The sequence below is a fragment of the Desulfolithobacter sp. genome (assembly GCF_054025815.1).
In genome coordinates, this window is sequence record NZ_JBPMMS010000033.1 from 1 (window position 1) to 57,671 (window position 57,671).

A 57,671-nucleotide genomic window follows, 5' to 3' on the forward strand; every position below is an offset into this window, starting at 1 on the left:
CGTAGGGGCACTGCTGCCGGAGCAAACAGTCGGCGCACTGCTGCCGCCTGAGCGCACAACTCGTCTTTTTCAGGGCCCAGCCCAGGGCACCGCGCAGGGTGGAGCCAAGGTATCCGGGCAGCCTGGCCCCGGTGGTGAGGCGGCAATGGAAGGTGAATCGTTGGGCTCTGATCGTCATGGATCGATACCTGCAAGAGTTTGTCTGGAGTGCTTCATGCCGGTTCTTCATCCTGTCGGGATTCAATGAGCCGGGAGAAAAACTCGATATATTCTTTCAGCCGGCTATCGAATTTTTCCGGCCGCATGGGCCCGTTGACCATACCGGCATGGTTGATGTCGTTTCTGTCTCCTGCCAGGTTACGCATGTTTTCCAACAGCTCTATGTTGGGTTCAAGCCAGGAGATGAGCTGTTGCGCGATTTCCCGGTGTTCCCTGGACTCCCGCTTCCAGTCATCGAACGGAATTGATTTCAGAGTGATTGTCACGGCCTGGTTGACCAGGGTCCGGTTTATTTCCTCCTCTGGTGCCAGTCCTGTGGCCTGACGCAAGATCCAGCTGAAGATGGTTTCCTCGAGAATGGTGAATCCCTGCTGGACCAGGTTGTGTTCCAGGCACCATCTGGCAGCGGCAATGCCGTCGTTGATGCTTTCCCCGTTAAATTTCGCCATGCTTGTCTCCAGCCGCCTGAGCAGGGGCCGCAGCGGTGTGACGGTTTCCTGGCCAATGGCACTGCTGATGGCCTGTCGCAGGGAAGAAGCTGTTTCCGTGATCATTTTTCCCCGGCAGGTGGTGATGGTGCGGGAGAATTTCTCCAGGCAGTATGCCAGGTTACGGACTGAGGCTGCTTCCTCGTCCCGTCCCTGTGTCCTGACCAGGACAGGTTTCACTTCCATGTTTGCCAGGGCGGCGACACCTTTGGCGTCTCCGGCACTGACAAACCGGTCTATGGCACTGGACCATTCAAGAATCCGGTCGTATGGGAGAAGATCAAAAACCGGGACATTGCGGTCCCTGAGTTCCATTTTGCTGACCTCGTAGCTGGGCCCCAGAGCTTCCATGGCCCCGTAACCGATCGCATGGACCTGTATCTCTTTCATCGCCTTGGCGTAATTCAACATGGCCAGGGCCAGGAGCGGCAGGTGGCGGAGTGCATGGGTCAGGTCCAGGTACATCTGGTCCCCAGGCTTGAGCAGGTCATACATGGTCTGGAAAATGTCCATGATTTCCTGCTGGTTTTTTCCAGAAGCGACCAGAACTTCCCGGACCCGGGGCAACAGGTCCATCCTGTTGAGCCGGGTCCGGAGCCCTTCACGATCGAGTTTTTTCCCCTCCCTGTCCCGGTGTCCGTTGTCGAGCCAGTTTTTTGCGCGGGATTCATTGGTGGTCAGGATGACGAGCTGGTCGTTTTCATTCCAGTCTCTGCAGAACCACTGGATAGTGGCCTCCTGGACGAAACGGACATTTTGAACGGTCTCTTGGCCCGGGGCCAGGTAATTGCACGCTATATAGTCGCTTGTACCGAGAAAACTCAGATAGATCTTTCGCATTGAATCCTCCGATGATGGGTGTCGGGGTTTGGGTTGTCAGGAATAAACAGCCTCTTTATTTATTGTTACGGCCAGGATCGGTTTCTTTTCGTATTTTTTTACGTTGACCTGCCACGGTTTTCAGGGCCAGAATGGACCATTTTTCAAATCGTTCCTTTGCACCCATGATCTGCTCAGCGGTCCACCAGCCTGTGAAGTGCAGATCTTCGCTGTCCGGGCGCAGGCAGAGCTGCTTTCTGGCCCTGACCTGACAGGTGAACACTGCCCCGAGATGGACCTGGCCCACCGGATCGGAGTCGTCGTTTATAAACCCGGCAAAATTGGTGGCAACCGGCCCGTCCAGTATCAGTTCTTCGTTTCGCTCCCGCATCATGGCGCCAAGAAAGGACTGCTCGGTCATCTGGCCATGATCGCTGTCGTCCTCGTTCACATGCCCGCCGATGCCGATGGAAAGTCTGCCGCTGAGCCGGCTCTCCCCGACCCGGCTGCCACGCTCAAAGACAAAGAAAGAATCGCCGCAGGTGAAAACCTGATAGGGTATGACCTGTTTGAAGGCCGGGTCTGTTTCCGCCCTGGGCCGCGGCAAAAAACAGGGGGGTAGGCCAAGAACCGCAGCCAGGAGAGAGTCCTTGCCGTCAAGGATCCCTGCGGCTTCCAGTTCTCTGCGCCGGACTGTGTAAACTTTTTCCTCTTTCATGCGATTTCCTCGATCAGCAGGTCGAATATCTTTTTGTCCGCATCCTTGAGCAGACGGTCTTTCTGGTCGCGTGGCAGAAAGGCAGCCTTGAATCCGTTTCTGACCAGGCGCAGGATATCCCAGCGGGACAGGCCGTTTTCGGTGAGACGGGCCGCAGTAAGAAGTTCCCGGCTGGCAGTGGTCCGGGAGATGCCGGGGTTGTCGGTGTTGACCGTAACCCGGATACCGAAATCAAGGTATTCTTTCAGGGGATAGGACGGTCCCTTGTCTTCGATGTCCCAGCGCCGGAAGCTGTTGGTCTGCTGGTTGGAGCTTGGGCACATTTCGATGGTGACACCCCAGTCGCGGACATAGTGCATCATGGGCCTGTTACGGATCAGTTTCAGGCCGTGTCCGATTCGTTTTGCGTGCAGCCGGTACATGGCCTGCCATATCTTGTCGTCATCGGCCATTTCACCTGCATGGATGGTGATCCCGACAAATTTGCGGTGCAGGGGTTCAAACATTGCCTGAAACTGCTCCGGGGGATGGTCTTCCTCCTGGCCGGCAAGGTCAAATCCCACCACCATTCTGTTTTGACCGGGATGGTCGTCCCAGGCTCTCAGGGTGGCCCTGACATGGTTTTTCATCTCTGTGCTGTCCTTGTGCCTGGTGGCCATGATCAGGAATCGGACCGTGATGGCGCAATCTTCAGCTACCTCCGCTCCATGGCTGGTCACCAGGTCGATGACCCGGTTGATATCAAGGCCGGCCCGGGTGTAGTTTCCGGGCGAGAATCGTATTTCGAGATAATCGACCCCGTCCCCGGCCGCCATGCGGATGAGCCACTCCACGGCCAGGCGCAGGGTGCCGGAGGTCTGCAAAAGGCCAGACCCGGCAAGGTCACCGCTGGCCATGTACCAGACCAGATCCCGCCCGGCCCGGTCATACCCGTCGAGGGCGATCTTCTCCAGCTGTGCTTCCGAGAGGCGGGTGACCAGGACCGCGTGGATGACGTAGGCCTGGTACCTTTCTTTCAGTCGTTCTTTGAGCACCCCAAGCCCGTGCAGGCAGTGTACGGCGTCAGGCGACAGACCGCGAAGAGATTCCGGGCTCAGGCGGGACAGAGGTGTACCGATTATGTTTTCCATATCTTTGGCGGCCTGGTCCTGGATCCGTTTTTCTATCTTGCAGTCTGTCAGCAGAGCCTGGCCCAGATTCCGCAGCAGGGTAAAATCATAGGCGCCGCCGAGGTGGCAGTGGAGATCCGTTTTTGGGAGCTTGCGAAGCCAATCGATTTCTTCCCTGGTCCGGCGCGGATCACAGCCAATATGGGAGTTTTGCAGATATTTTATGATATGGGCCGGCAGCAGGTAGAGCGAGCGGAACGTGTCTCCGAGCTGATCGCGGATGATACGGGTTCGTTTTTCCTGGTAAAATTCCGCTGCCGGGGCCCAGACCACGTGGAACTGTTCTGTCTGGCGGCGAATGTCGTTTCGCTGTCGCTCGAGCCGCGGTGGAACGGTGATGGCAAGATAACCGGCGCAGCCATAGAGCAGGCCAGCTTCGATAAGACGCTGGGTTATCTGCTTGCGGCCGGCCGATGACAGGACAAGGTCCGGGCCCGCTATGGCGGCGGTTTTTTTGTAGATAAGGTCACGGGCCCTGGTGTCGGTTTCCCGGTCCGTTATATCGCTGCAGTCCAGCGAAATGGGATGGATGGAAATTTCCGGATACTCTTTTTCCAGGATCGATATCAGGCTGTTGTAAACCTTCAGGACCTTCGTGTCCCGGGTGATAATCAGGTAGAGGTCCGCTATCTTTGCGCCGCCGAAAGAACGGCGGATTTTTTCTGCCTCCGGACGGTAGGTGTACCGGGGGCCGCCATTGAAAAAATCGGCAAACTGCAAAATGAGGTCGCTGTTTGTGCCAACAGCTGTCAGCAGGTTGATGGTTCGCTCGGGCATCACGCTACCTTGCAGATCATTTATCTTGTTTCTGTTGTGGTCAGTCTTCAGACAGTTTGTCATCACTATCTGCCATAGATTCTGAACCGGACATGCCGGAAGGTGTGGGCGAGCCTGACTGTCTTGTCGTCGGTGTGCTGTTCCGCGGCCTCGCGCCTGGTGGTCGAGTAGACCGGGGTGATTCCCTTTGCCGCCGCATGGTTGATGACCAGGAAGCAGGCCCCGAAATCGCCCTGGACCAAAAGAAATGAGCCTGCCCGGATCTCGTTGTCGATCCAGGTGAAAACCGGCTCCAGAACAGGCCGGATGGATTCCGGCTCCGGCGGAATATTGGCCCAGAGCCTGGTGATGTTGTCCGGTGGTTCAATGATGTTGTCCACCCCGAGCTCCTGTTTCGCCTGCTCGGCCTGGTGGCTGGTCAGCCGGTGGTTGAACAATAAATACAAATCCTGCATGCTGTAACCTTTCTTTTCGATTCACTGGTTCTGTCTTTCCTTACGGTCAGGGCGGTTCTTTTTTCGTTTTTTTCTTTTTTTCTTTTTTTCATCAAAAACCGGCCTGCATGCTACCTGTAACTGAAGGGAAACAGACGGGCTCGCCAATGGCACACGGTATCCAGCAGTTCCCGGCCGTCCGGTACGGTAAGGATGGACTGGAAATGGTCCTGCTCAAGCTGGTCGGTCTGCCGAATCCAGTCCTGTATCTCGCAGGCCAGGTTATAATCCCTGTCCGTTGCCAGGCCGGTTTCGTGCAGTTTGGCCAGAGGCAGCAGGGCCATGGGACGCAGGGTTTCGCCGCCGCTCTCGCATATCCGGACAGAGTGGCGGAGCAGGATGTCTGCTTCCTGCTCCAGGTGGACGGCCAGGAGCAATTGTCCAAGGTTCAGGGCAATGAGCTGCCACGGGTGGGAATGGCGCTTCAATACTGCGGCTGCAAGCCCGGGTAAACCGGTATCGGCAGGTCGGTAACCGGTATCGGCGAGAAAGCGGAAGACCAGGGCGGCTTGAAATACTTTGTCACTTTTTTCAGGAGTGTTAAGCATGTCGAAGCCAGTGGCATACCATTCCTGCGGACCGGACGAGGGCTCCAGTTCCAGGTAACCGGGCAGGAGGCTGGTAGCCTCATCTGTCCTGTTCGCATCAAGGAGCGCATGGATCCGGTAGTTTACCAGCCGTTTTTTTTCCCGGTCGTACTTGAGGCCAAAGGCTTCCTCGGCCCTGGCAGCGGCCTTGACCAGGTCGTCCAGGTATTTCGGGCCGCAGAATCCGTAATTCTGGGCCAGGGTGCCGTATATCGCCCCGAGGGTCCAGTTGTCTCTGGGCGCGATTTCCCGCAGGCGTTCTTCGGTGTGAAGAAATGCGGCAAGTTCTTCGGGCGGTTCCGGGCGGAAATCGTAGCGGTTGAAGCGGAGTGTGACCATGCGGTGGTTGAAGAACTGGCCGATTTCAGGGTCGCAGCCTATCTTTTTTCCGAGCCTGGCGGCAAGATCAATCCATTCCCGGCAGCCGCTGACATTGCCGAGGTGGTTCCTGTAGCTGATTTGTGCCAGGCACCAGCGGAACAGGTCAAGTCCGGAGCCGGACAACCGGTCGATGAGGCTGCCCACGTCCGGGGCAGGGCAGAGCCGGACCAGGTATTGTCCCCGTGTCGGATCGTATCCGCAACGTTGCAGGCAGTCGCTGAGTTTGCCAAGGTATTTCTCTGGTGTTTTTTCGATCCGGAGCAGCGGTTTGCGATATTGCGGGAATGACAACAGCTCAGCGGGCAGGGCATGGAAGGAGCTCAGCAGCAGGTCGGGATCATGCAGGCAGGACTGGTAGAGGGAGGATTTTTCCGGGCTGATGCCGCGGGAAAACCAGGACACGGCAAAAAGAGCGTCATCAAGAGTATCGCAGGAGAGCGTACCGGCAAGGTCACCATGAGCATCGGGAAGAACGTCCGTCGGCATCAGAAAAAGCCTGTTTTCCCAGGCAGCTGCCTTGTATTTTTCTTCGATATGGGCGACCGGATGGAGGCGGCGGTTGGCGTCAACAGCCCCGGTGGCAAAAAGGCCGCCGGGCCATTGGAGTCCCTGGTTGAGAATCCAGGCCGCGAGGACGATCGGAAGTCCCAGGGATGTGCCGTGAACACCCGGTTCCTGATCGTCCTGCAGGCTCCAGTACGCGTATCCCGGACCTGTGCCTGATACCTGGCGCAGGGCCTCGACAATGGCCCTGTGAGCCGTTGGGTCAGCTATGGGGCTGCCGCAGCCGGTTACCGTGCCATAGTCTGTTCTGCCAAGGAGAAACCACACCACAGAGCCGGTTTGTCCCTGGCAGGTCAGGATCGGTACCCTTGTCCAGGCGGCATTGATTGCGGTTTCAGGGTCGAGTTCCGGTAAGTGGCGGTGGATGAGTTGCCTGGTGTACTCGCTGCAGATGTCGGAGGAGCAGTTCCCGGCAAGGAGCAGGCCGCTCAGGAGATGTTTGGCAAAAAGAGTGGTCAGGGCCGCCTGGCGCGCATACTGTTCCAGTTGTTCCAGGTCTGTGTCATGGGACGGGAGGGCCGGACATGGGCGCCGCAGAAGGAGATCTGCCATGGCCGGGCACTGCTGCAGCAGAACGCGCAGCTGATGCCAGTGGTTCTTTGCGGCAGTTTGTGGTTTACTGGTTGCGGAGTATGCGGACAAGAAGAGTACCCTCGGGTTCTTTTTGTGATTCAGGGCTGGGAAAGGCTGCCCAGAAGACGCCTTCGCTTGCTCCATGCCGGCCGGGAAGAGGCTCGATCATGCTGTTTTCGGTCTGTAGCCGGAAAATCCATGTGCAGTCTTCCTTTGCCCACAGCTCGCAGGTCCCGGTGACAGACAGGACATTGTCCCTTGATTCCCGGGCGGTAATGATAGCGGAAACCGCCTCGACCTTCACGATCCTGCCCTGTTCCACGGTAAAGAGCAGGGGCTGGATTTCTTCAGGAGTTTGCCGGGCTGCTGCTTTTGGCAGCAGATCGTCTGCGGGCAGGACTGTGGCCAGTGCCTGGAGAATGGATGCGCCTGCCTCTCTGGGGAGGCGCAGGGGAAATCGGGCCAGGTCCGTAAGCAGTTCTTCAGAATCCCGATAGGATAAAGGGAAGACCTTCCGGCAGGCTGTCGTGTTCTCTTCCATGATCCGGGTAACGGACCGGTTGGCAAAGTAATACCCGGTTTCGATTTCCAGTTGCCGGAAAAACCAGAGAAGCGAGCCGGGTTCAGGTGAAGGCCCGGAGGGATCGTGCTCCAGGGCTTTTTTGACCTGCTCCAGGGTCTGGTCTGAAATTTTGGCCAGCCGTGTTCCGAGGTCGGTCGCCTTCAGGGTGTACCGGTTCCACGGTTCCGCGAAACCGTCCAGTTCTCTGCCCAGGATGATGTCTCCCGGTCCGGCAAGGGTCCGGTCTCCGTATGTCTGTATGACATGGGCAAAGCCGCCCTTGTGAACAGTTGTGACAAGAACCACCGGAGGGTTGTAATAGCGATCCTTCGGGCCCCAGCCGCCGAGGTCATTGCGCAGGGTCCAGAGTTCACCGGCAACCGGTCCGGGGTGTCCGTCCCGGCCGGTATCCGGAATGTCTATCCTGATGCCAGGCAGGGGGGTGGCCCGGTCCGCCCTGCAATCAGGGCAGATTTTGAGATGGGCCAGGAGCTCGACCGTCGGATTATCGTGCAGGACAGCATCCGGCGGACAGGAGCGCAGCCGCCTGGCAAGCTGCCAGGCGGCTGTCAGCGGATTGCTTGTTGGCGGTATATTCATGGACAGTACTTTTCTGGATGAAGATTGAAATACATTAAGCCCTTTGTTTGGAGTTACGGTCTGCCAGCCGTTTTTTTGCCTCTTTTTGTGCCGCTTCGATGAAAAAGAGGCCCACTTCTTCCGGCAGGTCGTGGAGTGGGGGACCGGGCCAGGAAGAACAGAACTTTTTCATGGCCTTCAGTACTTTCCTGTGGAGCCTGTAGGTATGGTTGTGGTCAGGCAGGCCAAGCCGTGAAGCCATTTTGCTGTAGGTGACTGGGGGCTCTTCCAGGCTCCAGAGAAAAATCTGACAGCTCATGGTGCTCAGGCCGGAGATGAAGTCTGCGGCCAGCGTGTCGATGGATTCGAGGGCAAGGCGCCGGTCCAGGTGCTCTTCCATTCCCGTGATATCTGCGGACAGGCTGTGTTCCTCGGCCGGCTTGGTGTCCCGTTGCGGCAGGTTGACCCACCGGTGATGGTGGGCCAGGTACCTGGTCAGTTCCCGCACCGGCAGAAAAAAAACGGTTCCAAGGCGTTGAACGGCTTCTTCCCAGAAAAAAAGGGCCGAGTCAGCGAGAAATGCTTCTTTGAACAGGTAGTCTTTGGGCCTTCCTTTTCCGGCCGGAGGAGCCGGCCAGTCCCCATATCCATCCCGGGCGGCGCAGTCTGTTTCCGCCGCGTTGGCAGCTTTCCCGGCTGGACAGTAGAGAAGGAAATTTTTTTTGTGTTTCCGGACGGAGAACCTTTTGTCTTTTCCAATGGCATCGCGGCACTTGCGGTGAAGATAGCTTCTGGTGTCGTTTTTTTTCGTTCTCGACCGGTCCTGTCTGCGCCAGCAGAAGCGGTTCCAGGCATACCTGAGAACCGGTCCGGTCCTTCCGGTGAGGATGCCGTGGGCCAGGTCAAGGTTGCCATCCAAAAGCGGGATGAAGTCCTGGACCAGAAACAGGGCGAAATCCTGGGCCAGGTCTTCCTTTACGTCCTGTTCGGAGCTGTTGGCTTCCGGACGCGGCAGGACATGGTCCATTCCGGTCGGCGGGGACAAACGGGTAAGCCTGAGGACGGTCTGCTGGAGCTCCCGGTAACCTCCAGGGCTTGCGAGCCATTGTTCAAGCGCAGCGGCAGCCTTTTTACCGATGGTCATATTCTACCTGTCTGTGTATCCGGAGATGCAGCTTTCCGGTACTCTGCCGAGGAACTGTAATTTCCTGGAAAAGCGGTAGTCCAGGGGCATGGTGAAGGTACAATCTTCCACGAGAAAGGAGTCCTGTTCCGTGGTTCGTCCGCTTATTTCCAGGATACAGCCGCAGCGGATGTAGCGCTGCCTCCCCCGGTGACCCCTGGATGAACACGGACAGACCAGGTGGCCGGTCTGGGTGCACTGCAGAACAAAGACAGGGTGGGTTGTCCTGTCCCTGCGCATGGTCGCCGGGAAAACGTCGTCTGTATAATTTCTGAGCTCTTTGTCCGGTGCGCCGGCAAAGAACATGCGTTCGTGCCACTGGCTGACCGGCAGGCTGGTGATGGCATCACCAAGGATGGAGAGGTCCGGCCGGCGAAGATAACTGTTCAGGGCGGTTATTGCGGGGTTGCTTTTTTTCTTTATTGCCATGATACTTTCAAGTAAATCAGACGTGAGACATTGTTTCAAGTCTATCTTTTTGATTTTATAACTTTTTTACGGTTTATGCGCCTGCTTTGGCTACAATTCCCCAAAGGGGTTGGGGCCCAAAGGTTTGAGGAGAATTTGTGGCACCTGGAAAAGAGCAGCTGGTTTTTATCTGCGGGCAGTGCGGGTACGAGAGCCGGAAATGGCTGGGGCGCTGTCCTGACTGCGGGGAGTGGGGGTCGCTTGTCGAGGAGAGGCGGCCGGGGAAGGTCCGGAAGACACGAGGAAGCCAGGCATCCATGCAGCCCCTCACCGAGGCCGTGCCCGGGGAGCAGGAGCGGCTGGTGACCGGGATTGGTGAACTGGACCGGGTGCTGGGCGGCGGGATCGTGCCCGGCTCCCTGGTGCTGATTGGCGGTGATCCCGGTATCGGCAAGTCGACCCTTATTCTGCAGCTTCTTGCGGCTTTGTCCTGTTCGGGAAAAGTGCTGTACGTGACCGGCGAGGAATCGGCCCGCCAGATCCGCATGCGGGCCGACCGGCTGGGTATTGCCGGTGAAGACATTCTCCTGGCCACGGAAAATAATGTTGAGTCGATAATGGATATGGCCGGGGATGTCCGGCCTCTGCTGCTGGCCGTGGACTCCATTCAGACCATGTACTCGGAAGAGGTTGGCTCGGCCCCGGGCTCGGTGACCCAGGTACGCGAATCAACGGCCCGGTTGCTTACCATGGCCAAGTCTTCCGGTCTGCCGGTGATACTGATCGGTCATGTGACCAAGGACGGATCGCTGGCCGGTCCCAGGGTTCTGGAGCACATGGTGGATACGGTGCTTTATTTCGAAGGCGACCGGGGCCAGGTGTTCCGGATACTGCGAACGGTCAAGAACCGGTTTGGCTCCACCAACGAGATCGGGGTCTTCGAGATGAAGGAGAGCGGCCTGGACGAGGTGGCCAATCCTTCGGCCCTGTTCCTGGCCGAGCGGCCCGTAAACGTGCCCGGTTCCGTGGTCCTTGTCTCAGTGGAGGGAACCCGTCCCATCCTGGTGGAAGTGCAGGCCCTGGTCAGCCCTTCCAGCCTGGGAACGGCCCGGAGGACAGCCATTGGCGCCGATCCCCAGCGTCTGGCCCTCTTGACCGCGGTTCTGGAAAAAAAGATCGGGGTCACCCTGTTCAACCACGACATTTTTTTGAATATCGCCGGGGGAATCAGGATCGACGAGCCGGCTCTTGATCTCGGCATGGTGGTGGCGCTGCTTTCCAGTTTTTACGAAAAGACCGTTGATCAGGCGACAGTGGTCTGCGGCGAGGTCGGGCTGGCCGGGGAGGTACGGGGTGTGGGCCGCATGGAGCTGCGGCTGCGGGAGGCCGAGCGTCTCGGGTTCAAGACGTTTCTGGTGCCGTTTTCGTCCGCGCGCCAGCTCGAGGGCAAGGTGCCGCCCGGTATCGACCTGGTCGGGGTTCGTACGGTCCAGGATATTGTCTCCGGGCTGTTCGCGGGATAGAACAGCCGGGAGGGTCGTTCTTTCCGGTTGCTTGGCCGGTTTTCTCCCGCTACAATGGGCGATCAGTCGCGTAAAACTGCGGTCAATGCGCGGTGAACCGGTACCGCGCCATCATCAGGGAGGAGAGCAATGGATTTCGGTTATCACATGGAACGCGCCTGGACTGTTTTTGTCCGTTTCCTGCCCCAGATGCTGCTTTTGAGCCTGGCGCTCATCGGGGTGAGCATGATCACCCTGGGTATCATGGGGCCGGTCTGCACCGCCGGCTACATGCAGGCACTGCTGTTGGCCCTGCGAGAAGGACGGCGGCCCGAGGTTCGGGACCTCTTTGCCCACATGGACCTCTTTTTTCCCCTGTTGGGGCTCGGTATTCTGTTGCTGCTGGTCCTCCTGTTCTCTTTTTCACTGCTTGTCATCCCGGGCCTGGTGGCCCTGGTTGCGGTGAGTTTCGTCTGCCTTTATCTCCTGCCCCTGATGACCGACCTGAAGCTCGGGCTTTTTGACGCACTGGCCGAGTCCTGGCGTATGGCCGTTCAGAAGCCGCTGTCCGAGCAGTTTGCCGTCGTGGCGGTTTATGTGGTCCTGACATCGGTTGGCAATTCCACCGGCCTGGGGGCGCTTTTTACCCAACCCTTTGCCACCCTGTTTGTTTTGTCCGTGTACGAGGTCAAGAGGCGGCGTCTCCTGCCGGAGCCGCCGCCTCCGTCACCTCCGACTTCCTGAATATTTTTTGAACCGGTACCATTATGAAAGACTGGTCAGCCCGTCTGCACCGGCTGGAGCAGGACGGTCTTGCTGTTTATGTGAACCCTGAAGCCCCTGACTGGTTTGTCCCCTCTACCCGTGGTGACCGTTTACTCAAGGCGGCAATGCAATGCGGGACTGCTGAAGAGGCGATACTTTGGTACCAGGCCCGGCACGGTGGAGACGCACGGCAGCTCGGCCACGACTTCCACCGCTTGTCCCTGGCTCTCGACGGGCCGGAGCCAGAGCCTTACCGGGGCCGGGCAGCCCATCTGGAGCTGAGGGGGCTGAGGGAGGTCTGGTATCACCTGACCGATGGCTGCAACCTGGCCTGCCGGCACTGTCTTTTCGGCTCTTCTCCTTCCGCTGGCCCGGTCCTGGCCCGGGATTCGCTCGACCGCAGTCTGGAGGAGAGTGTCGGGGCGGGGTGCAGGCTTTTCTATTTTACCGGTGGCGAGCCTTTTGTCTATCCGGGCTTTGTCGAAGTACTGGCCCGGGTGCAGGAGCTGCATCCCGGGGCTCACGCGGTGGTGCTGACCAATGGATTGCTGCTGGGGCGGTGGCTGCCGGAGTTGACCGCCCTTGACCTGGAAAGGCTGCATCTGCAGGTGAGCCTGGACGGGCTGGAAGAGCAGCATGATCACCTCCGGGGCCGGGGCAGCTTCGCGGCCCTGGCTGCCGGCATGCGGTCCGTCCGGTCCGCCGGTCTGCCGGTAACCGTATCTGTGGCCGTCAACCGGCTCAATGTGGACCAGCTTCCGGCGCTGGCCAGGCTGGCGCATTCCTGGGGTGCTGCCGGACTGCATGTGATGTATCATTTTGTCCGCGGGCGGGGCGGTGAGGACCTGTTCGCTCCGCCCGGGCGTATTGCGGACAGGATGGTGGAGACCGGTGAGATCTGCGCCGGCCTGGGGCTCAGGTTCGACAACCTGGAGGCCCTGCAGGCCCAGGTTTTCTCCATGCCGGGGACCAGGTATGATTTGAGCGGCATGGGTTGGGAGTCGCTGGCCGTTGGCCCTGACGGGCGGATCTATCCGTCACCGGCCCTGGTCCGGGTTGCAGCCCTGGACTGCGGTGGACTGGACCAGGGGCTCACCTCGGTCTGGCGCCAGAGTCCGGTGCTGGCAGAGGTCCGCCGGGCTTCTCTTATGGATGATCCGGACCTGGCGGCGGATCCGCTTCGTTTCCTCACCGGTGGCGGTGATCCGGATCACAGTTACGTACACGGGTCCAGCTTTGTCGGCCACGATCCCTACCTGGAGCTGGCCAACCGCCTGGTCCTGCATCTCATTGTCCGAGAGGCGGGCCGCTATCCGGATCAGGGTCTCTTCCGGCTGCGGATGGGGGATCTTCGTTTTGATTGTCCTGACGGGGATGAATCGGGATCTGACGGCTCGGTTTCCCTCACCCACTGCAATTGCGTGGTTTCCCTGGCCGGGACGGACGGCCACCGGTCGGTGCGCGAGTTTTACGGCGAGGCCGCCCGGGAGACCAGGGCTGATATCGTCAATCCCTTTGGGCCGTCCGGGCTGGAGACCATTTTTATTCCAGGCCAGTCCACCGAGCGTTCCTATGGCTGCGGCAGCCCGGTAAAGGACGCTGATCCGCAACCGGGCGAGACCCTGGTCGACCTGGGATCGGGCAGCGGGGTGGAGTGTTTCCTCGCTGCGGCAAGGGTCGGGCCGGAGGGACAGGTCTTTGGAATCGACATGACCGACGACATGTTGCAACTGGCCGGTGATTCGAAAAAATCGGTGGTCGAACGGCTGGGATACGACAACATTGAGTTTAAAAAAGGATTTCTCGAGTCCATACCCCTGGAGGATGGCTGCGCCGACGTGGTGATTTCCAACTGCGTGATCAATCTCAGCCCGGACAAACGGCGGACTTATCTTGAGATAGCCCGTATTCTCAAACCAGGCGGGCGCCTGATTGTCTCCGATATTGTCACCGATGGTCCGGTGGCTCCTTCCATACGCAACTCCGCCCGGTTGCGTGGTGAGTGCCTGGGAGGGGCCATGGTCCAGCAGGATCTGGTCCAGATGCTTGAGGATTGCGGGTTGACCGGGATTTTCTTCCACAGCCGTTCCCTCTACCGGCAGGTGGGCGGGGACCGGTTTTTTTCCCTTACCTATGAAGCAGGGAAGCCGGTTGTTGAGAGCGGAAACGACCTGGTCCAGGTGGTGTATCGAGGGCCGCACCAGGCCCTTGTCGCCGAAGGAGGAGACATGCTCAATCGTGGCCGAACCGTATGGATGGCACCCTCTGAAGCGGCCGGGTTCGGTTCCGAGGTCTTTGTCTTCGATGGTGACGGGCAGGTGGTCAACGTGGAGCAGGAGCCATGCTGCTGCGCTGCCCCTCCTGAAGAGGCCTTGACGGCCGATGCCGTCCGGCCGCCGGTGCAGCCCATCGCCCGTCATCGGAGTGGATGCATGCTCTGTGGAGCGGAGCTTGTCTATGACAGCAAGGCCCGGGAGCAGGCCTGTCATTTCTGCGGCAGCCGTCAACGGACCAACAGCCGTTGCCGGGAGGGGCACTTTATCTGTGACCGGTGTCACCAGGAAAAAGCTCTGGATGTGCTGCGTCGTATCTGCCTGCAAAATCCGGAGCAGGATATGGTTCGGCTGCTCTCGATTATTCGTTCCCATCCGGCCCTGCCCATGCACGGACCCGAGCATCATGCCATGGTGCCGGGGATCATTCTGGCCGCGTACCGTAACAGTGGAGGGCGGATCAGTCGAGAAATCATTGATGCAGGGATCGAGCGCGGAGCAGGAGTCCCCGGCGGGGCCTGCGGTTTCTGGGGCAGTTGCGGTGCGGCCATCGGGGCCGGAATCGCGGCCTCTCTCATCCTGGAGGCCACGCCGCTTACCCCGGATCCCCGCCAGCAGGCCCAGGAGTTCGGGGCCAGGGTGCTGGCGGCCATTGCCGGTATCAGGGGTGGCCGTTGCTGCCAGCGGGAAACCTGGCTGGCCCTGAGAGAAACCGCGACCCTGGCGCCCCGGTATTTCGGAATTTCTCTCCGGGCCGACAGTGTGATCCACTGCAGCCAGTACCGGCAGAATCGGGAGTGCATAGGCAGCCGCTGTCCGCTGTGGGAACACCGGCAGGCAGAGGCCCGGGGTATGGAACCAGTGGCGCAGGAGTTGCCGAAGCTGAAGATGTTGTGATGCAGCTTGATGCCCGGTCCGGGTTCAGGGTCGGTTCCGGCGGCTCCGCAGGGCGGTGTTGATCTCTTCCTGTATTTGGCTGACCATCTTCAGGGGCGCGGACGCGTCCCGGATGGGGCGGCCGATGACCAGGTAATCGCTGCCGTCTTCAATGGCCCGGCCCGGGGTGGCGATGCGCTGCTGGTCCCCGGCGGCACTGTCGGCCGGGCGGATGCCCGGGGTGATCATGTCAAATTTTGTGCCCAGTTCGCGACGCAGCACAGAGGCTTCCCGGGCCGAGCAGACCAGGCCGTGGCACCCGACATCCAGGACCCGCCGGGCCCGGGTCAGGACCAGGTCTTCCACCGTACCCTCGAAATTCAGCTCCGTCAGCTCCTGGCTGCCCATGGAGGTCAGCACGGTCACCGCAAGGATCTTCACCCCGCTGTCCGCTTCAAGGGCGGCCTCGACCACCGGTCGGTAGCCATGCACGGTGGCAAAGGTGATGCCCCGGTCACGGAACTGTTCCACGGCCAGCCGCACGGTGGCCGGGATGTCGTAGAGCTTGAGATCGAGCATGACCCGGTTGCCGCGGCCGGCGATATGTTCCACCACCGGCCAGCCGCCGGCCAGGAAGAGCTGCAACCCCACCTTGAAGAAGCGTATCCGGCCATCCAGCGCTTCCACCAGTTCCCGGGCCGTGTCCGCGGCGGGGACGTCGAGGGCGAAGATGATCCGCTCCTCCAGGGGAATCTTTTTTTCTCTTTCTCTTTCTTTTCCTTTTTCTTTTTTTTCGTTTTTCATATTGCGTTTCGTGCCTCTGGAATTTCAGGCCGAGACCATCTCCTCTTCCAGGAGCCTGTCGGCGAAGTCGAGCACGAACTGGCGCTGGGTGGGGGTGGCCCGGGCAATGCAGGAGCAGTGCATGTTGTCGGAATTGCGGACCAGGAACTCGAACTTGAGCGCTTTTTCCTCAAGGACCACGGCAATGTAGAACGGAGCGCATTTTTCGTGGCCCTGCTGGGCCTCGGACCAGAGGTCGCGGGGCAGTTCCAGCCAGAAGATACCCTCCATGGGGCCCGGCTTCAGGGTTCGTTTGAGGTAGCTTTCGATGTTGTCGCGTTCAAGAAAGGAAAGTTCGTCTATGACATACTGACGCATGATCTTATCCTGTATTTTTTGTATTTGTTTATTGGTTTTTCCGTTTTCCTGTTCCACGTTCTACAGGTATTCGGCTGCCAGCGAGGAGAGCTGGCTTCTCTCCGGGGCGGTCAATGTGACATGACCGAAGATGGCATGGCCCTTGAGGCGTTCCACGGTATAGCTCAACCCGTTGCTGCTTGAATCGAGGTAGGGATTGTCGATCTGTTCCGGGTCGCCGGTCAGAACCATCTTGGTGCCTTCACCGGCCCGGCTGATGATGGTTTTGACCTCGTGCGGAGTTAGGTTCTGAGCCTCGTCGATAATCACATACTGCTTGGAGATGGAGCGTCCGCGGATGTAGGTCAGGGCTTCCAGCTCAATCTCGTCATCTCTGATCATTCGGTTGACCTGCTGTTGGGTGGTCTCCTTTTCCTTGCGTCCCTGGTTGAGACCCATCAGGTAGCCCAGGTTGTCAAATATGGGCTGCATCCACAGTTTCATCTTTTCGTCCTTGGACCCGGGAAGGTAGCCGATGTCCCGGCCCAGGGGAATGACCGGCCGGGAGACCAGCAGCTTTTCATACTGTCCCAGGTCCATGGTGCCGGTCAGACCGGCGGCCAGGGCCAGCAGGGTTTTGCCGGTACCCGCCTGGCCGGTGAGGGTGACCAGTGGTATTTCCGGATCCAGCAGCAGCTCAAGGGCCATGCGTTGTTCCTTGGAGCGGGGCCGCACCTTCCAGGCGGATTCAAAGCTGGAATTCAGGTGCTTGATGTGGCTCTGGTCCACGGCCCGGCCAAGGGCCGAATGTTTGGGGTTGTCCTGGTCCCGGAGGAGGACAAACTCGTTTATGACCAGGGAGATGTCCTTCAGGGCGAGTATCTTGCTGTCATAGAACCTGTTCACCACTGTCGATGCCACCTTGAGTTGACGCCAGCCGGTGTAGAGAGTGTTGACATCGCATTTTTGCTTTTCAAAGTCCTGGACTTCGATGCCCAGGGCATCGGCCTTGAGTCGGGCGTTGATGTCCTTGGAGACAAAGATGACCCGGTTGCCGTTGTCGTGCAGGTTATAGGCCGTGGCAATAATGCGGTTGTCCGGGATGGTCAGGTCGATGAGTCCGTTTTCAAGCTTTTCCTTGCCCACCGTAATCTGCAGGGTGCCACCATTATCCATTTTGACGCCCTGGCCCAGGTTCCCTTTCTGGCGCAACCGGTCCAGGGTCCGGATGACCTGGCGGGCGTTGCGGCCCAGTTCGTCGTTGTTCTTTTTAAACTTGTCCAGTTCTTCGACAACCGTCATGGGCAGCATGACAATGTTGTCGGCAAAGGCGAAGATGGCGTCTGCGTCGTGCAGCAGGACGTTGGTGTCCAGAACAAAGTATTTGGTCATGGTCTCGGATTGCCGGTCAGGGAAGTGTCGTTGATGACGGGTTGTCTCGCCGGTTGCCCCGGACGACGTGGCGGCGGAAGAGCCGTGTCCCTCCGGGGAGCGAAGGATAGGTTCATAATTCAAGGAACGTGGTATCCTGGTTGAGGTTTTCGCAGCCGTCCTCGCGGACCACCACCATGTTTTCCAGGCGGATACCTCCCCATTCGGGCAGGTAGATTCCCGGTTCCACCGTGACCACCATGCCCGGGCGCAGCTTTTTTTTCGAGCGGCTGGAGACGCGTGGCTCTTCATGGACCGCCAGGCCGACACCGTGGCCCAGGGCGTGGCCAAAAGCCTCTCCGTATCCGGCCCGCTCGATGACCTGGCGGGCGGCCCGGTCCACTTCCCGGCAGGTGACCCCGGCCCGTATAGCCTCCATGCCGGCGATCTGGGCCCGGCGAACCACCCGCAGCCGCTCCCTGAAGGTCCGGTCCGGTCTGCCGGCCACAAAGGTGCGGGTCATGTCCGAGCAGTAGCCCTCCAGGACAAGACCCATGTCAATCAGCACCAGATCGCCGGTCCGGAGTACCCGGCCGGTGGGGACGGCATGGGGCTTGGCCGCGTTTTCGCCAAAGGCGACAATGGTTTCAAAGCTCGGAGCCTCGGCCCCCAGCTCCCGCATGGTCAGCTCCAGGGCCAGAGCCACCTCCTGTTCGGTCATGCCGGGCTCGATGGTGTTGTAGACCAGCTGGAAGACCTGTTCGTTACGCTGGACCGATTTGCGGATGGCCTTGATCTCCCCGTCACTCTTGATCTCCCGCATCCGTTCCACCAGGCCGGTGAGCGGCACCAGGGTGAGGCTGATCCTGTCCGCCATGGTCTGGAGCTTGAGGGCGGTGGCATGAAGCATGTAGTCGCTTTCAAAGCCAAGACTCCGAATGTGAAGCCTGGGCAGCAGAAGTTGCAGCCGGGATTTGAGGCCGCGGGGGTAGAGTTCGATCCGGAAGCCCGGAGCCTCTTCCCCGGCCTGGAGGTGGAAACGGGAATCGGTGAGCAGGTACGGTTCGCCCGTGGCCGGTATGAGCAGGGCGCCGGCGGATTCCTGGATGGTGTGATCAGTCGCCCTGTAGCCGCTCAGGTAGTGCCGGTTGTGGGGCTGGGTGACCAGCATGGCGTCAAGTTTCCTTCGCCTGAGCGCCTGCTGGAGCCGATGGATTCGGGCGGGATAGCGCAGCGCAGCCATGGGTCAGGTTCCGAGCCGCTGTTTGAGTACGGTTTTGTGCTGTTCGAGGGCCTGGTTGTACTGGCCGGTGAGATCGTTTTCGATCCGGCTCCATTCCTCCTGGAACTTCTGCTGCAGCGTGGCTTCGAGCTTCACGTCATCGGGCTGCATGGCTCCCTGTCGGCCCATGAGCTGCTCGTATTGCATGCGAACCTGCTCTTCGAGCTGGGTGCGCAGCTGGTCCCGGTGCTGGTTGTACTGGCCAAGGATGTGCCCTATCTCCCGGCAAATGGCGGCAATATCGCCGGCGCCGCCGCTGAGCTCGACCAGACCGTCAGCGGCCCGGTCACTGCGCTGTTTCTGGACCTCGTCGCGCGGCAGTGAGAGGTTGCGCATCAGTCCTTCGATCATGCCCCGGCGGATGGTCGTCTGCAGGGCCGGGTCTTTTGCCTCCAGTTCGGCTGCCGGGTTTTTTACATTGCCGGCCAGGTAGTCGGCGGCCAGCCGCATGCCCTCCTTACGGGCTTCTTCCTGCTGCAGCTCTTCACTGGAGGCCTTGCCCATGCGGGCGGCCCGTTCCATGACAAGATCCATGGTGGATTTGATTTCAGCCATCTCTGTTCTCCCTGGCACCGGTTTGGATACCGTTGCCATTCTTCCTGTTCTTTGATCTTGATGCCCACACCAGTATAGGCAACTTCCCTGTAAAGCTCAATCTTCATCTCCGCGGACCATGCGGGCGCCGAAAAAGCCGTCGATCCCGTCGGCCGGAGTCGGACGGAAGAATCCCTCCCGGTCGACCAGTTCCCGGGCTGCCGCCGGCAGAAGATCGCGGCAGCTCTGGAGCCGGAACTGCGGATGGTTGTCCAGGAAAGCCGCTATCACCTCCTCGTTTTCTTCGGGTTCCAGCGAGCAGGTGGTATAGACCAGCACCCCGCCGGAAGCGAGCAGCGTGGCGGCCTGTTCCAGGAGCTGGAGCTGTTTTTTCCGGTACCGGGACAGGTCGTTTGCCTGCCGGTTCCAGCGGATATCGGGCTGTCGGCGGATGATCCCGGTTCCGGAACAGGGAGCGTCGATAAGGATGCCACTAAAGCGAATCCCGAAGCGGACGCAAAAATTTTCCATGGTTGTCTGCACCGGGTTGACCCGGCCCGGGAGGCCGAGCCGCCGGAGGTTTTCGCGCAGGAGGCGGAACCGGCGGCTGTCCGGTTCAAGGGCGGTGAGCATGGCCCCCTGTTCCAGCAGGGAGGCCAGGTGCAGGGACTTGCCGCCCAGGCCGGCGCATCCGTCGAGGTAGTTTCGCCCGGCCCGCAGGGGACCGAGCAGGAGGCTGGCCAGTTGGGCCGCTTCGTCCTGGACCTGGAAGAGCCCCCTGTCAAAACCGGGCAGGCTGGTGACCGAGCCGCTGTGAGCAGGGAGGATGATACTGTCCGGGGAAAAGCGGCCTGGAATCGCCTCGATGTCTTTGCTGTGCAGGAGTTGGAGCAGTTCGTCCGGAGAAATTTCAAGAGTATTGGTCCGCAGGCACAGGCTCGGTTCGCGGTTGTTGGCCTCACAGATGGCCCAGGTCAAAGGGCCGCCAAACCGTTGATTCCACTGTTTTACCAGCCAGCCGGGGTGATTGTGGACCGGGGGATTCATTTTTTCGGGGGCCGGGATACGGCCCTCCTGGTGTTCCCGGGCGATTCGCCGCAGGACCCCGTTGACAAAACCGGTCAGCCAGCGGGGCTGCCGGGCACGGCGCAGGGCCTTGACCGTTTCGTTGACAGCGGCGCTTGCCGGGACCCTGTCCAGGAAAAGCAGTTGCAGTATCCCGACCCGCAGGGCCATCAGGGTGAGCGGTTTCATTTTTTCCGGCGGTGTTTTCGAGTAGCGGGCCAGGATGCGGTCCAGGTACTGGAGCTGGCGGAGCACGCCGCGGACGAGGCGGACGGCCAACTGCCGGTCGCGGTCCGGCAGGTTCCGGCCAAAGACCATACGGTCCAGGTGGGAGGCGATCACTTCTCTGGAATCATGCCAGGCAACCAGGACCTGGATGGCAAGGGAGCGGGGACAGGGGGTATTTTTCACAGTTCGGAAAAGGCGGTGACGTGGTTTTTACCCTGGTTTTTGGCCGCGAACAGGGCATGGTCGGCATGGGCCAGCAGGTCGGTCAGGGTCTGGGCGTCGTCCGGGAAAGTGGCCAGGCCGCAGCTGACCGTGATGTGGACGGAGAGGCCCTGTTCGGCCAGGAATTCGGCTTCTTCGATGGCATGGCGGATCTTTTCCGCTATGATTCGACCCTGATCCCGGTCGTGGCCGGGCAGGACGATGACAAACTCATCGCCGCCGTAGCTGACCCCGTAGCAGTCGGCGGGCAGGACCAGGCGCACCACATTGGCAAGCTCGGCGATGATGCGGCTTCCGTTTAAGTGGCCATAGGTGTCGACCACGTTCTTGAAATCGTCGATGTCTATGAAGATCACCGACAGGTACCGGTTCTGAGCCCGGTGCATGTCCAGCTGGCCCTGCAGGGTCTGGTAGAGGTAGCGGGTGTTGTAGAAGCCGGTCAGGTCGTCGCGGATGGCCAGTTCCCGGTAGCGGGCCTCGGAAGCCTTGAGCTTTTCCTGGGCCTGCTTGAGGGCAAGGTGGGTCTGGACCCGGGCCAGGAGTTCTTCCTGGGTGTAGGGTTTGGTCACGTAATCCTGCCCGCCGGCGGCAAAACCGGTGACGATATCCTCTTTTTCCGTACGGGCGGTGACAAAAAGAACCGGAATGTCCGCCAGGTCGGGGTCTTTCTTGAGCCGGCGGCAGACCTCGAAGCCGGAGAGACCAGGCATGTCCACGTCAAGGAGGATCAGGTCCGGCTTCAGGACCGGGGCCAGGGCCAGTAGTTCGTCGCCGCTCTGAACAGCGGTTACACGGTAACCGGCCTCGCCAAGAACCCGGCTGAGCAGTTTAGTGACAATCAGGCTGTCGTCGGCCAGGAGCAGTGATGGTCTGTGGGGCTCGGTCATGATCGGAAAGGGAGATCCTTTTTTTGGGTACAATGAAAACAGCTCAATTCAGTGTTTATAAAGCAGAAGGGGGAAATTGCAAGCTCGGCTTGAATTTCAGGGAAAGAAGAATGACACCGGGCAGTCGGATGCCGGGTGTTTGGAATATTCAGTTCGAGGGTGTAATCGGGTGTGGACATTTGATGGAAGCTTTGATATGTAATCTTTCCTGTAACACGTTTGTCCGCCGTGGGCTGGCGGGCCGCACGGACTATACAAAAACGTAAACAAAGGAGTGCAGCATGAAAAAATTATCTTTGATCATGGTGGCAGTTTTTTTGATGATTTCCGCTTCGCTGGCCATGGCATCCACCAAGGATGAGGTTCTGAAGCGCGGCTACCTGCAGTGCGGTGTATCCACCGGCCTGCCCGGATTTTCCAATCCGGATGAAAAAGGCAACTGGACCGGCCTGGACGTGGATATGTGCCGGGCTGTTGCCGCCGCAGTGCTTGGGGATGCGACCAAGGTCAAATTCGTTCCCCTGACCGCCAAGGAACGTTTCACCGCCCTGCAGTCCGGCGAGATCGATATCCTTTCCCGGAACACCACCTGGACCTACACCCGCGACACCTCGCTGGGCCTGAACTTTGCCGGTACCGACTACTACGATGGTCAGGGGTTCATGGTTTCCAAAAAGCTTGGTGTCAAGAGTGCCAGGGAACTCAACGGAGCCGCTGTCTGCATCCAGGCCGGTACCACCACCGAGCTGAACCTGGCCGACTATTTCCGCCAGCACAACATGGAATACCAGGCCGTGGTCTTCGACACCTCCGACCAGACCGTCAAGGGCTTTGAGGCCGGGCGCTGCGACGTGCTTACTTCCGATCAGTCCCAGCTCTATGGCCTGCGCATCAAGCTGGCCAACCCGGATGATGCCGTGGTCCTGCCCGAGATCATTTCCAAGGAGCCCCTGGGACCGGTTGTCCGACAGGGTGATGACGGCTGGTTCAACATTGTCAAGTGGTCTCTGTTCGCCATGATCAATGCCGAGGAAATGGGGGTGACGAGCAAGAATGTCGACACCATGAAGAACTCCAGCAACCCGGCTGTACAGCGTCTGCTGGGCACCGGTGGCGTCAAGGGTTCTTTCCTGGGGCTGAACGATGACTGGGCCTACCAGATTATCAAGCAGGTGGGTAACTATGGCGAGATGTTCGATCGCAACGTGGGCGCCGGTTCACCGCTCAAGATTGCCCGGGGCCTCAACGCCCTGTGGTCCAGGGGCGGCATCATGTACGCCCCGCCGATCCGCTAAGGATCACCTCCCCTGATTGACAGCAAAAGGAGCGCTCTTCTCCGGGCGCTCCTTGTTTTGTTGGGTTTCGTCCCTCAACCCGATCCACGTGTTGTTTGTACAGGATTTTTATAACTGGTTGTGACCGGGGACATACAATCTGGCCCATCCATGCCGGTTTATCTGCGTTGAGGAGAGTTTTTTACCGGCTCGGCAGGTAAACGAACCTGAGTAACATGACACCCGTGACACAGACTCGACCCAAATCGACTTCGTGGTGGAACAGCGCCCAGAACCGGGCCCTGGTTTTCCAGGTCCTGCTGGCAGCCGCTGTCATCGCCTTTTTCGTCTATATCGGCCGCAACACCGTGCACAACCTTGAACAGCGGGGTATTGCCACGGGTTTTGGTTTTCTGAACCAGAAGGCGGGTTTTGGCATCATCATGCACCTTATCCCGTATGATGAGTCCTACACCTATGGCCGGACCTTCCTGGTCGGCCTGCTCAACACTGTTTTGGTTTCCGGGCTCGGTATTGTCTTTGCCACCATTCTTGGTTTCATAGTCGGCGTGGCCAGGCTGTCGCCCAACTGGTTGATCTCCCGGATGGCGGCGGTCTATATCGAGATCTTTCGTAATATTCCCCTGCTGCTGCAGATCTTTTTCTGGTATTTTGCCGTGCTCCGGGCCCTGCCCGCACCGCGGCAGAGCCTCCACATCGGTACCGGGGTGTTCCTCAATATCCGCGGGGTGTTCCTTCCCCGGCCGATTTTTGAAGACGGGTTCGGCTGGGTTACCGGTGCCTTTGTTTTCTGTGTCATTGCCACCATCATAGTGAAGCGGTGGGCCACCAGGCGCCAGGAGGCCACCGGGGAACAGTTCCCGGTCTTCCTGACTTCGCTCGCCGCTTTCCTCGTTTTGCCGACCCTGGCCTTTTTTCTCACCGGCAAGCCACTGCACTGGGAGTATCCGGAGCTTAAGGGTTTCAATTTCCGCGGCGGTATCGCGGTGATCCCCGAGCTGTCCGCTCTGCTCACCGCCCTGACCATCTACACCGCCACCTTTATCGCCGAGATTGTCCGCTCCGGTATCCAGTCGGTCAGCCACGGGCAGACCGAGGCGGCCTATGCGCTTGGTCTGCGGCCGGGCAAGACCCTCAGGCTGGTGATCATCCCCCAGGCCATGCGGGTGATCATTCCCCAGCTGACCAGTCAGTATCTGAACCTGACCAAGAACTCGTCCCTGGCCACGGCCATCGGCTATCCGGACCTGGTTTCAGTGTTCGCCGGGACCACGCTCAATCAGACCGGGCAGGCCCTGGAGGTCATTGCCATGACCATGTCGGTCTACCTCAGTCTGAGTCTTCTGATCTCGCTGTTCATGAACTGGTATAACAAACGGAGCATGTTGAAGGAACGGTAATCATGAGTGTCAAGGTTCATACTCCACATCCTGATCTTCCACCTCCGGCATCTTCGGTGGGGATCATGGGCTGGCTCCGGAAAAATCTCTTTTCTTCCGTGCCCAACACCTTTTTTACCCTGGTAGGGATATATATCCTCTACCGGGCGATACCGCCGGTCATCAACTGGGCCTTTCTGGACGCCAACTGGGCTGGCACAACCCGTGACGCCTGTGTCAAGGGAGGGGCCTGCTGGGTCTTCATCAAGGTCCGCTTTCACCAGTTCATGTTCGGGTTCTATCCGTCCTCCGAGTACTGGCGCCCGCTTCTTGCCTTTGGCCTGCTTGCCTTTCTGCTGGCCTGGCTGCTCATCGAGCGGGCGCCGAAAAAGGGCTGGGTCGGGCTGTTCACCATCCTGATCTATCCGGTAATAGCCTATATCCTGTTTTACGGTGGCCTGGGACTGCCGGTGGTGGAGACCCATAAATGGGGCGGCCTGATGCTGACGCTCATCATCGCCACCATCGGTATGTTCTTTGCTCTGCCTTTCGGCATTATCCTGGCCCTTGGCCGGCAATCCTCCATGCCGGTGGCCAAGTCGGTCTGCATCGTGTTCATCGAGCTGTGGCGGGGGGTTCCGCTGATCACCGTGCTGTTCATGTCATCGGTGATGCTGCCCATCTTCATGCCCGAGGGCATGCATGTGGACAAGCTGGTCCGGGCGCTCATCGGCATTATCTTCTTCCAGTCCGCCTACATGGCTGAGGTCATCCGCGGCGGCCTGCAGGCCATGCCCAAGGGACAGTACGAGGCCGCCGACGCTCTGGGGCTTTCCTACTGGCAGGCCATGCTGCTCATTATCCTGCCCCAGGCGCTGAAGACGGTTATTCCCGGTATTGTCAACACCTTCATTGCCCTGTTCAAGGACACTACCCTGGTGCTCATCATCGGCCTTTTCGACCTGCTGGCCATTGTTCAGTCCGCCTTTGCCGATCCGAAATGGCTGGGATTTTCCGTGGAAGGATATGTCTTTGCCGGGCTCATTTTCTGGATATTCTGCTTTTCCATGTCCCGGTACAGCCAGTACCTGGAGAGGAAATTGCACACTGGACACGAACGGCGTTAACCAATACAGAGATGGATCAAGGAAGCGGACCAGCCGTCAGCTCGTTCCGCGGCCAGAGACGAAACATTACGGTAGAGAATTATGACAGATCAGGCAGTGCAGCGCGAAACGGGCAAGGAAGAGATCGCGATCCTGATACGCAACATGCATAAGTGGTATGGTGATTTCCATGTCCTCAAGGATATCAACCTGACCGTCAAACGGGGTGAACGGATTATCATCTGTGGCCCTTCCGGTTGCGGGAAGTCCACCCTGATCCGCTGCCTCAACCGGCTGGAAGAGCACCAGAAGGGTGATATCTTCATTGACGGAATCGAGTTGAACGATGATCTCAAGCATATTGAGAAAATCCGCAGGGATATCGGGATGGTATTCCAGCAGTTCAACCTTTTTCCGCACCTGACGGTATTGGAAAACTGCTGCCTGGCGCCGATCTGGGTTTTGAAAAAGCCGCGCCGGGAAGCGGAAGAGGTTGCCATGAAGTTTCTTGAGAGAGTCAAGATTCCCGATCAGGCCAACAAGTATCCGGGCCAGCTTTCCGGTGGCCAGCAGCAGCGGGTGGCCATTGCCAGGTCACTGTGCATGAGCCCCAAGATCATGCTTTTCGACGAGCCCACCTCGGCCCTGGATCCGGAGATGATCAAAGAGGTACTCGATGTCATGGTGGACCTGGCCAACGAGGGGATGACCATGCTCTGCGTCACCCATGAGATGGGCTTTGCCAAAACCGTGGCCGACCGGGTCATCTTCATGGACTCCGGCGAGATTATAGAGGAAAATGACCCGGAATCCTTTTTTACCAATCCCCAGTCCGACCGAACCAGGCTCTTCCTGAGTCAGATCCTGTAAGGTCGGGTCCGCGGATCTCTTATCCTGTTGCCCGGACAGCCGTCATGGTTCATCAGGCACTACGGGGTGCCGTTGTGGATGGGAACGATGGAAAAAGGCTTGCAATTCGGTCTCTGTGTGCTACATGGTGGTATAGAATCGCACCAGGAAACAATCCAGACAGGAGGCCGTCGTGAACGAGAGAAATGCGGATCTGAAGTTTGAAACGCGAGTGATCCATGAGTGTATTCTGCCGGAAGACTGGGACGGAGCGACTCTGCCGCCCATCTGCCAGTCGGCTTCGCATCGTCATCAAACCGCCGAGAGCCTGAGTGAAACCTTTGCCGGCAGGCAAAGGGATCACATCTACATGCGCCTGACCAACCCCACCAACTCCGTACTGGAGAAAAAGCTGGCATCCCTGGAAAACGGTCGTGGCGCGGTTTTCATGTCGTCTGGGATGGCAGCGATCACCAACACCTGTATGGCTCTGCTGCGGTCCGGAGACGAGTTTGTCGCCAGTCGTTCTCTGTTCATGTCCACCTACCTGCTCTTCAAGCGGGTTTTTGCCAAGTATGATATCCGTTGCCGCCTGGTCGATCCGCTGGATCTTGCGGCAATGGAGGAGGCGATCACCGATCGGACCAGGTTTCTCTACCTGGAAACCATCACCAACCCGGGCATGGAAGTGCCGGATCTGCGGGCAGCCGCCGACCTGGCTCACCGCCATGGCCTGCCGCTGGTGGTGGACTCCACCCTCGCCACCCCCTGGCTCTGCCGACCCCTGGAACATGGCGCCGATGTGGTGATCCATTCCACCACCAAGTATCTTTCCGGCCACGGCAACGCCGTGGGCGGGGTGGTGATCGACGGCGGCACCTTTGACTGGCTCGGTTCCGAGCGGTTTCCTGACTTTGCGCCCTTTGTCGAGCGCAAGGGTGAACTGGCCCTGCTGGACAAGATATGGCGTGAGCACCATATCAACTTCGGGACCACGGCTGCACCCCTGCACGCCTACCTGGCCATGATCGGACTCGATACCCTGGCCCTGCGCATGGAACGGCACATGGCAAATACCCGGGAGGTGGCCCGCTATCTCCAGGCGCACCCCAGGGTCAGGTGGATCCGCTATCCCGGCCTGCCGGAACATCCCAGTCATGCCACGGCCCAGAATTTGTTCAAGGGCAAGGGATACGGCGGTTTGCTGTCCTTTGGGCTCAAAGACCAGGAGACCTGTTTCCGGTTCATTGACAATCTCAAGCTGGTCTACCATCTTGCCAATCTGGGTGACTGCAAGACCCTGGTCATCCACCCGGCCTCAAGCCAGTACATCTCGTTCCCTGACCAGGAACGGGAAGATATCGGTATCAGTTCGGATCTGCTGCGGCTCTCGGTGGGAATCGAAGATGTGGATGATATCGTCGCTGACCTGGAGCAGGCCCTGGCCAGCCTGTGACGACTGATATGTTGAGATGTCTGGGGTCATGACAGCACGTGTGAAAAGAACACCGGATGTTCCGTTACTGGTGGAAAAGAAGTATTTCACCTTTGCCGAACCTCCGGGTGAGATGATTCTTGACTCCGGGACCCGCCTCGGTCCCATTACGCTCGCCTACGAGACCCTGGGCAAGCTCAATCGGGACCGGTCCAATGCCATCCTGGTCCTGCACGCCTGTACCGGGGACTCGCATGTAGCCGGTTACTACCCTGATGACAATGCCAGGCCGGGATGGTGGGACGGCATGGTGGGGCCCGGCAAGCCCATTGATACCAACCGCTGGTTTGTCATTTGCTCCAATATTCTCGGTTCCTGTATGGGGTCCACTGGCCCGGCCTCGATCAACCCGGCCACCGGCAGGAGATACGGGCTCGATTTTCCCATGGTCACTATCCGCGATATGGTCCGGGCCCAGCGCCAGCTCATCGAGCACCTGGGAATCAGTCGGATCATGGCTCTTATCGGCGGCTCAGTGGGCGGAATGCAGGTGCTGCGCTGGTGCGTGGAGTATCCCGAGATGGTTGGTTCTGCCATTGCCCTGGCCACCACCACCCGTCACTCGGCCCAGGCGATTGCCTTCAACGAGGTGGCCCGCCAGGCCATTATGTCGGATCCTGAGTGGAAGGGTGGCCAGTACTATGATGGTCCCGGGCCCAGGCACGGCCTGGCCGTGGCCCGGATGATCGGTCATGTGACCTATCTCTCGGACGAGTCCATGCGCGAGAAGTTCGGCCGCCGGCTGCAGAACCGCAGCTCTCTTTCTTTTGATTTCGGGGTGGATTTCCAGGTGGAGAGTTACCTCCATCACCAGGGAGCCAAGTTTGTCGACCGGTTCGATGCCAATGCCCTGCTTTACATCACCAAGGCGGCGGATTATTTCGACCTGGAATCCGGGGACGGCTCCAGCCTGGTGGACGACCGGCTGCGACATATCCGCTTTCTCGTTCTCTCCTTCTCTTCGGACTGGCTCTACCCCACCTACCAGTCCCGGGCCATTGTCTCGGCCCTGAAAAAGAACGGCTGTGACGTCAGTTTCTGCGAGATTGAATCCCGCTGGGGCCATGATGCGTTCCTTATGCCCTCCGAGAGGCTCTATACCCTGGTCAACCGGTTTCTTGACAGGGTGGACCGGGAACTTGAGGCAGGTTGAGAATGCGTTTTGATCTGCAGATCATAGCCTCCTGGATCGAACCAGAGGCAAGGGTGCTCGACCTTGGCTGCGGCTGCGGTGATCTTCTGCTTCACCTGCAGAGAACAAAACAGGTACGGGGAACCGGCATCGAACAGGATGAGGAGAAGGTCAGCCGCTGCATCGAGAAGGGACTCTCGGTGCTCCAGGGAGACTTTCGTGACGAGGTCCATGATTACCCCGAATCCAGCTTCGATGTGGTGATCCTCAGTCAGACCCTTCAACAGGTGATGGACCCCAAAAATCTCATCCGTGACCTGCTCCGGATCGGTGACCGGGTGATTGTCAGTTTCCCGAATTTCGGGTATTACCGTTCCAGGTTGCAGCTTTTGTTCAAGGGCCAGGCCCCGGTGACCGATCAACTGCCCTACGAATGGTACGACACGCCAAATATCCGGGTTATAACTATCCGTGATTTCAAGCGGTTCCTCAGGGTGACCGGTGTGCGGCTGGCCAGGGAGGCGGCCATCAACACCCACCACCATGACCGGGCGGGTAATATCGTTTCATACTGGACCAACCTGCGGGCGACCTATGGCATAATGATGCTGGAGCGGCCCCTTTGACATGGTCATGTTTCCAACAAGAAAGAATCTGCCCGGATACGTGGCAGGAACGTGTTTCAGGTGAACCACTTATGGGAAAACAGGAAATAATCACCGGCGAGTGCAATACTGAAGTCCAGCCGGCGGAAGGGTATTTCAGCGAGGTGCCGGGAATTGTCAGCGAACTGGCGCAGGGTTTTCTCGAGGGCCGCTGGTCCAGCCATATCGAGCCGGTGCCGATTCCGTCCCGGGATGAGGTGATCTCCATCATCAATCAGGCCCAGCGGATCCTTTTTCCCGGTTTTTTCTCTCCGGATATCCTCAGCCCGGCCAGCCTGGAATATCACATTGGCCAGGAGATGAGCCTGTTTTACGAGAACCTGGCCCGCCAGGTGAGTTGCGCCATCCGCCACGACTGTCTGCGCCATGATCAGGTCTGTTCCCGTTGCGGCGAGCGCAGCTACCGGATCGCCCTGGATTTCATTCGCTCTCTGCCCAGGATTCGTGAACAGCTCGAATCCGACATCGAGGCCACCCTTGCCGGAGATCCGGCGGCCGCCAACGCCGATGAGGTGATCTTTTCCTATCCCGGTCTGTTCGCTACTTTTGTCTATCGGCTGGCTCACCGGCTGGTGGAGCTGGAGGTGCCCATTATTCCACGGATCATGAGCGAGTACGCCTATCATCGCACAGCCATTGATATCAATCCTGGGGCCCGGATCGGAGACTCCTTTTTTATCGATCACGGGGCCGGAGTGGTCATCGGCGCTACAACCGAGATCGGCAACCGGGTGCGGCTTTACCAGGGGGTTACCCTGGGGGCCTTGTCCCTGCCAAGGGATGCGGGCAAAAAACTGCGCGATAAGAAACGCCATCCCACCATCGAAGACGATGTGATTATTTACGCCAATGCCATTATTCTCGGAGGGGACACGGTCATCGGTGCCCGCTCCATAGTCGGCGGCAACGTGTGGCTGACCGAGTCTGTCGGGCCGGATACCAAGGTTGTTCTCAAACCAGCCGAACTGGTCTACCTGGGGAATGGCACCAAGCAAAGGGAGGAGAGGTGATGCAGGTTTTTGATTCTCAGGCCGGCTCGGTCGGCCGGACCCCCCTTATCCACCTGCGCCGGATGTGCGACCGGGTGGATATCCTGGCCAAGATGGAGTCTCGCAATCCCCTGGGTTCGGTCAAGGACCGGATCGCCGTGGCCATGATCGAGGCTGCTGAAAGGGAAGGTCTTCTCGGGCCGTCCACCACTGTGGTTGAACCAACGTCCGGTAATACCGGCATCGGTCTGGCCTTTGTCTGTGCCTCCCGGGGTTACCGGCTGGTGCTGACCATGCCGGAGACCATGAGCATGGAGAGGCGCAAGCTGCTGGTCCACCTCGGGGCAGAACTTGTTTTGACCCCGGGTGATCAGGGCATGAAAGGGGCCATCCGGCGGGCCGAGGAGCTGACCTGCGAACTCGAAGACGCCTGGATGCCCAACCAATTCACAAACCCTGCCAATCCCGCGATTCATCGTCAGCGTACCGCCGAAGAGATCTGGGGCCAGTGCGGCGGGCGGCTCGATGTTTTTGTCGCCGGGGTCGGCACCGGCGGTACCATCACCGGCGTATCCGGAAGGATCAAGGAGCTGGCACCGCTTTATGCAGTGGCTGTGGAACCGGCCGATTCTCCGGTCTTGTCGGGTGGCAGGCCCGGGCCCCACAAAATCCAGGGTATCGGGGCCGGATTTATTCCCGAGATCCTCGATACAAACCTCATTGACGAGGTGGTGCAGGTGACCGGCGAAGAGGCCCTGGATATGGCGCGAAAGCTTGCCAGGACAGAAGGAATTCTTTGTGGTATATCTTCCGGAGCGGCAATGGCCGCGGCCCTGCGTCTTGCTGAACGCAAAGAGTTTGAAGGCAAGCGGTTTGTGGTGGTGCTTCCTGATACCGGGGAGCGTTACCTGAGCACCGACCTGATGGAATAACATGCCAGGCATTCGGGAATCCCTGGAAAAATTGGCTCGCGGCGGGCGGCGGTATTTAAAAACAGGAAACAGGAAGGACTGATGGGAAAGATTGTTTCGCTTAATATCAGCAGTAAGAAAGGGGTGAACAAGGAGCCGGTCGAGGAGGTGGAGCTTCGGGTGGATCATGGTATCGAGGGTGACGCCCATGCCGGCAAATGGCACCGGCAGGTAAGCCTGCTGGCTCAGGAGTCCATTGACTTTATGCGGGCCAAGGGGCTGGAGCTGGAACCTGGTGCTTTTGCCGAGAATATCACCACCGAGGGTATTGACCTGGCCAGACTGCCGGTGGGCACCCGGCTTCGGGCCGGCGAGGTTTTGCTCGAGGTGACCCAGATCGGCAAGAAATGTCATAAGGGCTGTGCCATCTTCCAGCAGGTGGGCGACTGCATCATGCCGAGGGAGGGTATTTTTGCCAAAGTAATCGTACCTGGTATCCTGCGCACGGGCGATACCCTGGAAGTCGTGTGAATCCTGAGAACCGTTCGCCGCAGACCGGTTGCCTGCGCTGCGGATCCTGCTGCGAGCAGGGCGGACCGGCTCTGCACACCGAAGATCTGGCCCTGCTCGAATCGGGCAGGCTGCACCCCGGGCAACTGGTGACGGTCCGGCGGGGAGAACTTGCCCTTGCACCGCTTGGCACCTGTCCGGAGCCGGTCCAGGCCGAGTTCCTCAAGGTCCAGGGGCGCGACGGTTCCTGGCGCTGCTGTTTTTTTGACCGGGAGAACTCCGGCTGCGCGATCTATGACCATCGGCCACTTGCCTGCCGTATTCTCGAATGCTGGGAGCCGGGGCCTCTGCTCGATATCGCAGGCCGTGACCTTCTGAACCGGTTTGCCTGTATCGCTGACGACGATCCCCTGTTGACCCTTGTCCGGCTCCATGAATCCCAGGTTCCCTGTCCGGATCTGTCCTGCCTGTCCGACCTGCTTAAGGATCCTGCCAGCAGGGAAGCCCGGCTGCACGCCCTTTCCCGCCAGGTGCAGCTCGACCTGATGCTTCGCGACCGTGCGGTCCGGGAGCACCGGCTGTCGGTGGCACTGGAACTCTTCTACTTCGGGCGACCGCTGTTCCAGCTTCTCAAACCCCTGGGGATCCAGGTTCGGGAAAGTGGACAGGGGGTCGTGCTTCACTATGAAGGACCCTGAACAGGGAATGTTCAACCCTGTTGCCTCTCCCGGTGTCATTATTTTGTCAGGCAGGGGCCGGCTCTGGTCCAAACTGCTGGCACGCTGATGTTTTGTATTGAAAAATACTGAAACTGCGTTATTGTTGAGGGCAATGATTTCTCTGGCACGGTGTTCGCAGTCCCTTCCGGGAAACGTGAATCAGGTATGAGCGGGAAAAGGAGGTTGGCTATGTCTGTACAGGATAGGCGAAGCAGTTACCGGTATCAGCTCTACTACCCGATCAACATGCGGGTGGCCCGAAGTTCCAGCGAAGACGACTGGCATCTTGCCGAAATACTCGATGCCGGGCGCAACGGCGTCCGGTTACTGGTGACCGGCGGTGAATCTCTGCCAGTGGGCAGTGAGCTTGAGTTTTCTTCCATTCCTTCTTCGCGGGAGAAAAACTCCAGGGAGTGCCGCAGCGAATTCCGTTGCCGGGTGGTCTGGGAAGATAGTGAAAACCACCAGGTGGGACTGACGTACATCCACTAGACCTTTTCCAGGCGGTTGACGACCCCCTGATCATCATTATGGTTGGTTGTTGACAGGGGGTGTCCTGTCTCCTTCCTCCGCCTGTCTTCGCCTCCAGCAGGTAACCGGGGACCGGCAGCTCTCCTCTGGCATCTGTCATGGGTTGATGTGGCTTGAACAGAGCAAAAATATGATTCTGCCCATGCTGATCTTCCGCAGTGAGGGTACATGAATCCCTGGCTGATTTTTGTCGTATCCGTTCTCCTGCTTGACTACCTGCTGGATGTTCTCGTCGCCCTGGGTACGCTTGATCGCCTGGATCGGAAGCTGCCGTCCGAGATTTGTGACCTGTGGAATCCTGAGCGGTTGCAGAAGAGCCGCGAATATATCAGGACCACCACCCGTTTTACCCTCCTGCAAAACAGTGTCGCCACGGCGCTGCTGCTTGGATTTATCCTGACCGGGGGATTCAACCTGGTCGACCTGGCCGCCCGGTCCCTGGAGCTTGGCCCTATCCCTACCGGGCTCGTGTTCACAGGTCTTTTGCTCCTGTTTTCCGGGCTTCTCAACCTGCCATTTACCATCTATGCCACCTTTGTCATCGAGGAACGGTTCGGTCTGAACCGGATCACGGTACGGACTTTTGTCCTCGACCTGCTGAAAACCATATTCCTGGCGCTCATGCTCGGCGGGCCGTTGTTGGCCGGAGTGCTGTGGTTCTTCGAATCGACCGGTTCCTTTGCCTGGCTGTACTGCTGGCTCCTGTTGATCATCTTTGTCCTTGTCGTGCAGTGGCTTGCCCCGGTGGTTATCATGCCGCTTTTCAACCGTTTCACCCCCCTGCCGGAAGGCGGCCTGAAAGAGGTTATCGAAATCTATGCCCGGCAGCAGAATTTTTCCCTCCAGGGGGTCTATACCATGGACGGCTCCCGGCGCTCTTCCAGGTTGAACGCCTTTTTTACCGGTTTTGGCCGTTTCCGGCGCATTGTCTTTTACGATACGCTCCTGGACAAGCTTCAACCAGGGGAGATCCTGGCGGTGCTCGCCCACGAGATGGGTCATTACAAGCTCCGGCACATTCCGAAAATGATGCTCGCTTCCATGGTCCAGACCGGCATCATGTTCGCCATTCTTTCCATTTTCATCGGCAATCAGGGGCTGTTTGCGGCTTTTGGCATGGAATACGTCTCGGTCTATGCCAGTCTGGTTTTTTTTGGCTTTCTCTATGCGCCCATCTCGACCCTGTTCTCGGTGCTGTTCAATCGGGTGGCGAGGGAATATGAGTTTGAGGCCGATGCCTTCGCTGTCCGGACCACCGGACTGGCGGTGGAACTGATCAGCGGCCTTAAGAAACTTGCTCAGGCCAACCTGACCAACCCTGATCCCCATCCCCTCGATGTCTGGCTCCATTACAGCCATCCCCCTCTGTCTGAGCGGATCCGGGCGCTTGTCCGGATCCAGGACACAGGCGACCCGGAGGTGTCGATCCTGGATTTTGGCCGCTGTTGTCTGTGCGACAGAAGAATAACCTTGAGCGACAGGCTGGAAAACAGCAGGCGGCCAGATCTGTGCCGCTGGTGTCTGGCCGGGGAGGAAAGCTGTGGCTGCGCAGATGATTGAGAAGCTTGCAAACCTCTGCCTGCGCCTGTTCCATCGGGAGTACGGCGATATCTGTCTGCTCTACGGGGCGAAACCGAGGTCGGCGATGATGTCACATATTTCTTCAGCAGAGAGGTCGGTGGCCCTGATCCGCAGGTCGCAGAACGTGTTGTAAAGGGGCAACCGTTCACGGTAGAGGGCGTCAAAGCTGATCCCCGAGGGATTGATCAGGCCCCGGCTGTCCTGGTTCTGGACCCGTTTTTCCAGTTCTTCAAGGTCCACATCCAGGAAAACGAGCCAGCCGATTTTTTTGAGATGAGCCATGCCCTTACGGGAATAGATCACGCTGCCGCCTGTGGCGATGACATGGTCCCGGCAGGAGAGATTCAGCAGGACACGCTCCTCCAGGGCCTTGAACGACGTCAGTCCATCCCGGTCAAGGATCTCCTGCAGGGAGCCGTTACCGGCGGCGCTGATCAGGTCGTCGGTGTCGAGGTATGGTCGTCCGGTGCGTTCGGCAAGCAGGCGGCCCACCGTCGACTTGCCGGCTCCGGCCATGCCGATGAGAATGATATTGGAGTGGATACAGGACATCTGTAGAGACCTTCGCCGGGGGCTGTCATGGGTCTGGCACATCGTGGTGGTTCGGAGGACAGGGTGAAAATTCTCTTGCCCTCTGCCCGTAAATACACTACAAAAAAAGGATATATTCTTCATTGATATGATGAAGTTATACTGTGTCTGCGGCAAGTTGGCACTAATTTATTTTCACCTGTTTCTGCACAATCGCCCATCTGGAGGATGGAACCATGAAAAATAATACCTTGCGGGCCCCGTTGATCAAGGCGGGGGTGGTTCTGGGCATTTTTGCCCTCCTGGCCTATTTCACCAGCACCTCTGCCGAGGGAAGTGTCTGGAGTTCCCTGGGCAATATCATTGTGTTTCTGTTTCGCGCTGTTCAGCTTGCCGTTGGTCTGGCCCTGAGTCTGTTTATCTGCCTGGCGGTACTGATCGGCATATTTCTCGGCGCGGTGGCCCTGGTCAACCGCGATGGTGCCCGGCGCATGTATGAAGCGCTGGTCGAGACCGTTGCCCGCTGGCTTGAGCCCTGCATCAGGCGCCTCAGACCGGATCGGGCCGCAGAGCTGGAGGCCCGTCTTGGGACCTTTGGTCAGGAGTTGAAAACAGAGCTGTCCAGTGGTCTGAACCGTACTGCGCAGGAGCTGCGCAAGGCCCAGGTTGCCCTGGAAAACTCGCTCCAGTCACTGGTTTCGAGGCTTCGCGACATGGAAGAGAACGCAGAGCAAAAGGCCGATGCCGGCCAGGTCGAGGAGCTGGCCGCAACCGTGTCCGGTTCGGAAGAGACCCTGGCCAGGCTGGATCAGACCATTGCCCGGCTGGAGACCGAGATGAAAAAGGTCATGGATCAGGTTCAGGCGTTGTCACCCGACGCCCTGCTGGGCGACCTGTCCTCGCGGCTGGAGGCCCTGGAGAGCCGGGAGGATGTGAAAGACCAGGTCGTTGCCCTGCAGGAAGAGGTCGTTGCCATCCGCAAGGGACTTGACCAGGCCATGGCGGAGGTCCGGGTGATCGCCACCCGGGTCGAGTCCGGTCCGGCCGCAGGAAGTGACGGGCCCGGTTCCCGGGATGGTGGAGAAGAGGAGCACCGGCTGTTCAGCTACTTTGATGATCCCGCCGACCGGGTGAAACTCGCCGAGCTGGTGGGCTCCACCCTGAAGAAGGATATGACCTATTCCCAGGTCATGGAGTTTATCGGCCAGGAAATGGGCCCCGAGGCGGGCAGGATAATCAGTGAGCACCCTTCCCTGACCAAGGACTACATCCGCCAGCGCCGTCGCAGCGCCTGAAACCGGCCGGGACGGGAAAAAAACGGTTACACGGCAAAGCCGCGACCGCTTCACCTGTGGTTGCGGCTTCTTTTTTTGGGGGTGGTGAACCGGACTGGAGGCTCAGTCCTTTGCGGGCGAGATAAGTTCCTTGAAGAATTCGATGGAGGGAAAATGGTCTGAATACTGGACCGGTTTGCGGGAGCTGGGCCGGGCGACGTAGATCAGGTACCTGATACCGTATTTTTCCGCTGATTTAAGGACGTTTTCCGTATCGTCGGCCAGCATGGTTCGTTGCGGATCAAAGTCGAGCATTTCCTGGAGTTTTTCCCAGAACCTTGGATCCTCCTTGGCAAGGCCCACCTCTTCGGCGCAGACGATCCGGTCGAACCAGGCCCCGATGGCGGCCTTGTCCAGCTTGATGGACAGGGTCCGGGAGTGGGCATTGGTGATCAGGTAGAGATTTTTTCTCCGGCCCAGGCAGAACTCCAGGAACTCGATCACGTAGGGATGGACCCCGATCAGGTGATTGATCCTCATTTTGAGCTCGGGTATATCCAGCTCCAGCTTCCTGGACCAGTAGTTGAGATCGGTCCAGTCCAGGGTGTTTTCCACTTTCCGGTATTTCTCAAGCAGTTCTTCCCTGGCCTGTTCAATGGGTATATCGTGCATCAGGCTGTAGTGCTCGGGCACGTACTGTTCCCAGAAATAGTCGTCGAAATGTTTGTCCAGCAGGGTCCCGTCCATGTCCAGGAGGACGGTGTCAATGTCCTTCCAGGCAAAATCCGGGTTTCTCTTTTCCGTCTGTCTGCTCATCGTCCTGGTCCATCACAGTTGCCACCTGTTTATTTTTTATTTTTTCTTCAGGCAGTTCAGTATATCACGAATTTTCAAAAAGATATCGGTTGATTCGTCGATGGGCACAACGAGACGCTGATCCGGGGTCAGGCGGATGGGCGTTTTCTCCCTGGCTGTGGAATCGATGAGCTCCAGAATGGAGCGGGGATCCACCGGCGCGTTGTCGACAAAGGAAAAGACCAGGGCCCTGGGACCCTGTTCCAGCTTCTGGATGCCAAACCCTCGCAACTGGTGCTTGAGACCGATGATCTGCAGCAGGGTCCCGGCCTCCCGGGGCAGGTTGCCGTAGCGGTCTTCCAGCTCCTCGCGCAGGTCGGCCAGTTCGTCCGGTCCCTGGCTGCCGGCGGCCGAGATTCTCCGGTAGATGTGGTAGCGCTGGGAAGTGTCCGCGATGTAGCTTTCAGGCAGAAAGGCAGCCAGGTGCAGGTTGATCTCCGGGTCGATGTCGGCCTGGCTCGCATCCTCTCCGTGCTCGGCTTTTTTCTTCAGTTCAGCGACCGTGGACTGCAGGAGCTCCAGGTAGAGGTCGTAACCAACGGCGGCAATATGGCCGGATTGGGAAACACCGAGCAGGTTGCCGCCCCCGCGGATCTGCAGGTCGTTCATGGCCAGCTTGAAACCGCCGCCCAGTTCCGAGCAGTCCATCAGGGCCCGGAGCCTTTTTTTTGCATCCGGCGTCAGTGCATCCAGGGAGGGGACCAGCAGGTAGGCATAGGACTGGCGGCTGGAGCGGCCCACCCGTCCGCGGAGCTGGTAGATATCTGCCAGGCCCAGGTGATCGGCCCGGTTGATGATGATGGTCCCGGCATTGGGGATGTCGAGGCCGGATTCAATGATCGTTGTGCAGACCAGGATATCGATTTCGTGATTGATGAACCGGACCATGATCTCTTCGAGCTGGCTGCCCGGCATCTGTCCGTGGGCCACGGCCACGCGGGCCTGGGGTACCAGATCGTTGATGTTTTCCGCCACCCGTTCGATGGTCCGCACCCGGTTGTGGACAAAGAAGAGCTGCCCGCCCCGCTGCAGTTCGCGAAGGACCGCCTCGCGGATCACCAATTGGTCGTACCGGGCGAGGAAGGTTTTTACCGCCCGTCTCCTTCGCGGGGGGGTGGAGATCACTGACAGATCCCTGATGCCCAGGAGCGACATCTGCAGGGTACGGGGGATCGGAGTGGCGGTCAGGGTCAGGATGTCCACTTCGGCCCGCATTTTCTTGATCTTTTCCTTGTGGGTGACCCCGAACCGGTGCTCCTCGTCGACAATAAGCAGGCCCAGACGGTTGAAAACAATGTCCCTGGAGAGCAGCCGATGGGTGCCCACAACCAGGTCAATGGTGCCATCTTTGATTCCGGCAACGATTTTCTTCTGTTCGGACGCGCTGCGAAACCGGTTCAGGCAGGCAACTTCCACCGGAAAACCGGCAAACCGGTCCCGGAAGGTGGCTGCGTGCTGTTCGGCCAGTACCGTGGTCGGCACCAGCACTGCAACCTGATAGCCGTCCTCCATGACCTTGAAGGCTGCCCGGACCGCAACTTCCGTTTTGCCGTATCCCACGTCGCCGCAGACCAGGCGGTCCATGGGCTGGTCCGAGGTTAAATCGTCAAGAACCTCCTCGATGGCCTTTTTCTGGCCCTGTGTCTCGTCGTAGGGAAAGGACTCCTCCAGCTCCCGGTACAGCTCGCCCGGAGGCGAGAACCGGTGTCCCTTGCGGATGGCCCGCCGGGCGTAGATCTCGAGCAGCTCCTGGGCTACCTTCCAGACCGCGTCGGTCACTTTTTTCTTGGTGGTCTGCCACCGTTCGGAGCCCAGCCGGTCCAGCCGGGGCTGCTGGTCGGGTAATCCCTGGTAGCGGCTCACCCAGTGGAGCCGATCCACGGGAACGTAGAGGGTGTCACCGTCCCGGTAACGGATCTCCATGAAGTCGCCCCGCTGACCGGCAAATTCCATGTTGACCAGGCCCTGGAAGGTTCCCAGACCGTGATCCCGGTGGACCACGATATCGCCCACGTCCAGTTCTTCCACCTGGACCGGCCGGGCCTCTTTTCCTCTTGTCCGGCCAGGTTTACCGGGTCTGAGCCGTTTTTCGCCGAAAAGTTCGGTGGCTGAAAGGATGTGGAGCCTTTCCTCCACCAGGTCAAAGCCGGACGACAGGGGATGTTCCACCAGGGTTACCTGTCCGCTCCTTTCTCCGGGCAGGTCCAGGGGGATATCGTTTCTGCCGGTCCGGATCTGGTAACTCTTGAGCATTTCGCCCAGATGTTTCGCCTGCCGGGGCGAGCGGCAGGCCAGGTAGATCCGCTCTTCCCGTTCCAGCCAGGTCACCAGTTTGTCGGCCAGCGGCGCCAGTACACCACGTTTGCGCCGCTGGAGGTCGATTTCCTGGCGCAGCAGTGTGTGGTCGCCGCAGGATATGGTAAGCGGTGGGGCTGGTCCGTCGGGATCCGGGAGCTGGCAGAGATTGACCAGGGTCCGGCAAGCCAGGGCCTTTTTCAGATCATCCTGATCAAGAAAGAGGCGTTCTGGAGGCAGCAGCGCCAGACCCTTGGCTCTACCCTCGTCGTAGTTGGTTTCGATCCGTTCCCGGACCAGATCCAGCTTGGCCTGTACCGCTGCCGGATCATGCTGGACCATGATGACATCACCGGGCAGATAGTCAAAAACGGTTTGGACCTCTTCCGGTGGCGGGTAGAGCAGGGGGAGTGAAAACTCAATTCCGGGAAAACGGATCTGCTGGTTCAGGGACTCGAAAAGCGTCGCCGCCTGATCCGGATTCCATTCAAGCTCCCGGGCTGCAGCCGCAAGAAAGGTGCGCCAGTTTTCCTGCGCTTCCTGGCCCGGGAACAGGATGTCCGAGGCCGGCAGGAGGACGGCCTCTTCAAGTTCGTACAGGGAGCGTTGGCTGACCGGATCAAAGACCCGGATGGATTCGATAGTGTCACCGAAGAAATCGAGCCGCACCGGGCCGTTCATTTCCGGCGAGGAAGGAGGGGCATAGATGTCGACGATCCCGCCACGCACCGCGATGTCCCCTTCATGTTGAACCATGGCGCACATCTGATAGCCGGCCCGGGTCAGGGATTCGATCAGTTGGTCCCGGTCGGTTTCTTCTCCGGCCATGACCAGCTCGGCATAACGATTGAGGACCGCCGGGGGCAGGATCCGGCGCTGGAGGGCCTCGATGGAGACCAGGATGATGACCGGTCCGGCCTGTTCCTGCAGCTGGTAGAGGGTGGCCAGCCGCAGGGCCACGGTGGACGGGTCCGGGGCGAGCGGGGTGTAAGGCGGAATTTCGAAGCTGGGATAGACCAGAACCGGCAGCCCGGTGAAGAGGCCGATATCCTGGGCCAGCGGTTCAAGCTGTTCATCCGAGGGGACGATACAGCACACACTCCGGTCCAGGCCGGTCGCTGTACGGGCAAGAAAAAGGGCTGCACTTCCTCCGTGCAGCCCGCAGATGTCGGTTCTTTTCCGATCGGGCAACAGCCCTATGATAGATAGCACAACCAGTATATCCTGTCCGGCAGGTCCGTCCGCCGTGGACGGTCTACCCTGATTTGTGTTGATTCAAGCCTCAGGTCCGGTGCCGGCGGGAACTCCGGCTGTTAGAACATACCACCTATGGAGAAGTCCCAGACTGAGCTGTCCTCGTCATCCCTGGGATCGAGGTTGAAGCCGAGGACGAGGCGCAGCGGGCCCATGGGCGACATCCAGCGCACACCGATGCCGGCGGTTTTTTTGAAATCACTTACGTCCCAGTCCTCCCAGGTGGCGTAAACATTGCCAAAGTCTGTGAACGCTACTCCGCGCAGGCCCGCGTCTGTAAGGAGCGGAAAGATGTACTCGAAGTTGGCATACCACATCTTGTCGCCACCGATACGGTCTCCGGTGGCCGAATCGATGGGGCTGATCTTGCTCGATTTGAAACCGCGGATGGAGTTCATGCCGCCCAGGTAGAAGTGTTCATAGACCGGCAGTTTGTCCTGGTTGCCGGTGAAGATCTGGCCGGCCGCACCCTTGACATGGAAGACCGTGTCCCAGGGCAGGGGGAAGAACCAGGAACTGGCCCCCTGGATCTTGGTAAACTCCGCGTCGCCGCCGAGAAAGACCCCGGCATGCTTGATGCTTATCTCGTTGCGGGACCCCGAGCGTGTATCAAAGGTCATGTCCCTCGTGTCGCGGACAAGGGCCACCTGCACCGAGCTGATATAGTTGATATCCTCGGACAGCAGGATGATCGACGAGGTTGTATCCTGGATGTCGGAGAGCACAATGTGAGAAAAGGAATAACCATACGAGATCCGCCACTTCTTCCACAGTGGATGGCCAAGCCGCAGGCCGAAGCCGGTGGAGTCCTTGGTGTAGTCGTCGTACTCTTTGCTCCAGTTGTAGACATCGATTCCGCCCATGACCTGGGAGTCGAACAGTCTGGGGTTGGTGAAGCTGAGATTGTACCTGGTTGTGGTGCCGCTCAGGTTGGCGGACAGGGCCAGTCGGTTGCCGGTGCCAAACAGGTTGTTCTCGGAGATCTCGCCCATGAGGGTCAGGTATTCCGAAGAGGAGTAGCCGGCACCGATGGAAAACTGGCCTGTGGGTTTCTCCTTGACCGAAACGACCACGTCCATCAGGTTCTCCTGCAGAGTCGGCTGCGGCGTGACCTTGACCTCTTCGAAGAAGCCGAGTCGCTGCAGTTTGCGGGTCGACTCGCGAATGGCCCTGGAGTCGAACACCCCACCTTCCCTGACCTTGAGATCCCGTCGGATGACGTTGTCACGGGTCCGGGTATTCCCCTGGATTTCCACCCGGTTGAAATAGACCAGCGAGCCCTTGTCAACCTGGAACATGATGTTGACCCGTTTACCGGTGGTCGACTTGTTGATCTTGGGTCTGACCTCGGCAAAGGCATAGCCATGTTCCGCGAAAAGGTCGGTCAGTCTCATGGTGTCGTCCCGGAGGACCTGGCGGTTGAGGAACTCTTCCCGGCGTATCTTCAGCATGGAGAGTATTTTGTCCTTGTCTTCCACCAGGTCTCCCTGGATGTCCACCAGCCCCACCCGGTAGCGGGGCCCTTCTTCGATGGGAAAGACAATGGTGAGCGAGCCATCCTTGTCCTCGATCACCGGTTCTCCGACTTTCGCCTCGATGAAACCGTGATTGTGGTAAAATACGGCCAGCCGGGCCGCATCCTGCCGGAGGACATCCATTCGCAACACACCGGTCTCGGTGACCCAGGATGTGAGCCAGCTCCAGGTGCCGGTCTCGATCACGTCCTGGAGATCGTCGTCGTCAAAGCTCTTGTTGCCCTGAAAGACGATCTTGCGGATCTTCATCTTGGTTCCTTCGTCGATGTTGAAGGTGATTTCGACGCTGTCCCTGTCCGGATAGCTCAGGTTGGCCGTGACCCGGGGATTGAAGAAACCCTTGGCCCGGTAGAGACCCTTGATCCGCTTGACGGCCTGGTTGACCCGGCTGGGATTTAAGATGGTACTGGTCTGGATACCTGACGCCTCGCGGATTTCGTCCAGTTCTACCTTGTCGTTACCCTTGAAAGAGATCCTGGTGATGACCGGTTTTTCCTTGACCCGGAAGGTGATGGCCTTGCCATCCGGAGTGTCCTGGGCCTCGATGGTCACATCGTCGAAATAACCCATGGAAAAGACCGCTTTCAGGTCCTGGCGCAGCCGGAGGGGATCGTAGAAATCACCGGGCTTGGTGGAGATCTTGTTGAGGATGGCCCCGGAATCGATGCGGTGGTTGCCGGCCGGGGCAATGGAGGCGACGAGATAGGCGCGGTTGGTATAGCCCAGGACATCGGCTACGGTTTCCTCAAGGACCGTGGTCAGCATGTCCGCAGAAGTCCCCTCCCGGTAGGTGAGATGCGGGTTCTGTGGCGCCAGGGCGTCATAGACCTGCATGTCCACCGAGATCTGATCTCCGATCATGGTCAGGCTGCCGGCTGCCACGTAGTCCAGTCCGGTTTTTTCAGCGACCCTGGTAAGTACCGCCGGCAAAGGGGGCCAGCTGGCCCGGTAGTCGACCAGCTTCTCCGCCTCCTGCCTGGGCATCATGGTCAACCCCTTCTCCCGGAGAATGAAGTCCATGATTTTGTCCACCCTGGGGGCGATGGCCCCGGGATCAGGGGCGTTTATCTTCAGGGGCAGAAAGGTTGTGTTTTGAGCCGCGGAACCGGCCATGGCCGCAGGCATGGCGGACAGCAGGCAGAGTATGAGCGCCAGGGTACTGGCAAACAGACAGGAAATTTTGGTTGTTGACTGCATAAGGCGTCCTGGTCAGTGGGGAACCTGAATTGTTTTTTATCTGAAAGTCTCGTCTCTCCAGGGGGCAACAATATCTTTCATCTTTCGTTGTGCAGGATATGGGAGCCTGCAGGGGGTGTTCGTGTGGTTGCGGTTGCGGGCAACCTGGACCGCATGCAGCCATAAGCCGGGCAGTCCGGGGAAAATTGGCCATCATTATGCCATGTTCCTGGAAATTTGCAAATCAATTACCCGGCCATGGCGACCGGGTGCATCCGTCGTTCAGCCGCGGGGTTGGGGCGGCCGGTGAAGGGTGTCCGGCTGCGGACGGGAGGGCCGGGAGGATCAGTGGCTCCCGGTTTCCTCCACGGGCCGCTGTTCCGGGTCAAGCAGGCTGGCCACCTCGTCGTGGATCCGTTTGGCAAGTATCTGTTTGTCTTTTGGCTTGAAATCAGTGGTTGGGATTGGTTTGCCAATCCTCAGGACCACGTCTCCGGAACGGGCCAGCAACTTGTGCTTGGGCAGAACCCTGTGGGTGCCGTTAAAGCCAATGGGGACCACCGGGACGCCTGACTTGATGGCCAGGAGCACGGCCCCGGTTTTAAACGGCCGCAGGCGGCCGTCCGGGCTGCGGGTCCCTTCGGGAAAGATGATGACCGAGGTGCCGGCGGCGATTTGTTTGGCTGCCTGATTGAGGCTCTTCAACGCTTCCCGTCCGCGGGAGCGATCCATGGCCACAAATCCGGATCGGCGCATGGCCTGGCCGAAAACAGGGATCCTGAACAGCTCCTTTTTGGCGATCCAGCGGAAATCGTGGGGAAAGTAGCCCTGGAAAGCATAGATGTCGGCCTGGGAACAGTGGTTGCCGGCAAAGATATAGGTCTTGTCCGGATCGATATTTTCCAGCCCTTCGATCCGGACCCGGATACCGGCTACCCTGCAGAGAACCCGGCCCCAGAACCGGGGAAAAGCCTGGGCCCTGGTCTCTGATTTGCGGATACAGGTCAGGTCGATCAGGGCCAGGGAGCAGACCGCGAAGGTCAGGGGCGGAATCAGAATAAGGTCTACGAGTGCGCGGATATATTGTACAGTAGACATGGGGGGTGAAGGGTCGGTTAGTTTTTTGGCCGTTTTTCCTGACCAAGAATATCATGGAACGGGGCCGTGGAGTCTTCGTGAATGGAGTTGAGCAGCTCGCGGGGTGAGTAACGGAAATCTTCTTCCAGCTCATTGTCGCCAAAGAACTCTTCGTTGAAGGTGGTGATCAGGTTCAGGTGTCCCCATCGGGTCAGGTAGTAGATCACCAGCCTGGGCAGCGCGGTGTAGATGGTTTCGTCGGGATCAGGATCGACCCAGCTCGAGGCCCGGAGTTTGTCCGTGCACAGGGTCTGGGACTTGTAGAAGTTTTCCAGGAACATCAGCTCCGGCGGCAGGCGGACTATGATTCCGAACCAGTTGAGTATCTTGGCCAGCCGTTCCAGGAAGTACTTGCCGGAACGGATCACCGGGTAGGGAATGTAGATCTCCCGGGGCCGTTTGAGCTCAAGGTAGGAGCGGATGGTGAGGATCAGTTCGGCCAGCTCCACCGGTTCCCGGTCAACGAAATGATAGGTCTCGCCCCGGAATTCGTCCCGGTTGTCCAGCACATGATGGACAAAATAGGGCACTTTGTTGCAGTTGGTATAGGAGTGCTTGATCCCCTTCTTGGTGATCATGAAGGGCATGGCTTCATCGGCGATGGTGAAGAAGAGCCGGTGAAAACCCTGGATCTTGTGGTCATGCTCTCCATAGACAATGGCCAGCCGGATCACCGTGTAGTCAAGTCCCCTGTGCTGGCCCATGAATTTGAGGGTCCGCTCGGACATGAGCTTTGACTTCGCATAGTTGTTCAGGGTCGGCGACAGGGGCAGGTGGTCATCCTCGGTCAGGTTTTCGCCATTGGGCAGGGTGGCGGCCGAACTCATATGGATGTAGGGGATATCAAGGGCCGTACAGGCGCGGGCCAGGTTGACCGTACCGAGGTAGTTGACCTCAAAGGCCAGCTGGGCATCGGAATCCAGGGCGGCGATGGCGGTGTTGATGACAAAATTCGGCTTGACCCGGCGCAGGTAGGTCCTGATGTCCTCGGAGTTCCGGATGGAAAGCTTCTTGGAGCTGGGAGCCCGGATCTCGATTTCATCCGGCGTCTTGGTCTTGAAATAGTGCGCAAGAGTGCCGCCGATCAGGCCGGAGCCGCCGATCAGGACCCCGAGCCGTTTTTCCTGGATCTCGATTACGGGCCGTCTTGGCCCGGTATCTGTTTTTTTTGTCTCTGTTGTCATGGCATACCTGTGAATCTTCAAATATAGCATAATAACAGCGTATTTCCATAGTATTTTAAAATCACCCGTTCTCTCTGTCCCCCGGGCAGTATCTTGACGGAGGGTGACGAATCGAATATATTTTCATTTTTTCGTATTTTTTGAATTTGAGAAGGAACTGGATCAGGATCCCTGGTCCCGGACGTAGTCAAGGAGGATATTATTTTGAGTGGCAAGGCAATTACAGTAAACAAGGATGGATCCCTCAACGTACCCGAAAGCCCGGTTATCCCCTTTATCGAGGGGGATGGCATTGGTCCCGACATTTGGGCCGTGACCCGCAAGGTGATCGATGCGGCGGTGGAAAAATGTTATGGCGGCGAGAGAGAGATCGACTGGCTCGAGGTCTATGCCGGTGAAAAGGCGGTGGAAAAGACCGGCGAGTGGCTGCCCGAGTCCACTCTGGAGGCCATCCGCAAGTACATCGTCGCCATCAAGGGACCGCTGACCACCCCGGTGGGCGAGGGCATGCGTTCGCTCAACGTGACTCTGCGCCAGGTGCTGGATCTCTATGCCTGTGTCCGGCCGGTTCGCTATTTCCAGGGTGTGGTCAGCCCGGTCAAAACCCCGGAAAAGGTCAACATGGTGGTTTTCCGGGAAAATACCGAGGATGTCTATGCCGGTATCGAGTGGCAGTCCGGTTCTCCTGAGGCCGACAAGGTGATCGATTTTCTGCAAAAGGAGATGGGTGCGGATGTGCGCGACGGCTCTGGTATCGGTATCAAGCCGATCTCAGAGTTCGGCACCAAGCGGCTGGTCCGCAAGGCCATCCAGTACGCCATTGATCAGAACCTCAGCTCGGTGACCCTGGTTCACAAGGGCAACATCATGAAGTACACCGAGGGTGCGTTTCGCAACTGGGGCTACGAACTGGCCCGGGACGAATTTGGCGACGTGACCATCTCCGAAGATGAGATGTGGGAAAAGTTCGACGGCAAACAGCCTGAAGGCAGGATCCTGATCAAGGATCGGATCGCAGACGCCATGTTCCAGCAGATTCTGCTGCGGCCCGATGAATACTCGGTCCTGGCCATGCCTAACCTCAACGGCGACTACATGTCCGATGCTCTGGCCGCGCAGGTCGGTGGACTGGGCATGGCGCCGGGAGCGAACATCGGGGATGGCTATGCCCTGTTCGAGGCGACCCATGGCACGGCGCCAAAATACGCCGGCCAGGACAAGGTCAATCCCGGCTCGCTTCTGCTTTCCGGGGTGATGATGTTGGAGTATCTCGGCTGGCAGGAGCCTGTGGACATGATCCAGCGGGCGCTTTCCTCCACTATCTCCAACAAGACCGTGACCTATGATCTGGCCAGGCAGATGGAAGGAGCCACCAGGCTCTCCTGCTCCGCCTTTGGCGATGCTATCATAGGTAATATGTAGGTCTTAGCGCAGGAACGGGGCGTTCAGTTCGATGAGGGGACTTGTAGCCGCGCTGCAGGACCTCCTCTTTCCACCCCGTTGCCTTGGATGCGGGCGGCAGTTGCCTTGTCGGCAGCTGCCGCTTTTTTGTTCTTCCTGCTTTGCCCGCCTTTCGCCGCTTTCCTCTCCCTGCTGCTCCTGTTGCGGCAGACCTTTTGTCTCCGGCCAGGATCATCTCTGCGGCCGCTGTCTTATGGAACCGCCCGGGTTCGACCTGGCCCGGGGGGCGCTCTCCTATCATGATCCCCTGGTCACCCTGATTCATTGTTTCAAGTACGGGGGGGATCTGACCGGGCTTTCCACCATGGCCTGGCTTGCCCGTCAGTCCGCCGGTTTTCGGGAAATCAGCGAACCTGATATTATCATCCCTGTCCCCCTTCATCCGACCCGGCTCCGGGAGCGTGGTTTCAACCAGAGTCTCCTGCTGGCCCGCAGTTTTTTTCCGGGGCACAGGGAACGTATTGAGCCCGGTCTGCTGGTTCGGGCGCGCCCAACCATTCCCCAGTCCACCCTGACCGGATCCGGCCGGCGGAGAAATCTCCAGGGTGCTTTTACGGTAACGGACAGCGACAGCTTGCAGGGACGCCATGTATTGCTTGTTGACGACGTGATGACCACCGGTTCCACCATTGACCAGTGCTCCCGGACTCTGCGCCGGGCAGGTTGCCGCCGGATCGAGGTTTTTGTTCTGGCAGTGGCGGTTTCAGATTGAAATCAGGGACAGGTCGGCTGCAACCGGAATGCGGTTATGGAGATTGAGGTCCGGAATTTTTTTTCGACGCCCGGATGCTGTATCGGTCGCAGTAAAGGGGAATTAAAAAGACCTGATGGTCTGTAACCGTATTTTGTAGCATTAAGGAGTTATCTTGAGAAAAACGCCGTACTGTAGAGTTTAAAATTGTTGATAACTTGTGGATAAATTTTCGGTAACAATCATAACTTATTGATCTTAAATGGTAATCGATGCACGAAAAGAAAAAGTACGATTTTATGGACCTTTGACGGTATGACCCATTGCAAACCCTGATGCATGCTGGAAGAGGTATTTTCCTCTTCATTCTTTGATTTTGAACCGGAAATTCGCTCAAACGGCTTTTGACCTGACCGACCTTTAGAGCTACATCTATGCCCGTCACAGCGACACCCCCTTCTGGGGAGCTGTCTGGGCTGGCATTCAACGTGAAAAACGATTCTTCCTGCTGCTCTCGCAGGATATTTATGTACTGAAAAAGCAATTCCGGGGCCCAGGGCTTCGGGTTGATCCTGAGCGTTCGCCATGACCGGGCATGATTTTGCCTTCTGCTCGGAACATGAATGATTGGTTGATATTTTATTGTATTTACAGAAAAGGAGCGCAAGAGGTTGGTTTCAATGGTGTGGGAAACTGTCAGGGAATCGTTGCAGGATGTACTGCCGGAAAGCGATTTTGGCCTGTGGATCAAGCCACTTTCGTGCAGGCGAGAAGACCAGGAGGTGCTGGAACTGGTTGGACCGGACCGTTTTTTCTGTGCCTGGGTCCAGGAACGCTACCTTGATTTGATTAAAGGCCGTCTGCAGGAGCTTGGCGGCCCTTCCGAGGTCAGACTGACGGTGGACAGCGAGCCCGGAATCCCGACAGATGCAGGTGCTGGAGGTCAGCTCCGCCTGCCCGGGGTCACAGCCCCGGTCAACCGGATCCGGTCTCTGCATCCAGGCTACACCTTCGAGCAGTTCATGGTCGGGGAATCCAATATTCTTGCCCGGTCCGCCTGCCAGGCCCTGGCGGATGGCCAGTCCACCTATGGCCACTGTCTGTTCATCAACTCTTCCACCGGGCTTGGGAAGAGTCACCTGACCCAGGCCGTGGTCCACAAGGTGATGCAGACCGCCCCTTCCACCCGGCTCCATTATCTGACCGCCCAGCAGTTTTCCGCCGAGATGGTCCAGGGTATCCGTAACGGGGCCATGGACAAGTTTTCCCGCAAGTACGTGCAGAACTGCGACATGCTTCTGGTGGAGGACATCCACACCCTGACCGGCAAGAATAAGACCCAGGAAGAGTTGAACACGGTCCTGGACTACCTGATCCGTTCCGGCCGGCGGGTGATTTTGACCTCGGCTGTGGCGCCGCGCAACATTGCCGGGATAGACGAAGATTTTCGTTCGCGGATGACCTCCGGGCTGGTTACTCACATCGAGGAACCGGAATACGAGACCCGCGCCTCCATAATTCGCCACAAGGCGGCTCAGAGCGAGCTGGAGCTCGGCGACGAGGTGGTGGATTTTCTCGCCCGGCATCTGCGGGGTGATATCCGCAGGACCGAGAGCGCTCTGATCGGTATCCGGGCCAAGTCCTGCCTGCTGGGGACTCCGCCGGATCTGGCCCTGGTGAAGGAGGTTGTTGGTGCCATCATCGACCGCCCGGCAGAGCTCTCCGGGGAGACGATCCGTGATTTTGTCGGCTGTGAGTTCAAGGTCTCCATAGAGGATCTGACCTCCCGCTCCCGCAAGCGCTCCATCACTTTTCCCCGCCAGGTGGCCATGTACCTGACCCGCAAGTACACCGGGGAATCGCTGGCCGATATCGGCCAGCTCTACAACCGCGACCACTCAACAGTTCTCCATGCCATAAAGGTGGTGACCAGAGACATGTCCCGCAAAACCTCGGTTCGCCGTCAGGTGGAGATGCTCTGTGAAAAGTTGCAGAAATAGTCTCCCGGCACAGTACCATTTACATGGGTGCAGAATACCTGGTCATGATTACGACAAGGTTACAAAATGATTAATTTCACGCTTGCGTGCCGCGAGCGGCTATTGTTCAAAGTGTGTCTTTTCGTCCTGGTGTTGATCCTTGCCGGCTGCAGCAGGTATCCAATGGGTATGAGCGAGGATGAGTGGGAGAAGTTGTCCCTGGAACAAAAGCTCGAACTGCGGCAACAACAGGCTGAGTTGCGGGAGCGGGAACAAAGGGAGCGCTTGCGCGCCGAAACAGAGCAGGCAAGAATCGCCGCTGAACTGGAGAAAGCCCGTCTGCAGACCTGGCGCGAGCTGGCCTCCAGCATGGGGTACGGTGAATTCATCCGGGTCAACTTTCTTTCCGGAGAAGGGCATTTCCACGGATACAGTCCGATCGTGCCGGACAGTTTCCTTCTGGCGATCGGCGCTCTGGAAAACCTGCGGTTGCGGAACCGCGATGGTGACGAGTTGACGCTATGGGTCTCTTATCAGCCGGGCAAGCTGATCCTGTGCTCCGAAACATTTGCGTCGTACAATGATTATGACCCGCGCCACTGCACCATACTTCTGGATAACTGGTGGGAACAGGGCGAAGAGTACCAGGTCGAGGTGCCGGGGAGGTGGAAGCCGGAGCAGGTTCTGCTGCGCAAGGCCCTGGTGCGGGTCAAGGCGCTCAGGCAAGACAATTGCCGGTGAAGGAGGTTTTCTTTTTTCTCTTTTTTCCTTTCCGGCCCATTGGTTCAGCCACACCGTGAAAAAACAGGTTTTCCTGCCTGATTCTCCCCAAATCATCACTGGGTTCATGTCACCCGGTTGATGTCCTGGGTCAAATACTTCGCTGGTTGGTAAGGCCGGCTGACCTGGTTAGAAATAGATTCCTTTGACCTCTGCACCTTCCTCTTTTTCTCCAGTTCCCGTCAAAACGCCCTTGGCTGCCTTCCAGGCTTCCTTGGCCATGTCGTTGATGCCGATGCCGCCCCAGCCAAAACCGCAGACATGCAGATCCGGCCAGGTCCTGGTAAGCTGGTTGCGCCATTCGAGCAGAGCCGGGTATCCCGCTTCAAGCTGCGGGATAGCAGAACCGGGCCTCAGGACCCGGGTAAAGACCGGGTTAGGCAGGTTGATCAGTTCCTTGAGGTCGGCCAGGGTCTTGTCGATGAGTTCGGAGTCGTCCAGGTCCAGCCGTTCTGGATGGCGGCGGCCGCCGATGATGGTTTCCAGCAGCACGTGGCCGTCCGGGGCCCGGCCGGGGAACATGTTGGAAGAGAACAGGGACCCGAGGGCGAATCTCTTTTCCTGCTCCGGGGCCAGGTAGCCGAATCCGGGCGGGATCTTCGCCTGGTCGGTGAATCCCAGGATGACTGTGGCCACCCGGGCCTGGGGCAGCTCGGCAAGCGGCGGGGCGGTGATATCCGGAATGGTGGCCAGGAGCTGCAGGGCCGGGTTGGCAGGCACGGCCAGGACCAGGTGGCGGCAGGAAAAGGCGTTGTGCCCGGTCTGCACGGTCCATCCTTCTTCAGTGCGCTCAATACTCTGCACGACGGTTCGGTACATGATGTCCCGGTTGACCTTCAGGGGCTGGACCAGGCCCAGGACCAACCGTTCCATGCCCGAAGAGAAGGAGGTCATGGCCGGCAGTCCCTTTTTTCCACCGCCGGAGCCTTTTTTCTTTTTGTCCCAGAGCATTTTGAATACCCCCTTGAGGACCGAGCCATGCTCCTTTTCCAGCTTCCGGACCCCGGGCATGACCCCGTCGATGGCAAGCCGGTTGATATCGCCGGCATAGGTGCCGGTGAAGACGGCGTCGGCAAAAGGAACCAGGGCCCGGCCGAACCGATACTCCACCCAGTCGGCCACCGTGGGTTCGCCTTCCAGTGGTTTTTTCCAGGCATCGGCCAGAACCCGCAGCTTGGCGGCAAGAGGGACCAGGTCGGCGCGGATAATCTTCATCGGCTGCTGGGGAATCATTCGCAGCCGGCCGTCCAGGCAGATGTAGCGGACAAACTTGCCCAGCGGCGCTTTTTCCACCTCGTTTTCGGCCCCGGCCAGGTGAATCAGGACCCGGGACTCCAGGCAGTTGTCGAGAAACCCGTGTGGCCCGTATTCGGCCAGGAATCCTTCCTCGCTCCTGGTCTGCACCGCGCCACCGGGCCGGTCTGATTTTTCCAGGACCAGAAGGGAACATTCCGGCCGTTTGTGTTGCAGAAACCGGGCCACGGCAAGACCGCTGAGCCCTGCTCCTATGATGATGGCGTCATATACCTGTGTGCTCATGTGTAGCTCTTTGTAAATATATTGAATCCCAGGATAGATCGCGGTTTGCTCCCACTCTTGACAGGTCCGTGATCATGCTTACCATGTTGCCCGGAAGAAGAACCTGCATTGGGCACAGTTCCGCTCATGGACCACGAGGTAACAGTCCGCTGAGTGTCAGGTGTTCAATGCAGAGGGAAATATACTCAAAGACAAGCAACAGAACCAGAAAAAAGGGAGCAGGTACGATGACAGATGCCAAAGTCGAAACCAGGCAGTTTGAGGCGGAAACCAGGAAGGTTCTCGATATTGTGATCAATTCGCTCTATACCGAGCGTGATATCTTTGTCAGGGAGCTTGTTTCCAACGCCGCCGATGCCCTGGAAAAATACCGGCACATCAGCCTGACGGAAAAGCCGGAATTTGACAGGGATGTACCCCTGGAGATCAACATAGACTGTGATGCCAAGCGCCACCGGCTCACCATCACCGATACCGGCATAGGAATGACCAGGGAGGAACTGGAGACCAACCTGGGGACCATCGCCCATTCCGGTTCCGGCAAGTTCCTCGAAGAACTGGCCGAGGCGGCCAAGAAGGATGTCAACCTGATCGGCCAGTTCGGGGTCGGGTTTTATTCGGTGTTCATGGCCGCAAAGCGGGTCCGGGTTCAAACCCGCCCCTGGGACGGCAGCGAGGGGCACGAGTGGGAGTCGGACGGAGCCGGCACGTACACCATTCGCGAGTGTCCGGGGCTGCATCGGGGAACCAAGATCATCATCGAGCTCAAGGATGATGCAGAGGATTATGCCAACAAGTTCACCATTGAGAGGATCATCAAGCAGTATTCCAATTTTGTGCCCTTTCCCATCAAGGTGGATGGCAAGACCGTTAATACGGTGCAGGCGATCTGGACCCGTTCCAGGTCCGAGATCACCGAAGAAGAGTACACTGAGTTCTACAAGTTTATCGCCAACGCGGTGGACGAGCCCATCTACCGGCTCCATTTTTCCACCGATGCGCCGCTGGCCATCAATGCCCTTCTTTACGTGCCAAAGGAAAACTACGAGCTCATGGGCATGGGCCGGATGCAGCCGGGGGTCAACCTGTATTGCCAGAAGGTTCTCATCGATCAGCATTCCGAACATATCCTTCCCGAGTGGCTGCGTTTTTTGAAGGGTGTGGTTGATTCTGAAGATCTGCCGCTTAATATCTCGCGTCAGGCCCTTCAGGACAATGCCCTGGTCCATCGGCTCCGCAAGGTGCTGACCAGGCGGTTCCTCAAGTTCCTAGCCGACGAGGCCAAAAACAATCCGGAGAAATATGCCGAGTTCTGGAAGACCTTCGGCATATTTCTCAAAGAGGGAGCCACCTCTGACTTCGAGTACCGCGACGAGATCGGCAAGCTGCTGCGTTTCGAGTCCTCGGCCACCGAGCCGGGTGAGCTGACCTCGCTGGACGATTACATCGACCGGATGAAGGAAGGTCAGGATGCCATCTATTACATTAACGGTCCCAGCCGAAGCGCGGTGGAGCACGGGCCGTACGTAGAGATGTTCAGAAAGCGTGAGATCGAGATTATCTACACCCTGGAGCCCATTGATGATTTTGTCCTGAGTCACATGGCTACCTATCGGGACAAGAAACTCGTCTCCGCCGACCGGGCCGATCTTCGTCTGCCCGAGACGTCCGACACGGAGGACAAGGGCGAGACCACGGCTTCATCCCTGTCCGAGGAGCAGATCAAAGATATTTGTTCTTTTATCAAAGAAGTGCTGGGAGACAAGGTCCAGGATGTCAAGCCCTCCACCCGTTTGGTGGACAGTCCGGCCATGATCGTCAATGTGGACGGTCATATGACCTCGTCCATGGAACGGGTTTTGCGGGCCACAGCCCGGGAAGATTCGCTGTTACCCATTGGTGGCAGGAAGGATATGGAGATCAACCCGTCCAGCCCGCTGATCAACAAGCTTGACGCTCTGCGGACCAGCGATCAGGACTTTGCCCGCGACGTGGTCTGGCAGATTTATGACAATGCCATGATCCAGGCCGGTCTGCTGGTGGACAGCCAGGAGATGGTCAGCCGCAACTATCGTATCCTTGAACGGGTGGCGGAAAATGTTGTTACCGATGAACCCGCCAAGGAATGAGACTCCAGGCTGTCAGATCGGTAAATCTTGAAAAAAGGTTGTGTTCACGATATAGGAACACAACCTTTTTTTGATGGCGTCGCAAAAGTCCGACCTGATCCGGACGGGTGCCGCCGATACCGGAGCGGTGCCAGCCGGATGAACTGTACTGAGGAGGAAAACCAATGCGTCGCATACTTGTTTTCTGTTGTCTTTTGCTGCTGTTGAGCGGCTGTTATGGTAAACCGGTGCGCCACCTGGCCTCGGACGCCAGTCTGATCAAGCCGGGAGTCTCGACCAGAAGCGACGTCCTCCTTTATCTTGGAGAGCCGGACGGTCACCGGGTTGTGGCACAGGGAGTGGAGGAATATGTCTATTATGAAGACCGCAGGGACGGGGTGCTTGGCCGTGCACCGGTGATCGGTTCATATATGGATCCAGACGGTTACGAGATGCTGGTCGTCACCTTGAAGGGGGACGAGGTCACCGGCTGTGAATTTCGTGAATTCGACAAAAAAGATACTGCTTGGAAGGGTGATTTTACCTGGGACGAGATCAAGTGAATCACTCAAAATCATATGATATAAAAAGAGAGCGGATGGTCGAGGAGCAGCTGGTTCCCCGCGGCATCAGCGACCCTCTGGTTCTTGAAGCCATGCGTACGGTGCCTCGGCATCTCTTTGTCGAAGACGCCATGGCGTCCAGGGCCTATGACGATCATCCCCTGCCCATCGGGGCAGGACAGACAATCTCCCAGCCCTACATCGTTGCGCTCATGACCCAGGCCCTGGGGCTCAAGGGCGGGGAGCGTGTACTGGAGATCGGCACCGGTTCCGGCTACCAGGCAGCAGTGCTGTCGCGAATCTGCGACCGGGTTTACACCATCGAGCGGATCGATTCTCTCCTGGGCCGGGCCCGGCGGGTCTTTGACAAGCTCCATTACCATAACATCGTTTCCAGGATCGACGACGGAACCATCGGCTGGCCGGACGAGGCACCTTTTGATGGTATTCTCGTGACTGCCGGCGGCCCGAAGATCCCTGATCCTCTCCTTGCGCAGCTGGCCGATCCGGGTCGGCTTGTCATCCCGGTGGGCGACCAGGACGTTCAGGAATTGCAACTGGTCGAAAAAAAGAACGGGCAGGTTTCGATCCAGCCTCTGGAGTATGTACGTTTCGTCAACCTGATCGGAACCCACGGCTGGGATGGCTGAAATGAAAGGGGGACAGGAAGGGAGAAAGATTTCCCTGATGGAGCGGGTTTATGACCGGTGCATGGAATGGATCCAGACCCCTGCCGGCCTCTGGGTTCTGTTTCTCATCGCAGTGGCCGAATCTTCTTTTTTCCCTATTCCGCCGGACGTTTTTCTGATAGCGCTCTGTATCGCGGCCCCGACAAAGTCCTTTCGCTATGCCGCCATCTGCGCCATTGGCTCGGTGGTGGGCGGGGTGATCGGCTATGGGCTGGGGCTTGGGTTCATGGATACCCTGGGGATGCGTATTCTCGACTGGTACGGGCTCCAGGAAAAGTATGATGTGGTTCAGGATCTCTACCGGCGCTACGATGCCTGGGCCGTCGGAGCAGCCGGTTTCACCCCGTTGCCGTATAAGCTCTTCACCATCACCGCCGGGGCCTTTAAGATCGATTTCGTTACTTTCTTCCTGGTCTCCCTGGTGGCCCGGTCAGCTCGTTTTTTCCTGGTCGCGGGACTGATTTACCGGTTCGGAGCCCCGGTTCAGCACTTTATCAGGCGGTATTTCAATATCCTTTCCATTCTTTTTCTGGTTCTGCTGATCGGAGGATTTGTGCTGGTCAAGATGCTTCTTTGAGATCAGCGGACTTTTCTGTCTGTTCTCCTGCAAGGGGAATGGCTCATCTTCGCTCGTTACGTTTTTCAACAGCCTGGTAATGCATAAGATTTCCGGGATCAATGAGATGAAATCAACTTCCTGCCACCGTGCCGGCCGTTTTTCCGGTTCTTTCCTGACCGGACTTGGAAGCGGGACCTGCCTTCTTTTCAAGGCCCTGCCTGCTTTTGCTCTCCAGACCCATGCCGCACCCGAGGGGCTCTACGCCCATCAGATAGGGCATGTACTCTACTTTCTTGCCATGGCCGGCCTGGTCTACAAGATACGAAATTCGCAGCTGTGGGGAAATGCAGCCTGGCGCAGGATCGCCCTTGGTGGCTTTTTGCTTGGCCTGTGGAACACCTGGGCTTTTGTCGGCCACGTGGTGGAGGCTCTGCTGCCCCGGAACCATTTTATCGGTAGTGTGGAGCATGGCCACACGGCGATCAGGATGGTGTCGAGCCTGGATTATCTTTACTGGATTTTGCGTATGGATCACCTGATCTGCGTGCCGGCCCTGGTCTGTATCTACCTTGGCTTGCGTCGGATGCGGCGGGAGCGGACCGTCAATCTGATGATTTCCGGAGAGCGGAGATCCTGATGATCTGGTCGCTGTCTCCGCTCAAGCTGGTGGATGTTGTCGGCTGCCTTGTTATGCTGGTGATGGCCGGCTTATGTCTGCGCCTTGCCCTGCAGATTTACGACCGGGAGCCGGAAAATGCCCTGACTACCTACCTGAAGTGGCTCATCGCAGCCCTGTTCGCCTTTTGTGTTTCCCGCTCCCTTGGTCATCTGGTCCGGCACCTGCTCTACCTGGCGGGGCACGGCCGGCTCTGGCAACAGCTTTCCCCCCTGAGCGGATCCATCAACACCATCAGTTTCATCGTTATCTTTGCCGTGACGCTGTTTTTCCGGGATACGATGAAGATTATGGGCCGAATGCTCAGGGATCGGGAAAACCTGGAGAAGACCAGTCGCCAGGTCCTGCAGCTCAATCGGGATATCGAGGTTATCGTCGCTGACCGGACCCGGGCCGAGCTGGCCCTGCATGTGGCCCATGAAATACGGAACCCGGTCATGGTGATCGGCGGCCTGATTCGGCGCCTGCTGGGCCGTGGCAACCGGCAGGACACCAGGGGGGACGACGAGCGGCTGGGGGTGGTTCTGGAGCAGACCGAAAAGCTCGAATCGCTGATC

Annotated in this window: 49 protein-coding genes and 1 pseudogene (1 of these 50 running past the window's edge); 27 read left to right on the top strand and 23 right to left on the bottom strand. The window is 58.4% G+C overall.

Going from position 1 to position 57,671, the window contains the following annotated elements; translation table 11 throughout:
* The 9 genes and pseudogenes from ACXJJY_RS12990 to ACXJJY_RS07885 form a co-directional block, all read right to left on the bottom strand.
* A pseudogene (locus ACXJJY_RS12990) lies at positions 1-229 on the bottom strand (hypothetical protein); the annotation flags it as partial.
* Entirely contained in the window at positions 213-1,547 is a 1,335-nt protein-coding gene (gene csx2, locus ACXJJY_RS07850; RefSeq protein WP_456386733.1) for a TIGR02221 family CRISPR-associated protein, read from the bottom strand. The gene csx2 and the pseudogene ACXJJY_RS12990, both read right to left, overlap by 17 nt.
* 55 nt (positions 1,548-1,602) lie before the next feature.
* Positions 1,603-2,244, bottom strand: a complete 642-nt coding sequence (locus tag ACXJJY_RS07855) for a phosphoesterase (protein ID WP_456386735.1) — start codon at positions 2,242-2,244, stop codon at positions 1,603-1,605.
* Positions 2,241-4,253 (bottom strand): adenosine deaminase family protein, encoded by a 2,013-nt coding sequence (locus tag ACXJJY_RS07860; protein WP_456386751.1) that lies wholly within the window; start codon positions 4,251-4,253, stop codon positions 2,241-2,243. Before ACXJJY_RS07860 ends, ACXJJY_RS07855 begins: the two co-directional genes overlap by 4 nt.
* Positions 4,254-4,255: 2 nt before the next feature.
* Positions 4,256-4,645, bottom strand: a complete 390-nt coding sequence (gene csx20 / locus ACXJJY_RS07865; protein ID WP_456386753.1) for a CRISPR-associated protein Csx20 — start codon at positions 4,643-4,645, stop codon at positions 4,256-4,258.
* Between the two features lie 110 nt (positions 4,646-4,755).
* A complete protein-coding gene (locus ACXJJY_RS07870; RefSeq protein ID WP_456386755.1) occupies positions 4,756-6,768 on the bottom strand; it encodes a hypothetical protein in 2,013 nt (670 codons plus the stop codon).
* Positions 6,769-6,832: 64 nt separating this feature from the next.
* A complete protein-coding gene (locus tag ACXJJY_RS07875; RefSeq protein WP_456386757.1) occupies positions 6,833-7,951 on the bottom strand; it encodes a hypothetical protein in 1,119 nt (372 codons plus the stop codon).
* 34 nt (positions 7,952-7,985) lie between these two features.
* Positions 7,986-9,074, bottom strand: coding sequence for a hypothetical protein (locus ACXJJY_RS07880; RefSeq protein WP_456386759.1), 1,089 nt, complete (start codon positions 9,072-9,074; stop codon positions 7,986-7,988).
* 3 nt (positions 9,075-9,077) lie between these two features.
* Positions 9,078-9,542, bottom strand: a complete 465-nt coding sequence (locus ACXJJY_RS07885; RefSeq protein ID WP_456386761.1) for a hypothetical protein — start codon at positions 9,540-9,542, stop codon at positions 9,078-9,080.
* 137 nt (positions 9,543-9,679) lie between these two features.
* Between ACXJJY_RS07885 and radA the strand changes: the two genes are divergently transcribed.
* From radA to ACXJJY_RS07900, 3 genes are all read left to right on the top strand, one after another.
* A complete protein-coding gene (radA, locus tag ACXJJY_RS07890) occupies positions 9,680-11,044 on the top strand; it encodes a DNA repair protein RadA (protein ID WP_456386763.1) in 1,365 nt (454 codons plus the stop codon).
* A 129-nt stretch (positions 11,045-11,173) separates the two neighbouring features.
* Entirely contained in the window at positions 11,174-11,767 is a 594-nt protein-coding gene (locus tag ACXJJY_RS07895; RefSeq protein ID WP_456386765.1) for a hypothetical protein, read from the top strand.
* Between the two features lie 23 nt (positions 11,768-11,790).
* Positions 11,791-14,958: a DUF5714 domain-containing protein gene (locus ACXJJY_RS07900; protein WP_456386766.1), complete on the top strand. Its 3,168-nt coding sequence runs from the start codon at positions 11,791-11,793 to the stop codon at positions 14,956-14,958.
* A gap of 24 nt (positions 14,959-14,982) precedes the next feature.
* On the opposite strand, the gene pyrF is transcribed toward ACXJJY_RS07900, so the two are convergent.
* The 7 genes from pyrF to ACXJJY_RS07935 all read right to left on the bottom strand — a co-directional run bounded on the left by pyrF (position 14,983) and on the right by ACXJJY_RS07935 (position 21,666).
* Positions 14,983-15,741: an orotidine-5'-phosphate decarboxylase gene (gene pyrF / locus ACXJJY_RS07905; protein WP_456386768.1), complete on the bottom strand. Its 759-nt coding sequence runs from the start codon at positions 15,739-15,741 to the stop codon at positions 14,983-14,985.
* Positions 15,742-15,765: 24 nt separating this feature from the next.
* Positions 15,766-16,098: a hypothetical protein gene (locus tag ACXJJY_RS07910; protein ID WP_456386770.1), complete on the bottom strand. Its 333-nt coding sequence runs from the start codon at positions 16,096-16,098 to the stop codon at positions 15,766-15,768.
* Positions 16,099-16,158: 60 nt separating this feature from the next.
* The gene (locus ACXJJY_RS07915) at positions 16,159-17,469 is read right to left on the bottom strand and encodes a PhoH family protein (RefSeq protein ID WP_456386870.1); all 1,311 of its coding nucleotides are present in this window, start codon (positions 17,467-17,469) and stop codon (positions 16,159-16,161) included.
* A gap of 112 nt (positions 17,470-17,581) precedes the next feature.
* Complete coding sequence (locus tag ACXJJY_RS07920) at positions 17,582-18,691, bottom strand: M24 family metallopeptidase (protein ID WP_456386772.1); 1,110 nt, start codon at positions 18,689-18,691, stop codon at positions 17,582-17,584.
* A gap of 3 nt (positions 18,692-18,694) precedes the next feature.
* Complete coding sequence (locus tag ACXJJY_RS07925; protein ID WP_456386774.1) at positions 18,695-19,285, bottom strand: DUF6657 family protein; 591 nt, start codon at positions 19,283-19,285, stop codon at positions 18,695-18,697.
* A gap of 96 nt (positions 19,286-19,381) precedes the next feature.
* Positions 19,382-20,740, bottom strand: a complete 1,359-nt coding sequence (rsmB, locus tag ACXJJY_RS07930; protein ID WP_456386776.1) for a 16S rRNA (cytosine(967)-C(5))-methyltransferase RsmB — start codon at positions 20,738-20,740, stop codon at positions 19,382-19,384.
* Entirely contained in the window at positions 20,737-21,666 is a 930-nt protein-coding gene (locus tag ACXJJY_RS07935) for a GGDEF domain-containing response regulator (protein ID WP_456386778.1), read from the bottom strand. Before ACXJJY_RS07935 ends, rsmB begins: the two co-directional genes overlap by 4 nt.
* 302 nt (positions 21,667-21,968) lie before the next feature.
* Between ACXJJY_RS07935 and ACXJJY_RS07940 the strand changes: the two genes are divergently transcribed.
* From ACXJJY_RS07940 to ACXJJY_RS08000, 13 genes are all read left to right on the top strand, one after another.
* Positions 21,969-22,961: an amino acid ABC transporter substrate-binding protein gene (locus ACXJJY_RS07940; RefSeq protein ID WP_456386872.1), complete on the top strand. Its 993-nt coding sequence runs from the start codon at positions 21,969-21,971 to the stop codon at positions 22,959-22,961.
* A gap of 215 nt (positions 22,962-23,176) precedes the next feature.
* A complete protein-coding gene (locus tag ACXJJY_RS07945) occupies positions 23,177-24,361 on the top strand; it encodes an amino acid ABC transporter permease (protein WP_456386780.1) in 1,185 nt (394 codons plus the stop codon).
* A gap of 2 nt (positions 24,362-24,363) precedes the next feature.
* Complete coding sequence (locus ACXJJY_RS07950; protein WP_456386782.1) at positions 24,364-25,467, top strand: amino acid ABC transporter permease; 1,104 nt, start codon at positions 24,364-24,366, stop codon at positions 25,465-25,467.
* 81 nt (positions 25,468-25,548) lie between these two features.
* Positions 25,549-26,316, top strand: coding sequence for an amino acid ABC transporter ATP-binding protein (locus tag ACXJJY_RS07955; protein ID WP_456386784.1), 768 nt, complete (start codon positions 25,549-25,551; stop codon positions 26,314-26,316).
* A gap of 172 nt (positions 26,317-26,488) precedes the next feature.
* On the top strand, positions 26,489-27,751 hold the full coding sequence (locus tag ACXJJY_RS07960) for an O-acetylhomoserine aminocarboxypropyltransferase/cysteine synthase family protein (protein WP_456386786.1): 1,263 nt from the start codon (positions 26,489-26,491) through the stop codon (positions 27,749-27,751).
* A gap of 40 nt (positions 27,752-27,791) precedes the next feature.
* Positions 27,792-28,943: a homoserine O-acetyltransferase MetX gene (metX, locus tag ACXJJY_RS07965; protein WP_456386788.1), complete on the top strand. Its 1,152-nt coding sequence runs from the start codon at positions 27,792-27,794 to the stop codon at positions 28,941-28,943.
* A gap of 2 nt (positions 28,944-28,945) precedes the next feature.
* Positions 28,946-29,548, top strand: coding sequence for a methionine biosynthesis protein MetW (metW, locus tag ACXJJY_RS07970; protein WP_456386790.1), 603 nt, complete (start codon positions 28,946-28,948; stop codon positions 29,546-29,548).
* A 71-nt stretch (positions 29,549-29,619) separates the two neighbouring features.
* Positions 29,620-30,597: a serine O-acetyltransferase gene (locus ACXJJY_RS07975; protein WP_456386792.1), complete on the top strand. Its 978-nt coding sequence runs from the start codon at positions 29,620-29,622 to the stop codon at positions 30,595-30,597.
* Positions 30,597-31,508 carry a cysteine synthase A gene (gene cysK / locus ACXJJY_RS07980; protein ID WP_456386794.1) on the top strand — a complete coding sequence of 304 codons (912 nt, stop codon included), beginning with the start codon at positions 30,597-30,599 and terminating at the stop codon, positions 31,506-31,508. The genes ACXJJY_RS07975 and cysK overlap by 1 nt, the downstream gene beginning before the upstream one ends.
* A gap of 81 nt (positions 31,509-31,589) precedes the next feature.
* Positions 31,590-32,018 carry an MOSC domain-containing protein gene (locus ACXJJY_RS07985; protein ID WP_456386796.1) on the top strand — a complete coding sequence of 143 codons (429 nt, stop codon included), beginning with the start codon at positions 31,590-31,592 and terminating at the stop codon, positions 32,016-32,018.
* Positions 32,015-32,695 carry a YkgJ family cysteine cluster protein gene (locus ACXJJY_RS07990; RefSeq protein WP_456386798.1) on the top strand — a complete coding sequence of 227 codons (681 nt, stop codon included), beginning with the start codon at positions 32,015-32,017 and terminating at the stop codon, positions 32,693-32,695. Before ACXJJY_RS07985 ends, ACXJJY_RS07990 begins: the two co-directional genes overlap by 4 nt.
* A gap of 210 nt (positions 32,696-32,905) precedes the next feature.
* Entirely contained in the window at positions 32,906-33,208 is a 303-nt protein-coding gene (locus ACXJJY_RS07995; RefSeq protein ID WP_456386800.1) for a PilZ domain-containing protein, read from the top strand.
* A 207-nt stretch (positions 33,209-33,415) separates the two neighbouring features.
* Positions 33,416-34,807: a M48 family metallopeptidase gene (locus ACXJJY_RS08000; protein ID WP_456386802.1), complete on the top strand. Its 1,392-nt coding sequence runs from the start codon at positions 33,416-33,418 to the stop codon at positions 34,805-34,807.
* Positions 34,808-34,867: 60 nt separating this feature from the next.
* Here ACXJJY_RS08000 and ACXJJY_RS08005 read toward each other — a convergent pair whose 3' ends face one another.
* Positions 34,868-35,380, bottom strand: a complete 513-nt coding sequence (locus ACXJJY_RS08005) for a shikimate kinase (protein WP_456386804.1) — start codon at positions 35,378-35,380, stop codon at positions 34,868-34,870.
* A gap of 215 nt (positions 35,381-35,595) precedes the next feature.
* Here ACXJJY_RS08005 and ACXJJY_RS08010 point away from each other — a divergent pair, with 215 nt between their 5' ends.
* Positions 35,596-36,654 (top strand): hypothetical protein, encoded by a 1,059-nt coding sequence (locus ACXJJY_RS08010; protein WP_456386806.1) that lies wholly within the window; start codon positions 35,596-35,598, stop codon positions 36,652-36,654.
* A gap of 102 nt (positions 36,655-36,756) precedes the next feature.
* On the opposite strand, the gene yrfG is transcribed toward ACXJJY_RS08010, so the two are convergent.
* From yrfG to ACXJJY_RS08035, 5 genes are all read right to left on the bottom strand, one after another.
* A complete protein-coding gene (yrfG, locus tag ACXJJY_RS08015; protein ID WP_456386808.1) occupies positions 36,757-37,449 on the bottom strand; it encodes a GMP/IMP nucleotidase in 693 nt (230 codons plus the stop codon).
* Positions 37,450-37,485: 36 nt separating this feature from the next.
* The gene (gene mfd, locus ACXJJY_RS08020) at positions 37,486-40,995 is read right to left on the bottom strand and encodes a transcription-repair coupling factor (protein WP_456386810.1); all 3,510 of its coding nucleotides are present in this window, start codon (positions 40,993-40,995) and stop codon (positions 37,486-37,488) included.
* A gap of 101 nt (positions 40,996-41,096) precedes the next feature.
* The gene (gene bamA, locus ACXJJY_RS08025) at positions 41,097-43,769 is read right to left on the bottom strand and encodes an outer membrane protein assembly factor BamA (RefSeq protein ID WP_456386812.1); all 2,673 of its coding nucleotides are present in this window, start codon (positions 43,767-43,769) and stop codon (positions 41,097-41,099) included.
* A gap of 324 nt (positions 43,770-44,093) precedes the next feature.
* Positions 44,094-44,846: a lysophospholipid acyltransferase family protein gene (locus ACXJJY_RS08030; RefSeq protein ID WP_456386814.1), complete on the bottom strand. Its 753-nt coding sequence runs from the start codon at positions 44,844-44,846 to the stop codon at positions 44,094-44,096.
* Positions 44,847-44,863: 17 nt separating this feature from the next.
* Positions 44,864-46,069: an NAD-dependent epimerase/dehydratase family protein gene (locus tag ACXJJY_RS08035; RefSeq protein ID WP_456386816.1), complete on the bottom strand. Its 1,206-nt coding sequence runs from the start codon at positions 46,067-46,069 to the stop codon at positions 44,864-44,866.
* Positions 46,070-46,270: 201 nt separating this feature from the next.
* Between ACXJJY_RS08035 and icd the strand changes: the two genes are divergently transcribed.
* The 4 genes from icd (at position 46,271) to ACXJJY_RS08055 (ending at position 50,941) form a co-directional block, all read left to right on the top strand.
* On the top strand, positions 46,271-47,491 hold the full coding sequence (gene icd / locus ACXJJY_RS08040; RefSeq protein WP_456386874.1) for an isocitrate dehydrogenase (NADP(+)): 1,221 nt from the start codon (positions 46,271-46,273) through the stop codon (positions 47,489-47,491).
* Between the two features lie 31 nt (positions 47,492-47,522).
* On the top strand, positions 47,523-48,242 hold the full coding sequence (locus tag ACXJJY_RS08045) for a ComF family protein (protein ID WP_456386818.1): 720 nt from the start codon (positions 47,523-47,525) through the stop codon (positions 48,240-48,242).
* A 659-nt stretch (positions 48,243-48,901) separates the two neighbouring features.
* Entirely contained in the window at positions 48,902-50,221 is a 1,320-nt protein-coding gene (gene dnaA, locus ACXJJY_RS08050; RefSeq protein WP_456386820.1) for a chromosomal replication initiator protein DnaA, read from the top strand.
* A gap of 66 nt (positions 50,222-50,287) precedes the next feature.
* On the top strand, positions 50,288-50,941 hold the full coding sequence (locus ACXJJY_RS08055; protein WP_456386822.1) for a hypothetical protein: 654 nt from the start codon (positions 50,288-50,290) through the stop codon (positions 50,939-50,941).
* Positions 50,942-51,109: 168 nt separating this feature from the next.
* Here the strand turns inward: ACXJJY_RS08055 and hemG are convergent, their stop codons facing one another.
* On the bottom strand, positions 51,110-52,519 hold the full coding sequence (gene hemG, locus ACXJJY_RS08060; protein ID WP_456386824.1) for a protoporphyrinogen oxidase: 1,410 nt from the start codon (positions 52,517-52,519) through the stop codon (positions 51,110-51,112).
* 227 nt (positions 52,520-52,746) lie between these two features.
* On the opposite strand from hemG, the gene htpG reads away from it, so the two are divergent.
* The 6 genes from htpG to ACXJJY_RS08090 form a co-directional block, all read left to right on the top strand.
* Positions 52,747-54,648, top strand: coding sequence for a molecular chaperone HtpG (htpG, locus tag ACXJJY_RS08065; RefSeq protein ID WP_456386826.1), 1,902 nt, complete (start codon positions 52,747-52,749; stop codon positions 54,646-54,648).
* 164 nt (positions 54,649-54,812) lie between these two features.
* Complete coding sequence (locus ACXJJY_RS08070; RefSeq protein ID WP_456386828.1) at positions 54,813-55,190, top strand: hypothetical protein; 378 nt, start codon at positions 54,813-54,815, stop codon at positions 55,188-55,190.
* Entirely contained in the window at positions 55,187-55,840 is a 654-nt protein-coding gene (locus ACXJJY_RS08075; protein ID WP_456386830.1) for a protein-L-isoaspartate(D-aspartate) O-methyltransferase, read from the top strand. Before ACXJJY_RS08070 ends, ACXJJY_RS08075 begins: the two co-directional genes overlap by 4 nt.
* Entirely contained in the window at positions 55,833-56,456 is a 624-nt protein-coding gene (locus ACXJJY_RS08080) for a YqaA family protein (protein ID WP_456386832.1), read from the top strand. Before ACXJJY_RS08075 ends, ACXJJY_RS08080 begins: the two co-directional genes overlap by 8 nt.
* A 106-nt stretch (positions 56,457-56,562) precedes the next feature.
* Positions 56,563-57,075 (top strand): hypothetical protein, encoded by a 513-nt coding sequence (locus tag ACXJJY_RS08085; protein WP_456386834.1) that lies wholly within the window; start codon positions 56,563-56,565, stop codon positions 57,073-57,075.
* Positions 57,075-57,671, top strand: the 5' portion of a protein-coding gene (locus tag ACXJJY_RS08090; protein ID WP_456386836.1) for a sensor histidine kinase. The gene runs 510 nt beyond the window's last position; 597 of the gene's 1,107 nt are visible here — the first part of the coding sequence; the start codon lies at positions 57,075-57,077; its stop codon lies beyond the right edge, outside the window. The genes ACXJJY_RS08085 and ACXJJY_RS08090 overlap by 1 nt, the downstream gene beginning before the upstream one ends.

Bases quoted from the DNA above. Each gene is read 5' to 3' on its own strand.
- ACXJJY_RS07875 (WP_456386757.1), bottom strand. From the start codon at position 7,951: ATGAATATACCGCCAACAAGCAATCCGCTGACAGCCGCCTGGCAGCTT.
- ACXJJY_RS07955 (WP_456386784.1), top strand. From the start codon at position 25,549: ATGACAGATCAGGCAGTGCAGCGCGAAACGGGCAAGGAAGAGATCGCG.
- ACXJJY_RS07945 (WP_456386780.1), top strand. From the start codon at position 23,177: ATGACACCCGTGACACAGACTCGACCCAAATCGACTTCGTGGTGGAAC.
- ACXJJY_RS07985 (WP_456386796.1), top strand. From the start codon at position 31,590: ATGGGAAAGATTGTTTCGCTTAATATCAGCAGTAAGAAAGGGGTGAAC.
- csx2 (WP_456386733.1), bottom strand. From the start codon at position 1,547: ATGCGAAAGATCTATCTGAGTTTTCTCGGTACAAGCGACTATATAGCG.
- ACXJJY_RS07950 (WP_456386782.1), top strand. From the start codon at position 24,364: ATGAGTGTCAAGGTTCATACTCCACATCCTGATCTTCCACCTCCGGCA.
- ACXJJY_RS08030 (WP_456386814.1), bottom strand. From the start codon at position 44,846: ATGTCTACTGTACAATATATCCGCGCACTCGTAGACCTTATTCTGATT.
- ACXJJY_RS07935 (WP_456386778.1), bottom strand. From the start codon at position 21,666: ATGACCGAGCCCCACAGACCATCACTGCTCCTGGCCGACGACAGCCTG.
- yrfG (WP_456386808.1), bottom strand. From the start codon at position 37,449: ATGAGCAGACAGACGGAAAAGAGAAACCCGGATTTTGCCTGGAAGGAC.
- ACXJJY_RS07870 (WP_456386755.1), bottom strand. From the start codon at position 6,768: ATGGCAGATCTCCTTCTGCGGCGCCCATGTCCGGCCCTCCCGTCCCAT.
- ACXJJY_RS07940 (WP_456386872.1), top strand. From the start codon at position 21,969: ATGGTGGCAGTTTTTTTGATGATTTCCGCTTCGCTGGCCATGGCATCC.
- csx20 (WP_456386753.1), bottom strand. From the start codon at position 4,645: ATGCAGGATTTGTATTTATTGTTCAACCACCGGCTGACCAGCCACCAG.
- ACXJJY_RS07925 (WP_456386774.1), bottom strand. From the start codon at position 19,285: ATGGCTGAAATCAAATCCACCATGGATCTTGTCATGGAACGGGCCGCC.
- ACXJJY_RS07860 (WP_456386751.1), bottom strand. From the start codon at position 4,253: ATGACAAACTGTCTGAAGACTGACCACAACAGAAACAAGATAAATGAT.
- ACXJJY_RS08010 (WP_456386806.1), top strand. From the start codon at position 35,596: ATGAAAAATAATACCTTGCGGGCCCCGTTGATCAAGGCGGGGGTGGTT.
- htpG (WP_456386826.1), top strand. From the start codon at position 52,747: ATGACAGATGCCAAAGTCGAAACCAGGCAGTTTGAGGCGGAAACCAGG.
- hemG (WP_456386824.1), bottom strand. From the start codon at position 52,519: ATGAGCACACAGGTATATGACGCCATCATCATAGGAGCAGGGCTCAGC.
- metW (WP_456386790.1), top strand. From the start codon at position 28,946: ATGCGTTTTGATCTGCAGATCATAGCCTCCTGGATCGAACCAGAGGCA.
- ACXJJY_RS08005 (WP_456386804.1), bottom strand. From the start codon at position 35,380: ATGTCCTGTATCCACTCCAATATCATTCTCATCGGCATGGCCGGAGCC.
- ACXJJY_RS07880 (WP_456386759.1), bottom strand. From the start codon at position 9,074: ATGACCATCGGTAAAAAGGCTGCCGCTGCGCTTGAACAATGGCTCGCA.
- ACXJJY_RS07995 (WP_456386800.1), top strand. From the start codon at position 32,906: ATGTCTGTACAGGATAGGCGAAGCAGTTACCGGTATCAGCTCTACTAC.
- ACXJJY_RS08000 (WP_456386802.1), top strand. From the start codon at position 33,416: ATGAATCCCTGGCTGATTTTTGTCGTATCCGTTCTCCTGCTTGACTAC.
- ACXJJY_RS08085 (WP_456386834.1), top strand. From the start codon at position 56,563: ATGAAATCAACTTCCTGCCACCGTGCCGGCCGTTTTTCCGGTTCTTTC.
- ACXJJY_RS08045 (WP_456386818.1), top strand. From the start codon at position 47,523: ATGAGGGGACTTGTAGCCGCGCTGCAGGACCTCCTCTTTCCACCCCGT.
- ACXJJY_RS08070 (WP_456386828.1), top strand. From the start codon at position 54,813: ATGCGTCGCATACTTGTTTTCTGTTGTCTTTTGCTGCTGTTGAGCGGC.
- ACXJJY_RS07975 (WP_456386792.1), top strand. From the start codon at position 29,620: ATGGGAAAACAGGAAATAATCACCGGCGAGTGCAATACTGAAGTCCAG.
- pyrF (WP_456386768.1), bottom strand. From the start codon at position 15,741: ATGAAAAACGAAAAAAAAGAAAAAGGAAAAGAAAGAGAAAGAGAAAAA.
- ACXJJY_RS07900 (WP_456386766.1), top strand. From the start codon at position 11,791: ATGAAAGACTGGTCAGCCCGTCTGCACCGGCTGGAGCAGGACGGTCTT.
- ACXJJY_RS07915 (WP_456386870.1), bottom strand. From the start codon at position 17,469: ATGACCAAATACTTTGTTCTGGACACCAACGTCCTGCTGCACGACGCA.
- ACXJJY_RS07895 (WP_456386765.1), top strand. From the start codon at position 11,174: ATGGATTTCGGTTATCACATGGAACGCGCCTGGACTGTTTTTGTCCGT.
- ACXJJY_RS07855 (WP_456386735.1), bottom strand. From the start codon at position 2,244: ATGAAAGAGGAAAAAGTTTACACAGTCCGGCGCAGAGAACTGGAAGCC.
- dnaA (WP_456386820.1), top strand. From the start codon at position 48,902: ATGGTGTGGGAAACTGTCAGGGAATCGTTGCAGGATGTACTGCCGGAA.
- ACXJJY_RS08035 (WP_456386816.1), bottom strand. From the start codon at position 46,069: ATGACAACAGAGACAAAAAAAACAGATACCGGGCCAAGACGGCCCGTA.
- ACXJJY_RS07910 (WP_456386770.1), bottom strand. From the start codon at position 16,098: ATGCGTCAGTATGTCATAGACGAACTTTCCTTTCTTGAACGCGACAAC.
- bamA (WP_456386812.1), bottom strand. From the start codon at position 43,769: ATGCAGTCAACAACCAAAATTTCCTGTCTGTTTGCCAGTACCCTGGCG.
- ACXJJY_RS07920 (WP_456386772.1), bottom strand. From the start codon at position 18,691: ATGGCTGCGCTGCGCTATCCCGCCCGAATCCATCGGCTCCAGCAGGCG.
- ACXJJY_RS08080 (WP_456386832.1), top strand. From the start codon at position 55,833: ATGGCTGAAATGAAAGGGGGACAGGAAGGGAGAAAGATTTCCCTGATG.
- cysK (WP_456386794.1), top strand. From the start codon at position 30,597: ATGCAGGTTTTTGATTCTCAGGCCGGCTCGGTCGGCCGGACCCCCCTT.
- ACXJJY_RS07885 (WP_456386761.1), bottom strand. From the start codon at position 9,542: ATGGCAATAAAGAAAAAAAGCAACCCCGCAATAACCGCCCTGAACAGT.
- ACXJJY_RS08055 (WP_456386822.1), top strand. From the start codon at position 50,288: ATGATTAATTTCACGCTTGCGTGCCGCGAGCGGCTATTGTTCAAAGTG.